Raw genomic sequence first — 57405 nt, forward strand, 5'->3', positions numbered from 1 at the left:
CGTCGACGCCGCCTCGAGCCACTCGCGCGACTGCGCGCGCAGGTACCGCTCGTAGCCGGCATCCGCCGGGACGCTCGAGTTGCCGACCTCGGACGGCAGGACCATGACGACCTCGAGCGGCGCGTCGGCCGCGGCCGCGAGGCGGCTCGCGACCGCGAGCGCGTCGGCGCCCGCGGCGTTCGCGGTGTAGCCGACCAGGATGCTGGTGCCGGTCACGCGCGCACCTCGAGGGCCTCGAGCGCCTGCGACGCGACGAGCCGGCCCATGCGGATGGCGCCGTCGACGTGCTGGTAGCCCTTGCCGGCCATGTCGGAGCACGCGAAGCGGATCGGGCCGACGGGCGTGCGGAGGTCGGCGCCGTAGCGTGCGAGGCCGCCCATGTCGAAGCTCGCGGCGTACGCGCCGCGGGTCCACTCCTCCGAGCCCCAGTCGGACTCGTAGTAGACGACCGGGTGCTTGGCCTGCTCGCCGTAGTAGTGCGACAGCGACTCGAGGATGCGCTCCTTGCGCTCCTCGGCACTCAGACGGAAGACCTCGTCGGCGGCCTCGTCGGAGACGAACCCGACGAGCGTGCCGCGCGTGTCGCCGTGGTTGGTGTTGTCGTACGCCTCGTGCGAGAGCTCGTACGGGCTGAACGCCGTGCCCGACAGGCCCTGCTCGCGCCAGAACGGCGTCTCGTAGACGGCGTGGACCTTGATGACGAACCCCATCGAGACGTGCTGGTGCATCTGGTGCTGCAGGCGGGGCAGCGGCGGCTCGTACGAGATGCGGTCGTACAGGATGGGCGCGAGCGCGAGCACGACCTGCTTCGCGTGCACCTCGAGCGAGTCGCTGATCACCGTGACGCCCGCCTCGGGCGCCTCCGGGTTCCACCGGATGGTGCGCACCGGCTGCCCGAGCCTCACGCGGTCGCCGAGGCGCTCGGCCAGGAGCAGCGGGACCTGCTGGAGGCCGCCCACGACGCGCTTGTCGAGGATGAAGTCGGCGTCGACGAGGTTCGAGAACGACCCCGCGGATGCCGCCATGAGCAGCGCCTGCAGCGCCGAGAACGCGTGGGTCGGCTTGGTGAGCATGGCACCGGCGATGAACATGCCGATGTTGAGCTTCGCCTCCTCGTCGTCGGTCTGGGTGCCGAGCCACTCGGCGAACGAGATCTCGTCGAGCTCCTTGGCCCGCGGGTGGGCCCACGGCGCCTCGGGGTCGATCTCGGCGACGAGCTGGTCGAGCTTCTCGATCAGGCCGACGATCTCGCCCTCGGTCTGCGCGGGCACCGGGAAGATCTCGCCATCGAAGAGGCGGCGCTCGCCGTCCTCGGCGATGTAGACGTTCCTGCCCTCGCGGTAGCGCTCGTACGTCTCGAGCCCGAGCTCGTCGAGCGTCTCGATGAGCGCGTCCTGGTCGGGCGAGACCCACTGGCCGCCGATCTCGAGCATGGCGCCGTCGACGTCGCCGGTCCAGAGGCGGCCGCCGACGCGGTCGCGGGCCTCGAGCACGACGACGTCGCGCCCGGCCTTCACGAGCTCGGTCGCGGCCGTGAGGCCGGAGGCGCCTGCGCCGACGATGACGACGTCGGTGTCGATGCGTTGCATGGTGGGAGTGCTTTCTGTGCGTGTGAAGCTGACGCTCCGGAACGGAGCGAAGAGTGGGGCGGATGCCGCGGCTCGCGGCGCGCGTGCGGCGCGAGCCGCGGCATCCGTCGCCGGCGATCAGGCCGGGATCAGGGTGTACTTCGTGTCGAGGAACTCGTGGATGCCCTCGAAGCCGCCCTCGCGGCCGATGCCCGACTGCTTGACGCCGCCGAAGGGGGCGGCCGCGTTCGAGACGAGGCCCGTGTTGAGGCCCATCATGCCGGTGTCGAGGCGGTCGATCATGCGGTGACCGCGGGCGAGGTCCTGCGTGAACACGTAGGAGATGAGGCCGTACTCCGTCGAGTTGGCGAGGCGCACGGCCTCGTCCTCGTCGGCGAACGTGGTGATGCCGAGGACCGGCCCGAAGATCTCCTCGCGGAGGAGTCGGGCGTCGTCCGCGACGTCGTGGAGCACGGTCGGCGCGTAGAACGAGCCCGCGCCGTCGATCGGCGCACCCCCGGCGAGGACCGTCGCGCCCTTGGCCACGGCGTCCGTCACCAGCTCGTGCGTCGACGCGACCGCGTCGTCGTCGATCAGCGGTCCGATGTGCACGTCGTCCTCGGTGCCGCGGCCGACGCGCATCGCCTGGACGCGCTCGGTCACGCGCCTGGCGAACTCCGAGGCCACCGACTCGTGCACGATGAAGCGGTTCGCCGCCGTGCACGCCTGGCCGATGTTGCGGAACTTCGCGACCATCGCGCCCTCGACCGCCTTCTCCAGGTCGGCGTCCTCGAACACGACGAACGGGGCGTTGCCGCCGAGCTCCATCGAGGTGCGGAGGATCCCCTGCGCCGACTGCTCGATGAGCTTGCGGCCGACCTCGGTCGAACCCGTGAACGAGAGCTTGCGCAGGCGCGGGTCGGCGATGATCGGGGCCGAGACCTTCGACGAGCTCGTCGTGGTGACGACGTTCACGACGCCCTTCGGCAGCCCGACCTCCTCGAGCAGCTGCACGAACGCGATGGTCGTGAGCGGCGTGAGGGCGGCGGGCTTGACGACCACGGTGCAGCCCGCGGCGAGCGCCGGGGCGATCTTGCGGGTCGCCATCGCGAGCGGGAAGTTCCACGGCGTGATGAAGTACGACGGTCCGACGGGGCGCTGGGCGACCACGATGCGACCGGTGCCCTCGGGGTTCCAGCCGTAGCGACCGGTGATGCGCACGGCCTCCTCGCTGAACCAGCGGAGGAACTCGCCGCCGTACTTGACCTCGCCGCGCGCCTCGGCGAGCGGCTTGCCCATCTCGAGCGTCATGAGGAGCGCGAAGTCGTCGGCCCGCTCCATGAGCGTGTCGAAGGCGCGGCGGAGGATCTCGCCGCGCTCGCGCGGCGCCGTCGCGGCCCACGACGCCTGCGCGTCGACGGCCGCGTCGAGCGCGCGGATGCCGTCGGCGGCCGACGCGTCGGCGATGGTCTTGATCACGGCGCCGGTGGACGGGTCGCGGACCTCGAAGGTCTTCCCGCCCTCGGCGGCGACCCACTCGCCGCCGATGAAGAGGCCGTCGGCGACCTGGTCGAGGAGTGCGGATTCCTGCGTTGCAGTGGTCATGCTCGGATGTCCGTTTCGTTCGGTGTGCGCTGGTGGCGCGCGATCACGGGTAGAGGCCGCGGAGGCGGTGCGCCTCGGCGACACGCTCGACGGCCAGTGCCGTGGCGGCGGTGCGGAGCGAGAGGTCGCGGGCCTCGGCGTAGCCGAGGACATGACGCCAGGCGTTCAGCATCCGCTCCTCAAGTCTGCTCTCGACTTCGTCGACCCGCCACCAGTACGCCTGGTTGGCCTGGACCCACTCGAAGTACGAGACGATGACACCGCCCGCGTTGGCGAGGATGTCGGGGACGACCAGCACGCCGCGCTCCCGGAGGATGGCGTCGGCGGCGGGCGTGGTGGGGCCGTTCGCGCCCTCGACGACGACCGTGGCGAGCACGTCCGCGGCGTTGCCGCCGTGCAGCACGCCCTCGACGGCAGCCGGCACCAGCAGGTCGACGTCCTCGGTCAGCACGGCGTCGCGGTCGAGCGCGTCGCCGCCGGCGAACCCGACGACGGAGCCGGTCGCGCGCACGTGGTCCGAGAGCGCCTCGACGTCGAGCCCGGCGTCGTTGCGCACGGCGCCGTACTGGTCGCTGATCGCGGTGACGGTCACGCCCGCCTCGGCGAGGAAGCGCGCGGCGTCCGCGCCGACCTTGCCGAAGCCCTGCACGGCCGCGGTCGCGCGACCGGGCTCGATGCCGGCGTGTCGCAGCGCCGCGAGCGCGATGTGCGTCACGCCGCGGCTCGTGGCCGACGCACGCCCGAGCGATCCGCCGAGCGAGATCGGCTTGCCGGTGACGATGCCGGGCACCGTGTACCCGGAGTTCACCGAGTAGGTGTCCATCATCCAGGCCATGGTGCGCTCGTCGGTGCCGATGTCGGGGGCGGGGATGTCGCGCTCCGGCCCGATGATCGGCAGGATCTCGCTGGTGTACCGGCGTGTGACGCGCTCGAGCTCGCCGACCGAGTGGTCGCGCGGATCGATCGCGATGCCGCCCTTCGCGCCGCCGTAGGGCACGTCGAGCAGGGCGCACTTCCAGGTCATCCACATCGCGAGCGCGCGGACCTCGTCGAGGTTCACGTTCGGCGCGTAGCGGAGGCCGCCCTTGGCCGGGCCGCGGGAGAAGTTGTGCTGCACCCGGTAGCCGAGGTACACCTCGGTCTCGCCCGAGTCGCGGCGCAGCGGCACCGCGACCGCCAGCTCGCGCCGCGGGGTCGCGAGCATGCGGTGGAGGCCGTCGCCGTAGCCGAGCAGCTCGATCGCCTCGGCCAGCTGGGCGCGGGCGTCGACGAGCGGGGTGGGCTCGGCGTCGGCGATCGCGGGCACGGATGCCGCGTCCGCGAGGATCACGGGCGACGCCGTCGTCGCCGTCACGGGGTTCATGCGCTGCGCAGTCCTTCCGCGACGACCTCGAGGCCCTCGACGAGCAGGTCGTCCGAGATGGTGAGCGGCGGGAGGAAGCGGATCACGTTGCCGTAGGTGCCGCACGTGAGCACGAGCACGCCGTTGGCGTGGGCGTGCGCGGCGACCTTCGCCGTGAGCGCCGCATCGGGCGCGCCGGTGACGGGGTCGACGAGCTCGACGGCGACCATGGCGCCGCGGCCGCGGACGTCGCCGATGCGCGGGTCGGCGGTGCGGAGCGCGTTCAGGCGGCCGATGAGCACCGAGCCGATCTGCTTGGCGCGCTCGATGAGGCCGTCCTCCTCGTAGGACTCGATCGCGGCGAGCGCCGCGGCGCAGGCGATGGGGCTGCCGGCGTAGGTGCCGCCGAGGCCGCCGGCCATGGCGGAGTCCATGATCTCGGCGCGGCCGGTGACGGCCGAGAGCGGCAGGCCGCCGGCGATGCCCTTCGCGGTGACGATGACGTCGGGCACGATGCCCTCGTGCTCGCTCGCGAACCAGGCGCCGGTGCGGGCGAAGCCGGTCTGCACCTCGTCGGCGATGAAGACGACGTCGTTCGCGTTCGCCCACTCGACGAGCGCTGACAGGAAGCCGGGGGCGGGCACGATGAAGCCGCCCTCGCCCTGGATCGGCTCGATGATGATCGCGGCGAGGTTCTCGGCGCCGATCTGCTTCTCGATCTGCGTGATGGCGCGGGCCGCGGCCTCGGCGCCCGACAGGCCGCCGTCGCGGAAGGGGTAGCTGAGCGGGGCGCGGTACACCTCGGGCGCGAACGGGCCGAAGCCGTTCTTGTACGGGATGTTCTTCGCCGTGAGCCCCATGGTGAGGTTGGTGCGGCCGTGGTAGGCGTGGTCGAAGGCGACGACGGCCATCTTCTTCGTGTGGTGGCGTGCGACCTTGATGGCGTTCTCGACGGCCTCGGCGCCCGAGTTGAACAGCGCGGTGCGCTTCTCGTGGTCGCCGGGGGTGAGCTCGTTGAGCTTCTCGGCGACGGCGACGTAGCCCTCGTACGGCGCGACGGTGAAGCAGGTGTGCGTGAACGCGTCGAGCTGGGCCTTCACCGCGTCGACGACACGCGGGTTCGAATTCCCGACGCCGGTCACGGCGATTCCCGAGCCGAGGTCGATGATCGAGTTGCCGTCGGCGTCCACGATGACGCCGCCCCCGGCCGCGACGACCGAGACGGGGATGGTGTGCCCGACGCCCTTCGCGACGGCCTGCGCCTTGCGGGCGATGAGCTCCTGCGAGCGCGGGCCCGGGATGCTGGTGACGAGGCGGCGCTCCTGCGGGAGGGCGGGGCCGCCGACGGTGGTGGCCGTGGGTTCGACGATGGTCATGGGGTGCTCCGATGCGGTGACGACGGTGGCGATGTCGGGCAATGGTAGGCAGCCCGAAACGGATGCCACCCCCTCCCCGATGTACACTCGAACCCACGATGCTCGACGCGGCGTACATCGAGGAGGTTCCGTGAAGCCCACCGTGCGCACCCTGCTGGGCCGTGACGACCTCGCGCTCAGCCTGCTGACCGACGAGTCGGCGCTGCCGGCCACCGCACTCGACGCGCCCGTCCCGTGGGTGCACAACTCCGACCTCGAGGACCCGGCCCCGTTCATCGAGCCCGGGCAGGTTCTCCTCACGACCGGCACGCAGTTCGGCGCCGACTCGGGCAGCGACGACCCCGCCGGCTTCGACGCGTACGTCGCCCGCCTCGCGGGCGCCGGCATCTCGGCGCTGGGGTTCGGCACCGAGGTCGTCCGCGACGGCACGCCCGCCCTGCTCGTCGAGGCGTGCGCGAAGCACGGCGTTCCGTTGTTCGAGGTCCCCTACCGCACGCCGTTCATCCGCGTCGCACGCACGATCGCCGAGCTCAACGCGGCCGACGCGAACGCGCGCCAGGCCTGGGCGCTGCAGGCGCAGCGCGCCATCTCGCTCGCCGCGCTCCGCCCCGACGGCCTCGGTGCGACGCTCAGCGAGCTGAGCAATCGGCTCGGCACCTGGGTCGGGCTCGTGGATGCCGCGGGCGCCCTCGACCGCGAGGCCCCCGTCGGCGGACTCGGCCAGCCCGCACTCGGCGAGGTCGTCGGCGAGGCGCGCTCGATGCTCCGCCGCGGCCAGCGCGCGAGCCGCACGCTCGAGGCGGGCGCCTCGGTGGGCAGCACGCAGCGGATGACCCTGCAGACGCTCGGCGCCGGCGGCGCGCTCCGCGGCGTGCTCGCCATCGGCGACTCCCCCGAACTCGACCAGGCCGGCCGCGAGGTCGTGACCGCGGTCATCGCGCTCGCCGGGCTGGCGCTCGAGCAGAACCGCGACCTCGACCGCGCGCGGGGACACCTGCGTTCGGGCCTGCTGCGCTCGATGCTCGCGGGCGACGTCGAGCTGGCGGCCGAGGTCTCGGCGGAGATGTGGGGCCCGCTGCCGGCCGATCCCGTGCGCGTCGCCGTGGCCGACCTGCCCCCCGAGCACGCCGACCGCCTGGCGGAGTTCCTCGAGCTCCAGGTCGACGACCGCAGCGGCCGCCTCTTCTTCGGCCGCGACGGCGAATCGGTCGTCATCGTCTGCGAGGACGCCGACCGCGAGGTCGCCGACGAGGTCGCGAACGAGTTCGACGTTCCCGTGGGCGTCTCGGACGCGGCATCCGTCTCAGAGCTCGCGCGCCTGCACGAGCAGGCGCTTCGCGCCGTGGACCGAGCCCGCGAGACCGCACCGGGCGTCGTGTGGTTCGACGACATCAGCCGGCAGGGGGTGCTCGCCTTCCTCGCGCGCACCGACGCGCGCGCAGTCGCCCGGGCGACGCTCGAGCCCCTCATCGAGTACGACCGCGAGCAGGGCACGACGCTGCTGGAGACCACGCGCACCTGGCTCGAGCACGGCGGCCAGTTCGACGCGACCGCGCAGGAGCTGGGCGTGCACCGCCACACCGTGCGCAGCCGGATCGCGCTCGCCGAGAAGCTCCTCGGCCGCGACCTCTCCGGCTTCCACGCGCGCGCCGACCTCTGGGCGGCACTGCTCGCGACCGACTGACGACGGCGCGCGGCGAGCCCGCGAGGCCCTACCGGCCCCGCACGCGTCGGCGTACCCTGACGGGAGGACGAGGAGGTTCGCGATGCAGGCGACGGTCGGTGATCGGCTGGTCATCCACGGCAAGCAGGTGGGCAGCGCCGAGAAGCACGGCGAGGTCCTCGAGGTGCGCGGCTCCGACGGCGGCCCGCCGTACCTCGTGCGATTCGACGACGGACACGAGGCGCTGCTCTATCCGGGCGCCGACTGCGAACTCGAACACGCCCACTGAGGCGCTGCGGCGGCGCCCGGCGGTGTCCGCCCGGCCTGCGTCCGTCGCGACGGATGCCTCGCGATAGCGTGGAGGGCATGTTCCACTCGTACGCGGCGATCGGCGACAGCTTCACCGAGGGCGTCGGAGACGAGCTGCCCGACGGCGTCTCCCGCGGCTGGGCCGACTTCGTCGCCCTCGGCCTCGCGAAGGCCGCCGCGCCGGAGCCGGTGCGCTACGCCAACCTCGCGATCCGGGGCCGCAAGCTCGGCCCGATCATCGATGAGCAGCTCGAGGCGGCGATCGCGCTCGGGCCCGAGGTCATCAGCTTCAACGGCGGCGGCAACGACATGCTGCGCCCGCGCATGCCGGAGGAGGTCGTCGCCGACCGGTTCCGGCTGGCGATCCACCGCATCCGCGAGGCCGGGATCCACGTGCTCATGCTGAGCGGAGCGAACCCGACCGACCACCTGCCGCTCGGGCGCGTGTTCGACGCGCGCGGCTCGCGCCTCACGGTCGCGCTGCAGGACCTGGCGCAGCTCGACGGCGTGACGTTCGTCGACAACTTCGGCGACCGGTCGCTCCGCGACATCCGCTACTGGTCGGCCGACAAGCTGCACCTCAACTCGCTCGGGCACGCGAAGGTCGCCTCGAACGTGCTCACCGCGCTCGGCGTGCCGGTGCCCGAGGAATGGGGCGTCGCCGAGGTCGCCGCCGCGCCGGCGGGGAGGAAGAGCCGCAACACCGCGACGTACTACCGCGAGTACGTGCTGCCGTGGATCGGCCGCCGGCTCACCGGCCGTTCATCCGGCGACGGCCGCACCGCCAAGCGGCCCGCGCTCGAGCCCGTCGCACTCGACGCCTGACGCATGCGGGGGTCGGTCGGCTGCGGCGGGGCACCGGTCAGTCGGCGAGCACGCCCTCCACGAACGCGCGAGTCCGGCGGGCGAGGCCGTCGATGCGCGCCCACGCGTGGGCCCCGCTGCGCACCTCGGCGGGCGCGAGCGGCGCATGCAGGCGCACGTTCTCCTGGCACGACAGGTCGCTGCACACGTACGTGCCGACGGTGCTCCCGTTCCGGCCGGCCTCTCCGGCGCGACGCGCGGAGAACATGGTGACCTGGTTCGCGGGCTGCTGCGTGTGGCAGAGGTTGCACATGCCGGCGCGGAAGCGCGACGCCGGCGGATCGGCCGCCCGGAGGACGATGCCGACGGGCTCGTCGTCGATGAGCGTGACCAGGTAGCCGCGTCGGCCTGCCTTGCGGTCGCGCCAGGCGAGCGCATCGACGTGCTCCCAGTCGACCAGCAGGTACTCCAGCGGCAGCTCGAGCTCCTCGAGCTCCCGATCGGTCGCGTTCACGAACGACGACCGGAGTTCGTCTTCGCTGAGCGGACGCATCCGACCCCCCTTCGACCCGAACCAGTGTAGGCGCGTCGGCCGGGGTGCCGGACCTCAGCCGAAGCTCGGGCGCGGACGGTCGTCGGTCCGCGGGCACCACCCAGCGGGGGTCCGGTCGTAGGCGGCCGCCGGGCCGTGGGCGACCAGGCCCGCGAGCGCGTCGAGGAAGCGGTCGACGTCGTCGGCCGACGACCCGGCACCGAGGCTGACCCGCAGGCCGTTGGCGCGGGTCGCGAGGCGATCGAAGAACGGGTGCGCGCAGAAGCGACCGGCCCGCACCGAGATGCCGTGCTCCGCGGCGAGCGCGGCGGCGACGAGCCCGACCGATCCGCGCTCGAGCTCGATGGTCGCGATCCCGAGCCGGTCGTCGAGGTCGCCGAAGCCGCGCAGCACGCGGATGCCCGGCTGGGCCGCGAGGCCGTCGTGCAGCCGGGCGGCGAGGGCGTCCTCGTGCGCGCGTCGGGCGTCGTCGCCGAGCCGCTCGAGTTCGGCGAGGGCCCGCGCGAGCGCGGCGGCACCGACGACGTTCGGCGTGCCCCCCTCGTGTCGCTCGGCCCCGGTCTTCCAGTCCGCGGACGCGACCGACACCGCCTCGACCGCGCCGCCGCCGGCGAGGTGCGCAGGAGCCGCGTCGAGCCAGTCGGCTCGGCCCACGAGCGCCCCGGCCCCGAACGGCGCGTACGCCTTGTGCCCCGAGAACGCGAGGTAGTCGATGCCGGATGCCGCGAGGTCGACACGTCGGTGCGGCAGCAGTTGCGCGGCGTCCACCGCGAGTCGAGCGCCGTGCGCGTGCGCGAGCTCGGCGAGCGCGTCGAGCGGCAGCACCTCGCCCGTGAGGTTCGAGGCGCCCGTGGCCGACAGCAGTGCCGCGGGTGTGCGGGCGAGCTCCGCCGCGAGCGCGTCGAGGGTCGCGGCGAACGTCGGGCGGGCGACGACGACGCGTCGCCCGCGGCGCTCCCACGGCAGCAGGTTGGCGTGGTGCTCGATGTCGAGCACCACGGTGTCACCGGGCACGGCGCCGGCGAGCAGGTTCAGCGCGTCCGTGGTGTTGCGCGTGAGGATCACGAGGTCGTCGAGCCGAGCGCCGGCGTGCCGCGCGACGCTCACGCGTGCGTCCTCGAGCAGGGCCGTCGACGCCTGCGACGCGTAGCCCGTGCCGCGGTGCACGCTCGCGTAGTAGGGCAGCACGGCGGCGACGTGCGCCGCGACCGCGGCGAGAGCGGGGGCGGATGCCGCGACGTCGAGGTTGACGTGGCGGACCCGCCCACCGCCGAGCACCGGCACCTCGAGCCCGGCGTCGACGAGCTCGGCGAGCGGGCCGGGCGCGACGCGCGAGGCGCGGGCGTCGTCGAGCGCGCCCTGAGCGGCGGGCACGGTGGTCGCGGTGCTGGTCATGACGCCTCCTGGCTGGCGGGTCCGTCGAGGCTACGGAAGCCCGACGCGCCGCCTCAACGGCTCCTCGTCACCGTGCGTCACGACGCGACACGCGGCGCAACACGGCCCCGCTGTCAAGCGCCACGAGCACGTTTCCGCGGCGGCCGTACGATTGACCCATCCGGCGCGCTCGCGCCATCCGCCCACCCCGAACCGGAGCACCCCACGACGTGACGACGAACGAGTCCGACCAGCCCCGCGACGACCGCCCCCCGATCGAGGGCGACGCCTTCCACCGGCGCGTGCCCGACGATCGCGGACTGCAGCTCAGCGGGGTGCCCGAGCTGGTCCTGGTCGAGCCCGACGCCGAGCACGCGCGCTTCGACCGCGACGACCTCGTGGTGCGCCGCGGCCAGTTCGCGCTGCGGAACGGGCACGCGACCCCGCACGAGTCGATGGTCGAGGACCTCCTCGCCGTGGCATCCGCACTCGACGCCGCCCGCGTCGACTACCTGCTCGTGCGCCGCGACGGCGGACGGCCCGTGATCGCGGTCGACCGCCGCGACCGCAAGCGCGTGGTCCGCTCCTTCGCGCGCGCCTTCGCGAACGAGCCGTTCTACTCGGCGACGCTCATCCCCGAGAAGGCGAACGACGCACCCGACGTGCTCGTCGCCGACGGCTCGCTCTCATCGGCGCGCAAGCCGCTCGCGGTGCGCCTCTACCGACCGCGCATCGAACCGGTCGGCCGCCTGCGCTACGGCGCGGAGTCCGCCGTCCAGCTGGAGTTCTGGCGTTTCGGCGACGACGTCATCGAGGCCCCGATCGAGAACGCGCTGATGCGCCGCACCCTCCCGCGCGGCGAGGCGGTCGAGGAGACGGTGCACCTGCACGGTCGCGACTGGCGCACGCTCGAGCACATGTGGCAGCCGCTCGCGAGCGACGTCGACTTCGAGATCGACATGGTGTTCTCCTGGGTCGACGGGTCCGACGTCGAGTTCCTGCGCGAGCGTGCGCGCCGCATGCAGACCTACGTCGTCGGCGAGGGCGACGACTCCGAGGCCCGGTACCGGCAGATCGACGAGCTGAAGTACGCACTGCGCTCGGTCTACCTCTTCGCACCGTGGGTGCGCCGCATCTTCATCTGCACCGACTCGCGGCCGCCGGCGTGGCTCGCCAAGCACCCGAAGGTCACGGTCGTGCGCGCCGAGGACATGTTCGCCGACACCGAGGTGCTGCCGACGTACAACTCGCACGCGGTCGAGAGCCAGCTGCACCGCATCCCCGGCATCGCCGAGCACTTCCTCTATTCCAACGACGACATGTTCTTCGGGCGGCCCCTCTCCCCCGACCTGTTCTTCTCGCCGGGAGGCGTGACGAAGTTCGTGGAGGCGGGCACGCGCATCGGCCTCGGCGAGTCCGACCCGAGCCGGTCGGGTTTCGAGAACGCCGCGCGCGTGAACCGCGCCCTGCTCCACGAGCGGTTCGGCAAGGTCACGACGCGCCACCTCGAGCACTGCGCGGCACCGCTCCGCCGGAGCGTCATGGCCGAGCTCGAGGCGACCTTCCCCGACGAGTTCCGCCGTACCGCGGCGAGCCGCTTCCGCTCGGCGACCGACATCTCGGTGACCAATTCGCTCTACCACTACTTCGCGCTCCTCACCGGGCGCGCCGTGGTGCAGACCGACGCCAAGGTGAAGTACATCGAGACCACGCTGCAGCGCGCCCTGCCCGCGATGAAGCGCCTGCTGAAGCGCCGCGACATGGACATGTTCTGCCTGAACGACGGCAGCTTCCCCGAGATCTCCGTCGAGGAGCGCACCGAGGCCGTCATCGACTTCCTGGAGCGCTACTTCCCGTTCGCGGCGCCGTGGGAGAAGCCGCAGGCGGATGTCGCTGCCCGGACCTCGGCGACGGACGAGCGGCCGAGCCTCACGGCCTGAACCGGGGCTGCGCGCCGGCCTACGGCCGGACCGCGAGCGTCGACGGCGTGGCGGCGAACGACACCGACCCGGCGTCGGACGAGGCGGCCACGGGCGCCGCGGCATCGGCGATCACGATGCCGTCGGCCGCGAGGCGACGGGCCGACTCCTCGGCGTCGATGAAGTCGAGCGGCGCGTGCTCACCGAGCGGGACGACCGAGTGGAGCACGGTCGTCGGGTAGACGTGCACGAGGTTGAAGGCGCGCGCCCCGTCCCACCCCCGCGTTCCGCCGGCGGGCACCGTGAGGTCCTGCGTGTAGCAGCTCGCCGACGCGACCGAGACCGGCACGCCCGCGAAGGTCGCGGTCGACGAGTAGTGCAGGTGCCCGGCGATGATCGAGCGGATGTCGCTGCCCGCGACGACCTCGGCGAGCGCGGCCTGGTCGCGCAGCTCGACGGAGACCGCGAGGTCGAGCACGCTCGGCACGGGCGGGTGGTGCATCGCGAGGATCGTGCCGTGCGGCGCCGGGATGGCGAGCTCCTCGGCCAGCCAGTCGAGCTGCTCACCCGTCACCTCGCCGTGGTGGTGGCCCGGCACGGTCGAGTCGAGCGTGATCACGCGGAGGCCGGCCACGTCGTCGACGCGGTCGACGGGCCGCTGCCCGCCGATGCCGTCGCCGAGGAGGCCGCGGCGGAACGCGTCGCGCTCGTCGTGGTTGCCCATGACCCAGATCACGCGCGTGCCGAGGCGTGCGGCGACGGGGTCGACGATGCGCCGGATCAGCTCGTACGCCTCGGGCTCGCCGCGGTCGGCGAGGTCGCCGGTGAAGACGATGGCATCCGGCCGCCCACCGGACGCCTCGAACTGCTCGAAGAGCTCCTGCAGGTGCCGGTCGGCCGCGACGCGATCGTAGAGCCGCCCGCCGCCTGCGAGCAGGTGCGTGTCGCTGACGTGGACGAGGAAGTGCGACGGCCGAGGGTGCTCGGCCTGCCGGGTGCTCACGTGGGCTCCGATCGTTGCGGGGTGCGTCCGGGTGGAGACGACGCTAGCGCACCACACCGATCCGAACGACAGGTGACGACGGAGTGTGACGGGGCTGAACGCGACGGATGCGCGGCCGCATCCGGGCCCTCAGTCCTTGTTCTTGTCGGGACGGTTGCTCGCACCGGGCGGATCCGGCCGACCGTTGCCGGTGGGCTCCTCGGTCGCCTCCGGCACGGTCGTGGGCTCCGGATCGGCCGTCGGATCCGGGGCGATCGCCGGCTCGTCGGCGGGAGCGGTCGGGGCGGGCGTCGCCGACGCACTCGGCGGCGCGGTCGTCGGCGTCGGCGACCCGGACACGGGGCTGGGCATCACGAACTCGGAACCGGGTCTGGGCCTGGAGCCGTCGTCGACCGGGTCTCCTTGCTCGGCGACCGGAGGCTGGGCGATGACGGCGGCCGTCGCGGTGAACGCCGCGCCCGAGACGACGAGCGCGCCGATGACGAGCACGAGGAGGCGGTGCGCGGAGACCCACGGGAGCACCGGCCCGGCGCGGAACCGTGCGACCGCGCCCGCGACGGCCGCGAGCCCGGCCGCGATCGCGGCGCCGACGGCCGTGGCGGCCCGGCTCAGCGGCCCGGCCGAGACGGTCGGAGGGGCCGCGTGTCGGCCTCGCCGCCCCGCACCCGGGCTCGCACCGGGGTCTTCCATGCCGTCCATCGCCTCGTCCGTCGTTCCGTCGCAGTGCAGCAGCATACCTGCGGATGGGCGGGACTGCCTCCCGAACGGGGGGTCTTGACGTGCCGGGGCGGATGCGCCATCCGCTCGCCGACGAGTGGTCAGGCGACCGCCCAGCCGACGAGGTACGCCTCGACGGCGACCTGCGGCACGACGACGACCGGGCCCGCGAGGTTCATCAGCAGGTCGGAGTTCGTTCGGCCCAGCGGCAGGAACCCGCGGCTCGCGGCGCGTCGCCCGGTGACCGTGAGCACGGCCCGCCGGGACACCGCGATGAGCGCCTCGGCGGCGTCGCCGCCCGTGCTGCGGACGTCGATCTGCACGTCGGGCGCATGGTCGGCGACGCTCGCCACGGCGCGCTCGAGTGCCCGCTCGTGCATCTCGTCGCCGTCCGCCGCCCGCAGGAGGACGAGCGGCTCCCCGAGCCTCGCAGCCTCCTCGGCGGCGAAGCGCACGGCGTCGTCGCTGTCCGACCCCTCGGACACCCCGACGGCGACGCCCGACCGGCCGCGCCACGAGGTCACCGGCACGACGGCGCTCGGCGACGCGGCGACCGCGGCCAGCTGCAGGCTGCGCGAGCCCAGCGCGCGGCCGTGGAAGTACCCGACCTTGTGCGTGCCCACGACGACGAGATCTGCGTCGCGGGACGCCTCCGCGAGCGCCAGGATCGGGCTGCCGACCTCGACGACACCGCGGACGTCGACCTCGGGCGCCGACCGTCGGGCCACGTCGACCTCGCGTTCCGCGCGATCCTCCGCGGTCGCGCGGAGCTCGGCGAGCGCCGACCCGCCGAGGCTGCCCCACCCGTCGTCGACGACCGTGACCAGCACCAGCGCATCAGCGGTGCGCTGCGCTCGGGTCGCCGCCCATTCGACGGCGGCCCGGCTGGCGACACTCCCATCTGCGCCGACCACGATCGTCATGGGACCAGCATCCGCGCCGGTGGCCCCCGTACCGGGGCCTTTGGTCCCTCGCCCGACCGCGACACGCCGAGTGGTAGATTCGCACCATCCGCCCGGATGGAGGTGGCATGCAGCACCCCGCGCCGCTGTCGTTCCCAGAAGGTCCGCGAGCCGAGTTGGACCGCGCCCTGAGCGAGCTCGTCGAGCGCGCCGGCGAGGTCATGCGCACCCAGGGCCGGCTGCGCGCCCTCCTCAACGCGACGCGTTCGGTCATCGGCGAGATCGAGCTCGACGAGGTGCTGCGGAGCATCGTCGCATCGGCCGTCGAACTCGTCGACGCCGAGTACGGCGCGCTCGGCGTGCTCGCCCCGCAGGGCGGCCTGGAGGAGTTCGTCCACGTCGGCATGCCGGACGACGCCGTGCAGCAGATCGGGCACCTGCCCGAGGGGCGCGGCCTCCTCGGAGCGCTGATCGACCACCCCGATGCGATCCGGCTCGACATCATCGCCGACGATCCGCGATCGGTCGGGTTCCCCGCCGGGCATCCGCCGATGCGGTCGTTCCTCGGCGTGCCCGTGCGCGTGAGGGACGAGGTGTTCGGCAACCTCTACCTGACGAACCGGCGCGGCGGCGCCTTCAGCGACGAGGACGTCGAGCTCATCTCCGCCCTCGCGACCGCTGCCGGGCTCGCGATCGACAACGCCCGCCGCTACGCCGAGGCCCGGACGCGCGAGGCGTGGGCAGCGGCGTCAGCCCAGGTCGTCTCGGCCCTGCTGAACTCGTCGGTCGACGGGTCGGCGGCCCTGCTCGCCGACGAACTGGTCGACCGCGGCGCCGCGGATCGCGTCGCGATCCTCGTGGGCGACGATCGCACGTCGGTCCGGGTCCTCGAGGTGCGAGGCGAGGAGGCCGACGCCTGCCTCGCCGGCAGCGTGATCGACGCGGAACGGACCCTCGGCGCCGTCGTGCTCGAGGGCGGCGAGACGCGCGCGACTCCGGGCGGGCGCGTCGAGCAGCCCGACGCGCTGGCGCTGCACCACGACGGGTCCTGCGGGCCGGTGCTCTTCGCCGCCCTGCGGTCGGGCGGTGCGCCGCGCGCGGTGATCGCCGCCGCCCGCCGGCCGGGCGCCCCGCACTTCACGGCGGCGGAGATGCGCATCGCCGAGGACCTCGCCGACCGCGTCTCGCTCGCACGAGAGCTCGCCGCCGCACGAGAGGCCCAGCAGCGCGGTCTCCTGCTCGAGGACCGCGCGCGCATCGCACGAGACCTCCACGACCACGTGGTGCAGCAGCTCTACGGCGCGGGGCTCGACCTCGAGGCCGCGGCGGCGGACTCACCAGGCCCGGTGGCCGATCGCCTCGGATCGGCCGTCGAGGCGATCGACGAGGCCATCGCCCAGGTGCGCACGATCGTGTTCGCCCTGACGCCGCAGGACGGCGGAGCGCCGACGCTGCGCCACCGCGTGCTCGACCTCGCCGGCTCCGCATCGCGGCACCTCCCCCAGCCCGTGGCCGTCTCGTTCGCCGGCCCGGTCGACCTGCTCTCCGGGGGCGCGCTCGCGGACGAGCTCGCCGCGTCGGTCCGGGAACTGCTGTCGAACGCGGTGAAGCACTCCGGCGCGGCATCAGTCACCCTCACCGTCGTCGCCGCCGAGGGACGCGTGACGGCCGAGGTGTCCGACGACGGACGCGGCATGGGCGACTCGGCTCGGCGAAGCGGCCTCGAGAACCTCCGCGTCCGCGCCGAGCGGCTCGGCGGCGCATTCGACCTCGCCAGCAGCCCTGCCGGGACCCGAGCCCGGTGGACGGCCCCCCTCACCCCCACGGAAGGAGACCCGACGACATGACCCGCGTGTTCCTCGTCGACGACCACGAGATCGTCCGCCGCGGCGTCGCGCAGCTCCTCGACCGCGAGCCCGACCTCGAGGTCGTGGGCGAGGCCGGCACGGTCGCGCAGGCCCTCGCCCGGATCGAGGCGACGTCGCCGGACGTCGCGGTGCTCGACATGCGGCTGCCCGACGGCGACGGCATCGACCTCTGCCGGGAGCTGCGGTCGCGCCATCCCGAGCTCGCGTGCCTGATCCTGACGGCGTACGACGACGACCAGGCCGCGATGTCGGCCGTGCTCGCCGGCGCCGCCGGGTACGTGCTGAAGAACGTGCGCGGCACGACCATCGTCGAGGACGTGCGGAAGGTGGCATCCGGCCGTTCGCTCATCGACCGGTCGATCGCCGCACGCGTGTCGCAGCAGGCGAAGGCCGCCGAGCACGACGACCCGCGGTTCAGCGCACTGAACCTCCGCGAGCGCCAGGTGCTCGCGCTCATCGCCGACGGCCTCACGAACCGCCAGATCGGCGAAGAGCTCGGCCTCGCGGAGAAGACCGTCAAGAACTACGTGTCGGGCCTGCTGTCGAAGCTCGGCTTCGAGCGGCGCACGCAGGCCGCGATCTACCAGATGGAGCGGCGCGCGCACGGCGACGCCTGACCGGCCGAACATGCGGGACGGGCCCGGGGCGATCGCCCCGGGCCCGTTCGCGTGCGTGCGGTGACTCCTTAGAAGTCGAAGTCGCCGATGTTGTCGGCGTCGAAGACGTAGGGGTCGCCGAGCAGGACCGCGCCGTCGGCGCCGACCTCGTACGAGCCGAGCTTGCCGGCCTCGAACGTGTCGCCCTCCTCGCCGGTGATCTCACCCGTGATCAGCGCCTGCGCCGCGTACGCGGCCAGGTAGCCCAGGTCGGCCGGGTTCCACAGCGCGAACGCGGTGACCGTGCCGTCCTCGACGTACTCGCGCATCTGGTTCGGCGTGCCGAGGCCGGTCAGCGCGACCTGGCCCTGGTACTCCGAGGTCGAGAGGTAGCGGGCCGCGGCCGCGATGCCGACCGTGGTGGGCGAGATGATGCCCTTCAGCTCCGGGTAGGTCTGCAGCAGCGCCGCGGTCTTGTCGAACGAGGTCTGGTCGTCGTCGTCACCGTAGACGACCTCGACGAGCTCGATGTCGGGGTGGCTGGCGGCCAGCTCCTCCTCCATCATCTCGATCCACGCGTTCTGGTTCGTCGCGTTCGCCGACGCCGACAGCACCGCGATCTGGCCCTCGTCGCCGATCTGCTCCGCGATCAGGTCGACCTGGACCTTCGCGATGCCCTCGGCGGTGGCCTGGTTGATGAACAGGTCACGGCACTCCGGGTTCGTGTCCGAGTCGAACGTGACGACCTTCACGCCGGCGCTGGACGCCTCGTCCAGGGCGTCGCAGATCGCCTCCGGGTCGTTCGCCGAGACCACCAGGGCGCCCACGCCCTGCTGCGCCGCGGTCTGGATGAAGCTGACCTGCGACGTGGGCGACGCCTCCGACGGGCCGACCTCGGCGAACTCGCCGCCGAACTCCTCGACCGCCTCCTGGCCGCCCGCCGACGAGGTGTCGAAGTACGGGTTGCCCAGGTTCTTCGGCAGGAACGTGACCGACAGGTTCGCGTCCCCGCCGTCGCCGCCGTCACCCCCGCCATCGCCGCCGCTGGACGAACAGCCCGTCAGGGCCAGGACCGTCGCGGCCGCCGCCGCCGTGATCGCCACGCCGAGACGGCGCGAACGGTGCTTGGTGAACATCGTTGTTTCCTTCCTTGGTGCCGGATACCGACTGTGTGTGATTCCAGGTGGAGCGCTCAGGACGGCGACGCCGCCAGTTCGCGCTCCTTCTTCTTCCCGATCGCCGAGATCCGCCGACGGCGGAGCCAGGCGAGGAGGCTTGCCGACACCACCGACAGCACGAGCAGCACGCCCGTGATGACGTTGATGATGTCGCTCGTGACCCCGGCGAGCCGGAGGGCGCTGCCCAGCGTTCCGATGAGCAGCACGCCGGCGATGACGCCGTGCAGGGCGCCGCGGCCGCCGAAGATCGACACGCCGCCGAGGAGGACCGCGGCGATGACCTGCAGTTCGAGTCCGGTGGCGTTGTCGCCGCGGGCGTTGTTGTACAGCAGCGTGAAGTAGACGCCGGCGAAGCCGGAGATGGCCCCGCTCATCACGAAGAGCAGGAACTTGGTGCGCCCGACGTCGATGCCGGAGAAGGCCGCGGCCTCCTTGTTCAGGCCGATGGCGTAGAGCGAGCGGCCGAACGGCGTGAAGTGCAGCAGGATCGCGAAGGCGATCGCGAGCACGACGAACGGGATCATGATGCCCGGGATCGGCGTGCCCGGGATGTTGTCGCGCGCCAGGTCGGACCAGAACTCCGGGAAGTCGGTGATCGCGGTCGTGCCGAGGAGGCCGACGGCGATGCCGCGGAAGAGGGCGAGCGTGCCGATCGTGACGGCCAGCGAGGGCAGCCCGACGACCGTGACGAGGAACCCGTTGACCACGCCGGCGAGCGTGCCGACGAGGATCGCCGTGACCGCCGCGAGTGCGAACGGCCACCCGGCCTGCGTCAGGATGCCGGTCATCACGCTGGACAGCCCGACGATGCTCGCGACCGAGAGGTCGATCTCCTCGGTGATGATGATGAGCGTCATCGGCAGCGCGATCAGCAGGATCGGTGCGATGTCGCGCAGCAGGTACGTCACCGTGAGCGGGCTGTCGAAGTTGGGCACGACCGCCAGCGAGACGGCGATGACGACGATGAGCAGCCCGATGATCGCGGCCTCGCGGTTCAGGAGCACGCGTCGCCAGAGGGGCGTCGCGTAGGCCTGGTACGTGCGGGTCGTGCGCGTGTCCGGTGCGGGCGCCGGTGCCGTGGCGGTCATCGCACTTCCTCCCTCGCCTCGATGAGCTTGCGGTGTTGTCGGACGGCGAGCATGCGGTCGAGCACGATCGCGCCGATGATGAGGGCGCCGACCACGGCGCGCTGCCAGAAGTCCTGGATGCCGAGGATCGGCAGCGCCCGGTTGATGGTGAGCAGCAGGTACGCGCCGATGGCCGCGCCCCAGAGGGTGCCGACGCCGCCCGAGATCGCGACGCCGCCGATGACCGCGGCGCCGATCGCCTGCAGTTCGAGCCCGGTGCCGGCGCCCGAACTCACCGTGCCGTATCGCGCCGCGTACAGCACGCCGGCGAGGCCCGCGAGCGAACCGCTCAGCACGAACGCGGTGAGGATGCGGCGCGTGACGCGGAGGCCGTAGAGGTGGGCCGCATCGGGGTCGGACCCGATCGCGTAGAACTCGCGCCCGCTGCGGAGGTTGCGCAGCACCCACGCCGCAACGACGAGGACGACGACGGCGATGATGGTGAGGATCGGGATGAAGAGGATCTGCCCCGTGCCGAGCCCGCGGAAGGCGGCCGGGAGGTCGGACGCGTTGATGCGGTCGCTGCCGGTCCAGGCCACGTTGATGCCGCGGTAGATGTACAGCGTGCCGAGCGTGATCACGAGCGCCGGAACCTTGGCGAACGCGACGAGCGCGCCGTTGATCAGTCCGAGCACCGCCCCGAGCGCGATGCCCCCGAGGAAGACGGCGAGGATCGGGATGCCGGGCACGTCGATGAAGAGCCGCCCGGTGAGGTAGGCGGTCAGGCCGAGCACGGAGCCGACCGAGAGGTCGACGTTGCGGGTGATGATCACGACCGCCTGGCCGACGGCGACGAGCATGAGCAGCGACGGGGTGAGGAGCAGGTCGCGGAAGCCGTCGGGCGAGAACAGGAAGTTCGGGTTGACCATGGTCGCGGCGACGATGACGGCCAGCAGCGCGATCAGGATGCCGGTCTCGCGCGCCTTGAGCAGGTGCGAGACGATCCTGGTCGCCGCGGACGGCGCGGACGGTGCGGGCGGGGCTGCGGTCGCGGTCACTTCGCGTCCTCCTTGTCGGCCGTGGCTGCGAACATCACGGATTCGGGGGTCGCCTCGGCGCGCGGGAACTCGCCGGTCAGCCAGCCCTCGCGCATCACGAGCACGCGGTCGGCCATGCCGAGCACCTCGGGCAGCTCGGAGCTGATCATGAGGATGGCGATGCCCCGCTGGGCGAGCTCGGAGAGCAACCGGTGGACCTCGGACTTGGTGCCGACGTCGATGCCGCGCGTCGGCTCGTCGACGATGAGCACCTTCGGCTCGGTCGCGAGCCACTTGCCCAGCACGACCTTCTGCTGGTTGCCGCCGGAGAGCGTGCCGGTCTCGGCGTCGAGGGCCGCGGTCTTCACCTCGAGCCGGCTCGACCAGACCGCGGCGGCGGCGTTCTCGGCGCGGCTGGTGAGGAGGCCGCCCTTGGCGAGGGTGTCGCGGATGGCGAGCGTCACGTTCCGGGCGACGGATTCGTCGAGCACGAGGCCCTGCTTGCGCCGGTCCTCGGGAACCAGCGCGAGGCCGCGCGCCATGGCGACGCGCGGGTTGCCCTTGGGCAGCTGCACACCGCCGACCGCGACCGTGCCGGACTCGTACGGGTCGACGCCGAACACGGCCCGGGCGACCTCGCTGCGACCGGCGCCGACGAGGCCCGCGAGCCCGACGATCTCGCCGGCGCGCACCGTGAAGCTGATGTCGTGGAAGACGCCCGGCCGGGTGAGCCCCTCGACCACGAGCACGTCGTCGCCGATGTCGGCGGGCAGCTTCGGGAAGAGCTCGGCGACGTCGCGGCCGACCATCTGCCGGACGAGTTCGTCGACGCTGGTCTCGGCGATCGCCTCGGTGGCGATGTAGCTGCCGTCGCGCATGACGGTGACGGTGTCGCACAGCGCGAACACCTCGTCGAAGCGGTGCGAGATGAACATGAGCGCTCGGCCCTCGTCCCGGAGGCTGCGGGCGACGGCGAAGAGGCGCTCGACCTCGACGCCCGAGAGCGCGGCGGTCGGCTCGTCCATGATCAGCACGCGGGCATCGAGGGAGATCGCCTTCGCGATCTCGATGATCTGCTGGTCGGCGATCGAGAGGCCGTCCGTGATCCGGTCGGGGTCGATCGAGACGCCGAGACGTCCGAAGATCTCCTCGGCCTCGGCGCGCATCGCCTTGCGGTCGATGCGCCCCAGGCGGTTCGTGGGCTGGCGGCCCATGAAGATGTTCTCGGTGACCGACAGGTCGGGGAACAGCGTCGGCTCCTGGTAGATGACGGCGATGCCGGCGGCCTTCGACTGCGCGGTCGAGTGGAAGTCGACGTCGTCTCCGCGGAGCTTGAAGGTGCCCGCGTCGCGCCGGTACAGGCCGGCGATGATCTTGACGAGCGTCGACTTGCCGGCGCCGTTCTCGCCGATCAGCGCGTGGATCGATCCCTGCTCCAGGGTGATGGTGCCGGAGCGGAGGGCGACGACGGCGCCGAACGACTTCACGACCTTCGACAGCTCGAGCGCCGGCGGCGCGGGGGTCGTGGGGGGCTGGGCCACAGTCACGTCCTCCTCCTTGAGGTGAAAATTCATGAATCGATTCAGACTCGATTCAGGCATACTCTATGGAGGACATCGACGAGGGTCAAGTCCGACCCGGACGGATGACCTCGAAGTTCGATTGCAAAGGAGCAGGATGGCCGCGGTCAGCATTCGCGACGTCGCCCAGCACGCGGGCGTGTCGGTGGGCACGGTCTCCAACGTCCTCAACCGGCCCGGCGAGGTGTCGGCCGAATCGGTCCGGCGCGTGCAGGAGGCGATCGAGGCGCTCGGGTACGTGCGCAACGATGCCGCCCGCAAGCTGAGGGCGGGCGTGAGCACGACCGTCGGGTTCGTGGTCCTCGACGGGCAGAACCCGTTCTTCGGCGACGTGGTGCGCGGCGCGGAGGACGAGGGCTCGAGATCGGGCATCGCGATCCTGTACGGGAACACCGACGAGGACCCGAAGCGCGAACGCATGTACCTCGACCTCTTCGAGGAGCAGCAGGTCCGCGGCGTGCTGATCTCACCCTACGGCGACATCAGCCCGCGCCTCGCGCGATTGCGCTCGCGGGGCATCGCGGCCGTGCTCGTCGACCGGTTCAGCGGGGACGGCCGGTTCAGCTCGGTGTCGGTCGACAGCGTCGCCGGCGGGCGGATGGCGGTGGAGCACCTGATCGCGACCGGTCGACGCCGCATCGCGTTCGTGGGCGGCCCGTTCGAGATCCGCCAGGTCACCGACCGCCTCGCGGGGGCCCGTGCCGCCGCCGAGAACACGGGCGAGCCCGTCGACCTCGAGGTCGTCGCGACCGATGCGCTGACGGTCGCGGACGGGGCCGCCGCCGGCGCGCGGATCATCGCGCGCCCCCGCTCCCAGTGGCCCGACGCGATCTTCGCGGCGAACGACCTGCTCGCGCTCGGCCTGCTGCAGGCGCTCATCATGGACGGCCGGATGCTCGTCCCCGACGACATCGCCCTCATCGGGTTCGACGACATCTCGTTCGCCGCGGCCGCGGCCGTGCCGCTGTCGTCGATGCGGCAGCCCAGCCGGATGATCGGACGCACCGCGCTCCGCATCCTCCTCGAGGAGACGGCCGACCCCGAGCTCATCCCGCGCCAGACGGTCTTCCAGCCGGAACTCGTCGTGCGCGCCAGCACGGCACCGCGGCGCTGACCTCGACGGGTGCGCTCGCCCGGCGCCGTCGGTGGCAGGGCATAGCGTGCGAGGCATGACGACGGATGCCCCGGCCTGCACGGCCGTCGACGAACTCGGGCGGTGCGGCGCGCCCGCCGAGCCGGGCGCACCGCTCGCGCTGTGCACCGTGCACCTGCTCGCCGCCCACGACTGGGTCGCGCGCGAGCACGGCGTGACCGACGTGCTGCCCGGCGCGTGCCTCGTCTGCGGATCGCGCGTCGGCGTGCGGTACCCGTCGGGCTGGGTGTGCGCGGCCTGCGAATGGCGGGTCGGCGAGGTGCCGGATGCCGAGCTCCCGCCGCCGCGCGTCGACGTCGTGTACTACGTCCGCTGGCGCGAGCGCGTCAAGATCGGCACCTCGTCGAACCCGAGACGGCGGCTCGCAACGATCCCGCACGACGAGGTGCTCGCGTTCGAGCGCGGCGGGCGAGTCCTGGAGCAGCGCCGCCACGCCGAGTTCGCCTCGTCACGGTGGCCCGGGGGCGAGTGGTTCCGCTTCGACGAGCCGCTCGTCCGGCACGTCGCGGAGCTCGCGGACGGCGAGGACGACCCGTGGAACCGCTACGAGCGCTGGCGCAGCGAGGAACTCGCCCGCCGCGCCTGAGCGCCCGGGTCCCTACGACCTGCCGTGCCGCGGCTTGCGGGGCTTGCGGTCGCTCGATTCGCCGCCGTGTCCCTGGTCGCCGGACCCGCGGTCGTCGGCGCGATCCCGGTCGTACCCGCGGCCGCCGCCCTGCCCTCGGTCCCGGTCGTACCCGCGGTCGCGGTCGTACCCGCGGTCGCGGTCGTACCCGCGGCCGCCGCCGTACCCGCGGTCGCGGTCGCCGTCGCGCCGATCCCGGTCGTACCCGCGGCCGCCGCCGTAGCCGCGCCCGCCGCCGCCGCCGCGACGGTCATCGTACTGACGACGCGGCCGCCCGCCCGTGTCGAGGCGGAGGTCGATCAGCCGGCCCGAGATGCGCGTGTCGGCCAGGCGCTCGAACACGTCCTTCGGGAGGTTCGCGGGCAGCTCGACCAGCGAGAAGTCGGCCTGGATGCGGATCGCGCCGAAGTCGTCGCGATCCAGTCCGCCCTCGTTCGCGAGCGCGCCGACGATCTGGCCGGGCATCACGCGGTGGCGCTTGCCGACGTCGAGTCGGTAGGTCGCCATGCCCTCGCGGGGCCGCCGCTCCGCGCGGTCGCGACCGCCGTCGCGCCCGCCGCGGTCGTCGCGCTCGAACCGGTCGCGGGCGCGCTCGCGCGGCTCCGGCTCGGCCTCCATGAGCAGCGGAGATTCGCCCTGCGCGACAACGGCGAGCGCGGCGGCGACATCCGCCTCGGGCACGTCGTGGTGGCGCACGTAGTGGGCGATGATGTCGCGGAACCCCTCGATGCGGCCCGACTGCTCGAGTGCCGCCGAGATGCGGTCGTCGAACCGGGAGAGCCGCGACTCGTTGATCTCGTCGACGCTCGGCAGCTGCATGGGCGTCATCTGCTGCTTGGTGGTCCGCTCGATGCGGCCGAGCAGGCCGCGCTCGCGCGGAGTGACGAAGCTGATCGCGTCGCCCGTGCGGCCCGCGCGACCGGTGCGGCCGATGCGGTGCACGTACGGCTCGGGATCGGTGGGGATGTCGTAGTTCACCACGTGCGTGATGCGCTCGACGTCGAGGCCGCGGGCCGCGACATCCGTCGCCACCAGGATGTCGAGCTTGCCGCTCTTGAGCTGCTCGACGGTCCGCTCGCGCTGCGCCTGCGCGATGTCGCCGTTGATGGCCGCGGCCTCGTAGCCGCGCGCGCGGAGCTTCTCGGCGAGCTCCTCGGTCGCGTTCTTCGTGCGGACGAAGATGATCACGCCGCCGAAGTCCTCGACCTCGAGGATGCGCGTGAGCGCGTCGACCTTGCGCGCGTGCGCGACGACCAGCACGCGCTGCGTGATGTTCGCCGAGGTCTGGGTCTTCGCCTTGACCGTGATCTGCTCGGGGTCGTTCAGGTACTGCTCCGACATGCGCCGGATGGCGGCGGGCATGGTCGCCGAGAACAGTGCGACCTGCTTCTCCTCCGGGGTGTCGGCGAGGATCGTCTCGACGTCCTCGGCGAAGCCCATCTTCAGCATCTCGTCGGCCTCGTCGAGCACGAGGTACTTCAGGCCCGACAGGTCGAGCGTGCCCTTGTCGAGGTGGTCGATCACGCGACCGGGCGTGCCGACGACGATGTGCACGCCGCGGCGGAGCGCGGAGAGCTGCACGCCGTAGCCCTGGCCGCCGTAGACGGGCAGGATGTGCAGGTCGGGCAGGTGCGCCGCGTACTTCTCGAACGCCTCGCAGACCTGCAGTGCGAGCTCGCGCGTCGGGGCGAGCACGAGCGCCTGCGGGCTCCGGTCGGAGGTGTCGAGGCGCGCGAGGATCGGCAGCGCGAACGCGGCGGTCTTGCCGGTTCCGGTCTGCGCGAGGCCGACGACGTCGCGCCCCTCGAGGAGCGTCGGGATGGTCGCGGCCTGGATGGCGGAGGGCGTCTCGTAGCCGACGTCGTCGAGCGCCTTGAGCACGGCCCCCTCGAGTCCGAGGTCGGCGAAGGTGGGCGTCTTCGGCTCCTCGGGAGCCTCGGCCTCGGTGGGGATGTCGTCGGAAGTCACATTTCAGGGTAGACCTCGGCCCTGTGCAACCGCCCCATGCGGTGACGGATGGCGCGACCGCGCGCCGCGCCTACCCCCAGGTCCGTGCGCTCCGCGCCGCCCAGTACCCCGTCGGGTCCTCGGCGAGCGCCGCGAGGGCCGCGGCATCCGTCGTCGGCGCCCTCGAGGCGAGGTTCGCGTCGAGCTGGCCGGGCGTCATCGCCCCGGAGAGCACGACGTCGGCCCACGGCTGGGCGCGCGCCGCACCGATCGCGAGCGCGTCGAGCGCCTGGCCGTCGACCGCGGCGAGCGCAGCGGCATCCGCCTCGTCGCCCGCGGGGGTCAGCCGTCCGTTCGCGACGGCCTCCTTCACGACGACGAACCAGCCATCGCCGTGCGCCCGCGCGAGCGCGTGGCCGACGGAGGGTTCGAGGAGGTTCCACGTCGCCTGCACGGTGCCGAAGGGCGTGTCGGGCAGGGTGCGCGCCGCGTCGAGGGCGTCGGCCTGGTGCGGCCCGCTCGTCGAGATGCCGACCGCGATGCCGGATGCCGCGAGCCCGCGCAGTCGGTCGAGCAGCGCCTCGTCGGCGAGCGCCGGGCTCGCGGGCGTCAGCGAGTGCACGAGGTACCGGTCGGGCGCGCCGCCGAGCGCGGCGAGGGTCTCGGGCCACTGGCGCTCGAGCATCGCGAGCGAGTGCTCCTTGCGCTCGTGCACCTCGGCGTCCATGCGCCAGTCGCCGACGTAGGCGTAGCCCCACTTCGACTCGATCGCGAGGTCGGCCCGACGCTCGGGGCGCGCGGCGAGCCACGACCCGAGGAACGCCTCGGCCCGCCCGTACGACCGGGCGGCGTCGATGAAGCGGATGCCGCGTTCCCACGCCGCGTCGAGCATCGCGTGCGCGCGGCCACGCATCGCGTCGACGCTGCGGTCGTCGCCGAGCGACTCGTCACGCCCGGCGGTGATGTACGCAGGTCGGCCGAGGGCGGCGAGGCCCAAGCCGAGCGGGGCGAGCCCCGGGCTCCCGGATTCCGTCGATTCGTGCACGGTGCGTGAGCCTACGCGGCCCCGGCGGCCGACGCACCGGCGGAGTACGCTCGTCGAGGATCGGGACGAGACGGAAGCGGAGGCCGGGCGTGAGCCGAGGGAGCGAGCAGCGTCAGGTGACGATCGACCGGTTGACGCGGGCGGCGCGCATCGCGCTCGGGTCGGGGCGGGCGCTCGACGACCGGCTGATCGCCGACATCTGCGAGCAGAACGGCGTGCACCCGACGGCGTTCCGCCGGTTCTTCTCGACCGACGACGCCCTGCTCGACTCGGTGAACGAGCAGCTCGTGCACGACTGCGTGAGCCGGCTCCGTTCGGCGGTCGACGCGTTCGACGCGATCGACATCGTCGAGTCCGAGCGCGACGCCGACTCCCCCGATCCCGTCGAGGTCGCGGCACGCATGCTCGCCGATTCGTGGCCGCTCGATCGCGGCGGCCTGATCATCCGCGCGCAGCGGCGGCTCCGCGCGCTGACCTCGCAGGGCGGCGGCGGCGACGCCGCGGCGGCCGCCGAGCGGTCGTTCGTCGAACGCCTGGTGCCCGTGTTCGATGACCTCATCGCGAAGCTCGACCGGCGGTTCACCTGGTCGCCGACGCTCGCGGTGCGCGTCGTCGTCGACACCTACGAGCGGTCGTTCGAGAGCTGGCTGCTCATGGGCAACCGCGAGGAGGACTTCGACGCGTCGCCGTACGCGACCCGCACGCTGCCCGTGCTGCTCCGCGGCACGAGCGAGCCGCTTCCGCCGACCTGACCTCGGCGCGGCATCCGCTTCGGGCTTCGACGTCGCGCCGCGCGCGCGCCGCGACCACCCGCGGCCACCCGCGACGCGCGCGGGCGCGAGGGTACGCGACGAGCGAAACGCCCGCTGCGGGGTGGCGGTCCTCGGCCCGATCTGGAATCGTGGCCGACTCGCGATCAGAGGAGGACGACATGCTCACACTGACCGACACCGCGGCGACCGTCGTGAAGGAGATCGTCGCCGGCAACGGCGCCCCCGAGGGATCGGGGCTGCGCATCGAGGCCGAGGACCAGGACGCCACCCAGTTCGGCGTCTCGATCACGCCCGCCCCGGAATCGGGTGACGCCGTGGTCGAGCAGTCGGGTGCGCGCGTGTACCTCGGCGAGCGCGCGACCATCGCGCTCGACGACAAGACGCTCGACGCGAGCGTCGCCGAGGACGGCCGCGTGTCCTTCGACATCCTGCCGCAGGCGCTCTGACGCCGCGTCCGCCCTCGGGCGGCGCACCGCCCTGGGCGGCGCAGGCGACGGGTCGGTCCCGCCGGACTCCGGTTCGGCGGGACCGACCCGTCTTCCGTTTCCCCTGGGCGGCCGGATCGGCGCGCCGCGCGCGGCGCGGGCCGTCGTCCCTACGTCGGCGTGCGCGTCCGCGAGCCTTCGGAGCGGATGAGCGAGATGGCCACGATGGTCCCTGCGATGCCGAGCGCCGCGTCGACGAGGAGCGCGTTGCGGATGCCGGCGGTGAAGGCGGCGGCGGCGAGCACGATCGCCGTGTTCACGCCCAGCCCGAGGGACCCGCCCGCCACGTTGCCCATGTAGACGATGCCGCCGGCGAGGCTCGAGTCCTCCGGGCGCACCGCGGTGACCGCCGCAGTGGTGACCGCTGAGAAGTAGAGCCCCACCCCGATGCCGCACAGGACGAGCCCGGGGACGAGCGGAAGGTAGCCGGTGCCGATCGTGAGGGCGATCACCAGCACGCCGCCCGTGAGGCAGGCCGCCCCGATCCCGACGACGAGCCGGCTGCCGATGCGGTGGTACAGCGGGCCCGCCGCGAACGACACCGTGGCGAACGTGAGCATCATCGGCAGCAGGCCCGCGCCGGCCGCGAGCGCGCTCCACCCGAGTTCCTTCTCGAGGTACTGCGGCACGTAGACGAGCACGCCGAAGAAGACCGAACCGAGCAGCACGATCGAGATGAGCGCGCCGCTGAACTGCCGACTGGCGACGACCCGGGGCGGCACGAGCGCGTCGTCGCCCTGGCGTCGCTGCACGAGCACGAACACGGGCAGCAGCAGGACACCGATCGCGATCATCCCGAGCACCCACGGCGAGGCGAACGAGTTCGCGCTGCCGACGTCGAGGGCGACGAGCACGAGCACCACCGCGGCCGACAGGCTCGCGATGCCCGCGAAGTCGACGCGAACGCCGCCGCCCCGCGCCGACTCGGGGACGTTGCGCATCACGACCAGCACCGCGAGCAGTGCGACGGGCACGTTGACGAAGAAGATCCAGCGCCAGCCGAGCGTGTCGGTGAGGATGCCGCCGAGCAGGGGTCCGATCGAGTTGCCGAGTCCGGCCACGCCGATGATGAGGCCGCCCGCGAGACCGCTCCGCGACTTGGGCATGATGTCGTAGACCATGCCGAGCACCGACGGCCACATCATCGCACCGCCGATGCCCATGAGGGCCCGCGCCGCGATCAGGAGCCCGATGTTCGGCGCGAGGCCGCCGAGCAACGAGAACGCGGCGAAGATGAGCGCGCCGATCACGAAGACACGACGCCGGCCGAAGAGGTCGGCGAGCCGCCCGCCCGTGACGATGAGCACGCCGAACACGACGGTGTACCCGTTGATGACCCACTGGGCGCGGTTCAGGCTGCTGTCGAGGTCGTGCTCGATGCTCGGCACGGCGACGGTCAACGCGGTGAAGTCGTTCGCGACCACGAGGATGCCGAGCGAGAGCGCGACGAGGGTGACGATGGAGCTGCGGTCGAGCCGCTCTGACGTGCTCGCGTCGGCCATGGAACCCTCCCCCGTGGGTTCGGCACCCGTCATCGGGTGCGCTCGGCGCAAGGCTCCCAGACCTGCTCCCCGCCTGCAACCCCGGCGCCGACGGCCGGGCGGGTGCTACCGCGACTCGTCGTCCTTCGCCGACGGATGGTGCACGCCGCGGTGGATCTCGACCACTCGGGCCCCGCCGGTCCATGTCGGATCGTCGAGGATCGACAGGTCGTCCATGAAGCGCCGGATGATGTGCGCGAGCGCCCGGGCGTGGCTGAAGTTGATGGCGTGCGCCGCACCCTCGATCGTGACGGCCAGCACGTGGTTGTCGACCTGCCCGGCCACCTCCTGCACGCGCGCGGGTCCGGGCATCAGCGGGTCGCGGTCGCCGAGGACGACGAGCGTCGGCAGCTGGAGGGCGAGCAGGCGCTCGAGCGACGGGTACTGCGTCAGCGCCCGGAAGAGCTTGAGCGTGCTCGGCACGCCGAACCGCGCGTAGTCGGGCACGGCGACGCGCGCCATCCGCGGCGGCTCGCGAGTGCCGTCCTGCGCCAGCTGCCCGATCGCACGCGACAGCGGACGGTTGTACACGCCGCCCGCGGGCGACACGAGCACGGCGCGCTCGATGCGGTCCGGGAAGCGGTCGGCGAACTCGAGGATCACGGGGCATCCCATCGAGTTCCCGACGAGCGTGGCCGTCTCGACGCCGCGGTCGTCGAGGAACCGGGCCGCGGCCTCGGCCAGGTCCGGGATGTCGAGTCCCTGCGGGTGACGGCCGCTGCGGCCGAACCCCGGCAGGTCGGGGACGTAGGTGTGGAACTCGTCCGCGAGCAGCTCGGCGGTCGGGAGGAGGTACCGGCCCGACATGCCGAACCCGTGCACGTGCATCATCACGCGCGCGTCCGGCGGCGGATGCGGCGACTCGCGGTAGAACACGTCGACGCCGTCGACGACGGTCCAGCGGTCGGTCAATCGCGACGCCGCACGGCGCGGGGTCCGCCGCTCGCGCCACCGATCCGCCGCCGCCGCGCTCGTCTTGGCCATCGACGCACCCCCTCGTCGGGCTCATCTGACCACGACGCACGCACGCCCGGCGGGACCTCCGACCCACGGCGCGGGCCGTGGGCGCCGTCAGTTCGCCGGCGCCGGTGCGGCCTGCTCGGTCGGGCGGTGTTCGACGTCGTCGACGTGCGCACGCGGCATCGCGACCGCGCCGGCGATCGTGGCCACGGCGGCGATCACCACGCCGATGAACACGGCAGCGGATGCCGCCTGGATCGCCGCGGCCGAATGGGGCCCGAGTCCGGACTCGCCGATCACGCCGTTGGCGACCGCACCGAAGATCGCGACGCCGACCGCGCTTCCCATGGACCGCAGGAACATGTTCGCGCCGGTGACGACACCGCGCTCCGACCACGGCACGGACGACTGGGCGGCGATCAGCGTCGGCGAGGCGACGAGGCCGAGGCCGAGGCCGACGACGAAGCAGGCGAGCGCAGTCGTGACGGGGTTGGGCTCGAACGTCGCGGCGACGAGCCCGGCCGCGCCGAGCACGGTGATGCCGAGCCCGAGGAACGCGGTGTTCCGGAATCCGATCCGCAGGTACAACCGACCCGACTGCGAGGCCGAGATCGGCCATCCCAGCGTGAGCGCGGCGACCGCGAGTCCGGAGATGATGGGCGTCGCGCCCGCCGACACCTCGAGGAACGTCGGCACGTACGAGGTGAGCCCGATGAGGACCGCGCCGACGCCGAGCGAGATGAGCGACGTCGTCACGATGAGCCGACGCGAGAACAGCCAGAGCGGCAGCACCGGCTCCGCCGCCTTCCGCTCGATGAGCACGAACACGACGATGAGCACCGCGGCGATGCCGAACGCACCGAGGCTCTGCCACGAGTTCCACGCCCAGGCCTGCCCGCCCTCGAGCACTGCGAGGATCAGCAGCGTGAGCCCGACCGTGAGCACCGCGGCGCCGGCGATGTCGATGCGGTGCCGCTTCCGCTCGACGGTCTCGTGGTAGTTGCGGATCAGCATCCACGCCGCGATCAGGCTCAGCGGGATGTTCACGAAGAAGATCCACCGCCATGACAGGAACTCGGCGAAGAGTCCGCCGAGCGAGGGGCCGATGACGGATGACGCGGCCCACACGCTCGCGATGTATCCCTGCACGCGCGCGCGTTCCCGCACCGTGTAGATGTCGCCCGTGATCGTGATCGAGACGGGCAGCACCGCGCCCGCGCCGAGGCCCTGGATCGCCCGGAACACGATGAGCGAGGTCATGTCCCACGCGAAGCCCGCGAGGATCGAGCCGACGAGGAAGGCCCCGATCCCGACGAGCATGATCGGCTTGCGTCCGACGGTGTCGGCGAGCTTCGCGTAGACCGGCACCGACACGGCCTGCGCGAGCAGGTAGATCGAGAACAGCCACGGGAACTGCGCGAACCCGCCGATGTCGGCGACGATCGACGGCACCGCCGTGGCGAGGATGGTCGCCTCGATCGCGACGAGCCCGGTGCACAGCATCAGGGCGGCAAGTACGGGCCCTCGCTCGGATCGCAGTCCCACCGCGGTCTGTTCCGTCATGCGTCCTCCTCGCCGGGCCGGCGCGCGCACGCGGACCGACCCCGTCTATGGCCAACGCGTCACGGCTCGGTCCATTCCTCATCGAGCGGAACTGGAGCGGGACGCATCCTCCCCGTGGGAACGATCCGACGTCTCCACCCGTCGGACTGCGGGTGCCCGGGCTGCGGATGCTCGCAGCCCATCGACCTCAGGGCCTGCACTGTTGCGGCGCCGGAGCGATCCGCCGACGCTCCGTGCATGCGCACGTCAGACAGTCGCGACGGGCTGACCGCTCGGGCGATCGCGGGAAACCACGTGGTGCTGCTCGCCTTCAGCATGGAGCGCGCCGACATCGAGGCACTTCAGGTCCTCGGCTTCGCGATACGCCGCAGTCGCCACTCCGACGGCGACGTCCGGTGGATGACGGGGATGAAGACGTTCGCGAGCGTCGAGCCCGACCCCCCTCCCGGTGTCGGACGCTCCTCGCGGCGGCATCCGTTCCAGACGTTCCAATGGGCCGACTACTCCGTCGAGGCGAACGCGCGCTACACGTATCGCGTGGTCGCCATGACGGGCGCACCCGGTGCGCTGGTCCCCGGACCGACGGTGGAGCTCGCCGTCACGACCGAACCCGTCGACCTGGGTCGGCACGCGGTGTTCTTCAACCGCGGTGCCATCGCGTCGCAGGAGTACGCGCGCCGGTTCCAGAACCGTCGCCCCGACGACGTGGGGCCGGCGGCCTTCGACTGGCTCTCCCGAGGACTGGTCGAGGGCCTCGAGGCGTTCATCGCCCAGGCGGGAGCCGGTGATGCCCTCCACGGAGCCTTCTTCGAGTTCAAGAATCCGAGGGTGTACGCCGCGCTCCGCGATGCGATCACGCGCGGCGCCACCGTGAAGGTGCTCTACGACGGCGACACGCAGAAGGTCGGGAACGAGGCGGCACTCGCGGGCAGCGGTCTCGACGGCGTCGTGGCCGCCCGGGAGCGGTCCGGGCGCTTCGCGCACAACAAGTTCTTCGTCCTGAGTCGCGCCGGCGTGCCCTCGGAGGTCTGGACGGGGTCGACGAACCTGTCGCCGAACGGCTTGTTCGGCCACTCGAACAACGCGCACATCGTGCGCGATCCCGCCGTCGCCGCGACCTACGCCGACTACTGGGCGCTGCTCGAGCGCGACGTCACCCGGAAGCCCACCGCGATCGAGGCGACCGCCATGACCCCGGCGCCGGCGCCAGTGGGCCCGACCGACACCACCGTGGTCCTCTCGCCGAGACTCGACCTCGACGCCCTCGACTGGTACGCCGAGCTCGCCGGCGCTGCGACGGGCGCGCTGTTCACGACGTTCGCCTTCGGGATGGACGACCGGTTCGTCGAGGTCTACGACCAGACCGACGACGTGCTCCGCTTCGCGCTCATGGAGCGCAAGGGAAACGGTGCGAAGTTCGCGCAGCAGGCCGCCACGATCGACCGCATCCGCCGCCGCCCGAACACGACGGTCGCGGTCGGCGCGCGGATCGAGCTCAACGCGTTCGACCGCTGGCTCGCCGAGACCGACCGCGCCACGGAAGAGGCCCACGTGCTCTACATCCACACGAAGTACCTGCTCATCGATCCCCTCGGCGCGGATCCGGTCGTGGTCGTCGGTTCGGCGAACTTCTCGAAGGCCTCCACCGACACCAACGACGAGAACATGCTCGTCATCCGCGGCATCCAGGCCGTCGCCGACGTCTACCTCGGCGAGTTCATGCGACTGTTCTCGCACTACGCGTTCCGGGAATCGCTCAAGTTCCGGGGCGCGACCTCGCCGGCCGAGGCGTTCGATCGGAAGCACCTCGTCGAGTCCACCGCCTGGGCGGATGCCGGGTACTTCCGCCCGGGCACCGACCGCTTCCTCCGCCGGAGGTACTTCGCCGGGGTGTGACGCCGCGCGGGCGGACCCGGTCCGCGCACGGACTCGCGACTCAGCCGGGGTGCCCGACTGCCGGTCGGCACAAGCCGGGCGCCGGTTCGGCCGACACGCTTCGTCGATAGCGACAGATTCGGCCCGCGGCCGGGTGCCCGCGCCTACAGTCCGAAGATGACTGATTTCCGTCCGCCCGTCGCCGACCTGGCGTACGCGCTCACGCACGTCGTGGGCTACGACCGGGTCGCCGAGCTTCCGGGCTTCGAGCACGCAGACCTCGACACGGCCACCGAGATCCTCGAGGAGGTCGGCGGCTTCATGGCCGAGGTCGTCGCCCCCACCAACCGCGCCGGCGACGTGGAGGGCGCCCGCCTGAACGCCGACGGCACGGTGACCACGCCGACCGGGTTCAAGGAGGCGTACGCCGCCTACGTCGAGGCCGGCTGGGGCTCGGTCCCCCTGCCCGAGGAGTACGGCGGCGGCGACTTCCCGCGTGCGATCGGGCTCGCCATCCAGGAGCTGACGATGGAGGCCAACATGGCCTTCTCCCTCGCGCCCCTGCTCACGCAGGGCGCGATCGAGGCCCTCCTGCACTACGGCAGCGATGAGCAGAAGCAGGCCTGGCTGCCCAAGATGGTCAGCGGCGAGTGGGCCGGCACGATGAACCTCACCGAGCCGCACGCCGGCTCCGACGTGGGCGCCCTCACCACAAAGGCGGTCAAGCGCCCCGACGGCACGTACGGCATCACCGGCCAGAAGATCTTCATCACGTTCGGCGACCACGACCTGAGCGAGCAGATCGTGCACCTGGTGCTGGCCCGCACCCCCGACGCGCCCGCCGGCACGAAGGGCATCTCATGCTTCATCGTGCCGAAGTTCCTCATGAACGACGACGGCTCGATCGGCGAGCGCAACGGGGTGCACACGGTCGGCGTCGAGCACAAGATGGGCATCCACGGCTCCCCCACGTGCGTGCTGTCGTACGAGGACGCCACGGGGTACCTCATCGGCGACGAGAACCTGGGCATGCGCATCATGTTCGTGATGATGAACAGCGCGCGCGTCTCGGTGGGCACGCAGGGGCTCGCCGTCGCCGAGCGCGCCTACCAGCAGTCGCTCGACTACGCGAAGGAGCGCATCCAGGGCCGCGCGATCGGCTCGACGCAGGATTCGCCGATCATCGACTTCCCCGATGTGCGCCGCATGCTCATGACGCAGAAGTCGTACATCGCCGCGCTCCGCCGCATGATGCTCCTGAACGCCGTGCAGGTCGACGTCTCGACCCACCACCCGGATGCCGCGACCCGCGCCCGCGCGGACGAGCTCGTGGGCCTCCTCACCCCCATCTGCAAGTCGTTCGGTAGCGACCTCGGCAACGAGCTCACGTCGCTCGCGCTGCAGATCCACGGTGGCATGGGCTTCATCGAGGAGACCGGCGCCGCGCAGCACTACCGCGACGTGCGCATCGCCGCGATCTACGAGGGCACGAACGGCATCCAGGCCGCCGACCTCGTGGGCCGCAAGCTCGGCGTCCGGGGCGGGGCGTCGTTCCTCGAGTTCATCGCGACCATGCGCGAGCTCGACGGCGAGCTGGCGTCCGCGGGCGACGAGTTCGCGTCCATCCGCGCACAGCTGAACACGAGCCTCGACGTGCTCGAGCAGACGACCGCGTGGATGCTCAACACCGGCGCCTCCGACCCCACCTCGGTGCTCGCGGGCTCCAGCCCGTACCTGCGCATCTGGGGTCTCGTGGTCGGCGGCTGGCTGCTCGCGAAGTCCGCGCTCGCCGCGCGCGAGCTCGACGGCGACGCCATCGCGGCGACGCAGTTGCCGCTGGCACGCTTCTACGCCGAGCAGTTGCTCCCGGCGGTGTCCGGCCTCGTCGGCGCTGCGACGGCCGGGTCGCGCGACCTGTTCGCGCTCGACGCCGACGCGCTCGGCGACGTGGTGCGGCGCACCGCGCGCGTCTGACGCAGCGCCCGGTCCCATCGCGGGGGTCGTGCCGATCGGCGCGGCCCCCGCGGTCGTCAGGGCCAGCGCCCGATAGGGCGCCGCCGTGCACGTCGCCGTCGCGCCCGCCGCATCGACTTCGCCGACCCGGTCCGAACGAGAGATGTCCGGAAACGACAAAACCCCCGGATGACCCGGGGTTTTCCTGTAGCGAGGGCGGGACTCGAACCCGCGACACCACGATTATGAGCCGTGTGCTCTAACCACCTGAGCTACCCCGCCGCGAGGCTTCTCCGGAAACCGGAGGAACCAGAGCCCCGAGTCAGGATTGAACTGACGACCCCTTCCTTACCATGGAAGTGCTCTACCACTGAGCTATCGGGGCGTGTGCCGCTGTCGCGGCAACCACACGAGAATATCACCTCGGCGCGTGTGCGTTAAATCGTGGGTCGGGTGCCCGGTCAGAGGCTCGTCGGCACCCCGGAGGAGTATGCGGTGCCCGCGACGATGGCCACCACGAGGAGCACGTAGAGCACGATCGCGACGACCATCCCGATCGTCAGCACGTAGCCGAAGATGAGCCCGGTGAGAGCGGCACCGGCGCCCTGCTCCCCCGTCCGGCGGATCTGCGCGCGCGCGATGTGGCCGCACACGATCGCCGCGATCGAGCTGATCGGACCGAACATGAGCGAGCCGAGCCCCAGGCCGAAGGCGACCCAGGCGAGCACGTTCTGCGGCGCCGTCACGGGAGGCGTCCACGGAGCGGGCGCCGTGCCGTACCCGGATCCGTAGGCGGGGACGTAGGTGGAGGGGACCTGGCCGGCATCGCCGGGCGCCGACTCGAGCGGCGCGGTCCCGTACGGCAGGGTGGACGCGTCGGACGACCCGGTGGGCGGGAGCGGCGGTGCGGGAGGAACGGGCGGGGGCGTGGGGGCGCTCATGGCAGGGCTGCTCCGGTTCGGATCGGGAGAACGGGCTGGGCGGGTCAGGCCGCCATGCTATCGCCCGGACGAGGGGTGCCGGAGGCATCCGTCACCCGAGCGACTGCGCGCGCAGGATTCAGGACCAGCACGCGCGTCGACGATCCGCGAGGGACGAATCGCCGCGCCGACCGCACGCAGAGGCGGCTGCGTCCTGAATTCGGAACGCAGCCGCCTCGGCCTGGCATCCGCCCGACGGGCTCGCGGCTACTTGACCGCGCCTGCGGAGAGCCCGCCGACGATGTACTTCTGCAGGTAGAGGAAGAGCAGCACGACCGGCAGTGCCGCGATGACGGCCCCCGCCGAGAACGCCGCCCAGTCCGCGTACCGCGGGTTCGAGACGAGCTTCGTGAGGCCCACCGCGAGGGTCTGGTTCTCGGTGTCGATCAGGATCACGGATGCCACGACGTACTCGTTGACCGAGAAGATGAACGACAGCAGGGCGACGACCGCGAGGATCGGGGCGACGAGCCGCAGGATGATCGTGAAGAAGATGCGCGCGTGGCCGGCGCCGTCGATCTTCGCCGCCTCGTCGATCGAGGCCGGGATCGTGTTGAAGTACCCGTACATGAGGTACGTGTTCACGCCCAGCGCACCGCCGAGGTAGACCATGATCAGGCCGATGTGCGTGTTCAGGCCGATGGCGGGGAACCAGTCGCTGATCGCGGTCATCACGAGGAAGATCGCGACGACGGCGAGCATCTGCGGGAACATCTGCACGACCACGATCGTGATGAGGCCGAACCGGCGGCCCGTGAACCGCATGCGCGAGAACGCATACGCCGCCAGTGCGCCGAGGAACACCGTGAGGATCGCGGTCACACCCGCGATGATCAGCGTGTTCGCGAACCAGGTCGTGAACGGCACCTGCGGGTTCGTGAGGATCCGCGCGTACGCGTCGAACCCGATCTGCGAGAACAGCGCGTTCGAACCGGTCAGGGTGCCGTTGGGGTTCAGCGACGAGGAGATCACGAACACGACCGGGAAGAGGGCGAACGCGACGACGACGATGCCGACGAGGTGGCGCCATCCGGTGGCCTTGAACCACTTGCCGAAGCGGAAGGGGCGCTTGGCCGGGACTCCGCGCGGGTGCTCGTCGCGCTCGGCCTGCGCCTCGAGCGAGAGCGCGAGCATCTCGCCCTCGATCGCCGGGCTCTCGACCCAGGACCGACGCGGCTGCTTGGTGTCCTTGTCAGCCATCAGTTGATCTCCTCGAGCGACCTGGTGCGGCGGAAGGCGATGATCGAGATCACCGCGACCACGATGAAGATGATGATCGAGTACGCCGCCGCGAGGCCGTAGTCGCGGTTCTGGCCGGTGAAGGCCACCTTGTAGACCATCGAGATGAGGATGTCGGTGAAGCCGACCGGGATCGGCGCGCTCGTGTCTCTCGGCCCGCCGTTCGTCAACATGTAGATGACGTTGAAGTTGTTGAAGTTGAACGCGAACGAGGCGATCAGCAGGGGCGCGACCGAGACGAGCAGCAGCGGCAGCTTGATGTGCCGGAAGGTCTGCCACGGCGAGGCGCCGTCGATGCTGGATGCCTCGTTCACGTCGTCCGGGATCGACTGCAGCGCGCCCGTGCAGATGAGGAACATGTACGGGAACCCGAGCCACAGGTTCACGATGATGACCGACAGCTTCGCCATCCACGGATCGGTGAGCCATGGGATCGATGCGCCGCCGAAGATCACCTGGTTGATGAAGCCGAAGCTCTCGTTCATCATGCCCGCCCAGACGAGCGCCGAGAGGAACGACGGGATCGCGTAGGGGATGATCATCGCGACCCGGTAGTACCTGCGGCCCTTCATGCGCATGTCGTTGAAGACGATCGCGAGGAAGAGGCCGAGGAAGAACGTCGTCGCGACCGAGATGAGGGCGAACGCGAACGTCCAGAGCGTGACGTAGACGAGCGGTCCCGCGAGGCGGGTATCGGTGACGGCGCGGACGAAGTTGTCGAAGCCGACCGTGATCTGCCAGCCGGGGAGGATCTCGGTGCCGTCCTCGGCGGTGAACGCGCCGGTGCCGGTGTCGGAGTAGACCGTCCCCGTCGAGAGGTCGGTCATCGTCCCCGCGGCCTCGTCGTACTCGAGGTTCGAGGTGTAGAGGTAGCCGTTCGAGCCGTCGGGGGTGCGGATGGCGCCGTCGTTGGGGTCGTCGGAGAACGGCACCGCGAGCTCGGTGATCTCGTTCGTCCGCGCGATCACGTCGCTGAACTGCAGCGTGGTCCACCCGTCGACGGCGACGGCCTTGCCCCCGTCGACCTCGGAGGGGTCGACCGGCTGCAAGGGCTGCTCGTTCGTGCCGAGGCTCGCGTCGCCGGCGGGATCGGTGACGAGCAGGCCGAGCGTGCCGAGCTGGTCCACGACCGTGACCTGGTAGGTGGGCGACTCGGGCACGCGCTCGAGCGAGGCGGCCATGAGCGAGCTGACGGCCTGCTCCTTGGATCCGTTGTGCCCGGTGCCGTAGTTGGTGAACGCGATGTAGCCCGTGTAGACGAGCACGAACACCTGGAACAGCACCAGGAAGATGACGCCGGGCGTGAGGTACTTCGCCGGGAGCGCCTTCCGTGAGAAGTAGATCCAGTTGACGAGCGCGGTGACGCCGACCACGACCGCGAGGACCAGCCACTCCTGCGCGAGCGCGAGGACGAGGATCGCGTAGACCGCGATCGCGTCGACGATGCCGAGGAGCAGCAGCTTGACCAGGATGGAGCGGATGCCGCCTGACGCGGCGTCCGCGATGCGTGCGGCGCGCTTCTGCCGCTTCGTGGGAGGCGTCGTCGACTTCGCGGCGACGTCCTCGTCGATCGTGGTGCTCATCTGCTCGCTCTTCTCGTCGAACGCTCTGGGAACGGGTGCGGCTCCGGGCCGGATGCCTCGCGGCATCCGGGCCGGAGCCCGTGTCCGTCTTAGCCGATCGCAGCCTGGACGTCGGCGGTGAGCTTCTCCCACGTCGCCGCCGGGTCCTCGCCGTTGATGATCGAGGCCTCGGCGATGCCCCAGTACTGCCACACCGAGCCCATGGCCGGGATGGCGGGCATCGGGACGGCCTCCTGGCCGACGGCCGCGAAGCCCTCGATGATCGGGTCGCTCGAGGCGGACTCGGCCGCGGCCGAGAGGGCGGGCAGGATGTTGCCGGCCTCGAACAGCTCGAGCTGGACGTCCTCGGTGCCGATGTAGTTCACGAGGAAGTCGTTCGCGGCGACCTTGTTCTCCGACTCCGACGAGACGAAGAAGCCCTTGACGCCGGCGAACGGCGACGCGGCGTCGCCGGTCGGGCTCGGGACGGTGTCGATCGCGACGTTGACGCCGCCGTCGATCGCGGCGCCGACGTTCCACGGGCCGGTCAGCCAGAAGGCAGCCGTGCCGTCGAGGAACGCCTGCTTGGCGATGTCACCGTCGATGTCGGTGTTGAAGACGCCGGTGCCGTCCTTGCCCTGGCCGCTGAGCCACTCGGCGAACTCGGTGCCGCCGGTGCTGCCGAGCTGGAGGTCGGTCGGGTCGTAGCCCTCGTCGTTGGTGCCGAACACCGGGGCGCCGAACGCGGTCTGGAACGGGTAGAGGTGGTAGGGGTTGCCCTCTGCGCCCTGCTCGACGACGAACGGCTGGTCGAGGCCGGCCTCCTTGCCCTTCGCGATCATGTCGTCGAAGCTCGTCGCCGGCTCGGCGACCAGGTCCGCGTTGCGGAGCACGGCGATGTTCTCGACCGCGTACGGGAGCATGTAGACGGTGCCCTCGTAGGTCGCCGCGTCGATCGCGACGGGGAGGTAGTCGGCGGCCGAGTCGCCGAGCTCGAGCGGAGCGACGACGCCGTTGGTCGAGAGCTCGCCCAGCCAGTCGTGGGCGCCCATGGTGATGTCGGGGCCCTCGCCCGTCGGCACCTGCTGGATGAAGTCGTCCTTGATGGTCGCGTTGTCCTTGCCGACGAGCTCGACCTCGACGCCGGTCTCCTCGGTGTAGGCCTCGGCCGCGCCCTTCAGCGCGTCGACGCGCTCGGCGTCGACCCAGACGGTCAGCGTGCCGCCGGCCGCAGCGCCGTTGTCGCCCTCGCCCGAGTCGCCGCTCGCGCAGCTCGCGAGACCCAGGGTCGCGACGACGGCGACGGCGCCGGCCGCGAGGAGGCTCTTCGTGTTCACCCGCATTGGTGTGCCCTTCTCAGTGTGCGTGAGATCGGCGCCTTCGCCTGGTGGGGAGTTCCGCGCACCGTGCCCGAAAGGCCGTTCTTCCGTGTGATGTTGCCCGCCATGTGATTGCAAGCGGTTTCAGGTATACCTGTTCCGCGTCACATTGACAACTCGGCGTTACGTGATCGATACCGGCTTGCTAGGCTCCTCCGGGGCACTTGAAGGTGCAAGCGCTTCCAGATATCTGAGATTGGCTTAAGGTTTTCTCCATGACTTCCGAATGGTGGCGCACCGCCGCGATCTACCAGATCTACCCCCGGTCCTTCGCCGACGCGAACGGCGACGGCATGGGCGACCTGGCCGGCATCCGCTCGCGCCTGCCCGAGCTCGCCGACCTCGGCGTCGACGCGATCTGGCTGTCGCCGTTCTACACCTCGCCCCAGAAGGACGCCGGGTACGACGTCGCCGACTACTGCGACGTCGACCCCCTCTTCGGCACGCTCGCCGACTTCGACGACATGCTCGCCGAGGCGCACCGGCTCGGACTCAAGGTCATCGTCGACCTCGTCCCGAACCACTCCAGCGACCAGCACGTCTGGTTCCAGCGGGCGCTCGCGGCCGCCCCCGGCAGCCCGGAGCGCGCCCGCTACGTCTTCCGCGACGGAAAGGGCGAGCACGGCGAGCTCCCGCCGAACAACTGGGAGTCGGTGTTCGGCGGATCGATGTGGACCCGCACGACCGACCCCGACGGCACCCCCGGGCAGTGGTACCTGCACATCTTCGACAGCTCGCAGCCCGACTTCGACTGGGAGCAGGACGAGGTCCGCGAGGAGTTCCGCCGCATCCTGCGGTTCTGGCTCGACCGCGGCGTCGACGGGTTCCGCGTCGACGTGGCGCACGGACTCATCAAGGCCGAGGGGCTGCCCGACTACACCCCGCCGGCCGACGCCGGCTCGATGGGCGGCAATCAGCACGGCCTCGAGGCGGGCGTCCCGCTCGAGCCCGAGATCCACGACGAGAACGTCGGCGCTCCGTACTGGGGCCAGGAGGGCGTGCACGAGGTCTACCGCGACTGGCGGAAGGTGCTCGAGGAGTACGACGGCGAGCGCATCCTCGCCGCCGAGGCATGGGTCGACCCGCTCTCGCGCGTCGCCAAGTGGGTCCGCCCCGACGAGATGCACCAGGCGTTCAACTTCGCCTACCTCGAGACCCCGTTCGAGGCCGCACCCTTGCGTGCGGTGATCGACCACTCGATCGAGACGTTCGGCGCCGTCGGCGCACCCTCGACATGGGTGCTCTCGAACCACGACGTCATCCGCCACGCCTCACGCCTCGCGCTGACCTCGGACAGCCTGCAGGGCCACGGCATCGGCCCGAAGAGCCCGGGCCTGCCCGACCCGGTGGTCGGCCTCCGACGCGCGCGCGCCGCGACCGCGCTCATGCTCGCGCTGCCCGGCTCCGCGTACCTCTACCAGGGGGAGGAACTCGGCCTGCCCGAGGCCATCGGCCTGCCCGACGAGGCCCGCCAGGACCCGACCTGGTTCCGCACGAACGGCGAGCGCTACGGCCGAGACGGATGCCGCGTGCCGCTGCCCTGGGAGGCCGACGCGCCGTCGTACGGCTTCGGCCCCGCCGACACGACGTGGCTCCCCCAGCCCGCCGAGTGGGCGGAGTTCGCGCGCGACCGCCAACGCGGCGTCGCCGGTTCGACGCTCGAGCTGTACCGCTCGCTCCTCGCCGAGCGTCGCGCCCGGTCGCTCGCGACCGGAGAGCTGGAGTGGCTGGACGGGTTCGGCGACGACGTCCTCGCCGTCCGCAACGGCAGCGTGCTCGTCGTGGCGAACACGGGCTCGTCCCCCGTCGAGCTCCCCGAGGGCGACGTGATCCTCTCGAGCGCGGCGCTCGACGGCCGCACGCTCCCCGGCGAGACCACCGCCTGGCTCGCCGCCTAGCCCGCCGCGCTGCGCCCGGGCCCCGGCAGACGGGTCGCCCACGCTGCTGGTCGCGACGGTGAGCGGATGCCACATGGCATCCGCTCACCGTCCGGCGCAGCATCCGTTCGCCGGGTTTCTACGACAGCTCGCTCCCCCGATCGCGCTGCGCCGGAGTTCGCAGGATGGCACGCCCGCCGGTCTCCACCTTCCGCTCCACGCCGCTCCGCCCACGTTGCATGAGATTCCCGTGCAAGGCTTCCCCAGCGCCGGCATCCGCCCGATTCTCATGCATTCTCGATGGGCGACTCCCGATGCAGCACCGACAACGGCAGCGCAGCCATCGGTGTCGCTCGCCGCGGACCTCGGTGCTCGCCCCGGGCGACGAGCGCCAGGATGCCCGCGCGCGTGCGCTCCCAGTCCTCGATGACCTGGCGGTAACTCAGGCGCATCACGACGTATCCGCGGATGAGTGCCTCGAAATCCCGCCGACGGTCCGCCTCGAATGCCGCGCCGCTGTGGAATGCGCGACCATCGACCTCGATGATCAGGCGGGCCCCGACGAGGACGTCCACCGTGCCGACGCCCTCGATCGCCGCTTGCGCGCGGAACTCGATCCGCTTGGACCGGAGCAGCAGTCGCACCCGGGTCTCGAGCCCGGACTGGCATGACGGATCGACTCGATCGACGAGATGCCGTCGCGACCGGGGCATGCCGTCGCGGATCAGGTCGAGGTGCCCCATCGCGAGGACACCACGCTCGACGGCGCTATCGATGGTCGCGAGCACGTCGTCTTCCCCAGCGCAGGAGAACATCTCCGCGAGAGCGACGCTGAGCGGGTCGCTCGCCCGGTCGAGCCCACCACGCGTGCGGTAGTGCACGCACACGCCGTCTCGCTCGCGATCGAGCGGGATGCTGCGATCGTCGGGCGACGAGAGGCGCCCGGTCGAGTGGCGCACGCGCACGTGCAGGCGATCGTCGGCATGCACCCAGAGCCGGTGGCGCCGTGCGACGGTCGCCGCCGTGGCCGTCCCACCGACACGGACTGCTCGTACGATCTCGCGGGGCGCGTCCGGCGTCGCGAACCATCCGTTGCGGACCCGGCGAAGCTCGCCTGCGGCCACTGCTGCGCGGACGCGGGCCGGCGCGCAGCCCAGTTCCACGAGCCGGGTCGCCGAGAGCACGCCGCCGTGTTCGCGCGTGAGCCGGGCCGCCGAGGACATGGGTCGAGTGTGCCCCGCGCTGCGCCTCCTGTTCGCGGGATGGAGCCCGGCTGTGGAGAGCTGCTGCACTGGTGCATGAGATTCCGCCCGATGGCACGCCATGCGAGGTCGAAGGTCGGTATCTCATGCATTCCGCGCGGCGACGCCGCGCCGCGCCGCCGGGGGGCTCGCGTGCCGTGCGCGCACGACGACGCCCGCGGAGCGGGCCGCGGGCGGGATCAGCTCAGTTCGTGTTCGCGTAGAGCCACTCGAGCGGGTCGACCCAGTACCCGTCGATCCCGCCGATGCGGATCTCGAAGTGCAGGTGCGGACCGGTCGACATGCCCGTGTTGCCGGTCGTGCCGAGCACGTCGCCGACCTCGACGGTGTCGCCCACCTCGAAGCGGCGCGAGCCGTATTCCATGTGCGCGTACACGCTCGTGACGACCTGCCCGTCGATCACGTGGTCGATCATGGTGACGACGCCGAGCGAGCCGCCGGAGTCGGTCGAGTTCGAGACCACGCCGTCGGCGATGGCCTGGATCTGCGCACCGAGGCCGGGGTTGAAGTCCTGCCCGTGGTGGTCGACCGAGCACCCGTAGCAGTTGCGGTACCCGAACCGGTCGCCGATGTGCACGCCGACGGCGAAGGGCCACTGGATCGTGCCGAGCGGGTTGTTCGTGAAGGTCGCCTCGGCGCGGATGCCGGCGGCCTGCGCATACTCCTCGATGGTCTGCGCCTGGTAGTCCTCTCGACCGACGCCCGCGGCGAGCGTGCCGCCCGAGATGTCGACGCGCTGACCGTCGGGCGTCGTGCCGGTGGTCTGCGAGAGGGCCATCGCCTGCACCTCCGCCGGAGTGAGGAGCGACAGCGAGGGAACGGATGTCGCGACGGCGAGCATCGCGACGAATCCCATCGCGACGACGCTCGCGAAGCGCGTGGTCAGGGCGCGCTTCCGGTTCCGCGCGGGCGCGGACTTCGACGTGAAGGGTCCGTCCTCCGGACGACCCTCGGGGCGCTGCGGCGCCCGACGATCGGCGGGGGTCCGGCGGCCGACCGGGGCGCGGTGCGCGGATGCCGAGGGCTCACCTCGTCCGTTCGAGCCCGCCCGGGCGCCGCGCTCGCGGAGTCGGGCGGCTTCGACGGCCCCGTCGAGGTCGCGGTCCTCGCGGTGCCCGGCCCCGAAGAGGTCGCTCACGTCGTTCGCGGTGATGACGGCGGGATCGGATGCCGCGACGCGGCGGTCGGCGGGCAGTGCGTCGAGGCGCGCGGCCTCTCGGCCAACGGGACGATCGATGGGCCCGTCACCGGGCCGGGTCGCACGCGGCTGGACCTCCGGCCGCCCGGCGAGGCGGGGGTCGCGGGACGCGGCGAGGCGGGGGTCGCGGAGTCCTGCGGAGGGGTGCGCCAGGGGGCGCGGACCGCCCGGTCGCTCACCGGCATCGGGACCTCGCTCGGCACGGACCCCGCCCTGGGCCACGCGGGGGTCGGGGTGCGGATGCCGCGGGACGCCGGTCTGCCGGTGACCCTGCGACGGCGGGGCCGATACGGCGGCGGAGCTCGGTCCGCGGGGAGCGGGAGCCGCCCCGGGCTGGAACGGCTGCGATCGCGTCGGCGACGACGGATCGGTCGGCCCGGTCGTCCCGGCAGGGTTCGGACGAGCGGCCGGCGCATTCGCAGGACCCGCCTGCGGTCGCCGCGGGTGCCCGTCGGGCCGCGGCCTGACGCGCGGGTCGTCGAGACGGCCGCCGGCCGGCGCCGCGGGGTGCTGCGTGCGGGCGGGGACTTCCTCGGGGCGGGGGGCGGGCGCGGAGCGCGGAGCGGCGCTGCGCTGCACCGACTCGCGACCGGGTGGCAGCTCGGCCTCGGGCCGCCGCTGCGGCGCCCACCCGGGCTCGGGCGCTCCCGACTCGGGTCGGTACGGCCGCTCGGTGGGCGCCGGGGCCGCGGCGGGGCGGGGCCGGCGCGCCGCGGGAGCCGGGGTCGCGGATGTCGGCGCGGCGGGCGCCTGGGGTGCGCGCGCCGGAGCCGTCGGAGGCGCGCCCGGCGCCGGTACCGCAGCGCCTCGCGGGGCGGAACCGGGCCGGTCGGCGCGAAGGCCTGCGGCCGGGCCGTCGACCGGTCCCGCGGCCGCGCGGCGGCCGGTCCGCGTTGCGGGGTCCACGCCCGCACCATGGGTGCCGGACGGCTGCGGAGCGGCCGGCCGAGCGGTGCTCGCGGGGTGCGACGCCGGGGACTCGCGGCGGTTCGGTGCCGACTCCTGCGCCGGGAGCGGGTCGCGCCGGGAGCGGCGCGACTCCGTCGGCGCGACGGGAGGGGACGCCGGGCGCGCTGAGCCGGAGGGCTGATGGGCCTGCGGGGCGTCGACCGCCGCATCGCGGCGATCACGCGGACGAAGCGGCCCCGTGGCATCCGCCCGCCGCCTGGGTTCGCGCGCGGGGCCCGTCACCGACGCGCCGTTCGACGGCAGGTACGACTCGAACGAGACGCCCCCGGATACGCCGACGGCCGAGTCGCCGACCCGTCGGTCGGCCGGCTCGGCCGGTGAGGTGGAAGAGGAGCGGTCCCGCAGTTCGCGGCGCGTCGGCGTGCGCTCTGACCGCAAGCGGTCTCTGGTGCCTGGCGCTGAATGGTCGGGCACGAGGGGGGACTCGGGCACGTGGGGGACTTTCGCTCGTTCGGGGGGCTGACGGGGGGCTCGTGTTCACCGGGCAGGGCCGAGATCACGGATCGATAAAGCGTAACCGGTCGATCGTCGGATCGCCACGTGGATGCGGTATACGGAGGGATGCGTCCGGTTACGCCCCGGCCTCCTCCAGCAGCGAGGTCAGGTCGTCGAACAGCGACGGCGCAGCCGCGACGAGCATCCGGTCGCCCTCGGGCGCCCCTCCGAGGCCGCCGACCCGTCCGCCCGCCTCGCGCACGATGAGGGCGCCCGCGGCGTGGTCCCACGGATTCAGGCCCAGCTCGTAGAAGGCGTCGAGCCGGCCCGCGGCGACCGCGGCGAGGTCGAGGGCGGCGGAGCCGATCCGACGGATGTCGCGGATGCGCGGCAACACGCTCACGAGCACCTCCGCCTGGGTCGCCCGCCGCTCGGCCGCGTACCCGAATCCGGTCGCGACGAGCGCCCTCGAGAGGTGCACGTCCTCGTTCACGCGCAGTTCGCGCTCCCCGAGCCCGTCGACGAGTCGGGCCCCGCCGCCGACGCTCGCCTCGAACACCTCGCCCGTCACCGGGTTCACGACGACACCGGCGAGCGCGTGCCAGTGCCCCGGGTCGGGCGGGCCGTCGACCACCGCGATGCTCACCGACCACGACGGGATGCCGTAGAGCAGGTTCACCGTGCCGTCGATCGGGTCGACCACCCAGTTCAGGCCGCTCGAGCCGACATGCGTGTCGTCCTCCTCGCCGAAGATGCCGTCGTCGGGGCGTGCATCGAGGATCATCGAGCGGATGCGCTCCTCGGTGTCGCGGTCGACGGCCGTGACGACGTCGGTCGGCGTCGATTTCGTCGCCGCCACCGAGATGCCGCGACGGCGTTCCTCGAGCGCCGCCTCGGCGGCCGTCAGTGCGATCCGGCGGGCGATGGCGAGCAGGTCGACGGATGCCGCGTCCGCGGCGTTCTGGGTCATGCCCCCACGCTACTGCGGGAGCAGCGCGTCGCTCACCTGCAGCGGGACGCCCTCACGCTCCTCCGACTCGTACGCCGCCTCGACGACCGCCATCGTGTGCAGCACGTCGTCGACGGAGGTCGGCAGCGTCGGCACCGACCCCTCGACGAACCGCTGGAGTGCACCCATCGAGCCGATGAACGCGTCCGGGAACCAGGAGCCCTCGAACGGCACGGGAACCCACCCGCGCTCCTTCTCGGCCAGGAGCGCCAGTTCGAGCGCATCCGGCCCACCCGTCGGGTAGTCGAGGAGCAGCCCCATCTGCGCACGGATCGCGCCCCTGGTTCCCTCCCACTTGATGAAGCTCTCCTCGTGCGCCGGCCCGTACGCATGATCGTGGTTCGTGCTGACGGTCACCCGGATCGGCCGGTCCCGGTAGCGCATCACGATGAGGGAGCGGGTGTTCGCGACCTCCGACTTCTCGGGGTGGCGGCTCGTCACGGCGCTCACCGAGTCGGGGTCGCCGAGGAAGGATCGGATGAGGTCGACGTAGTGCACGGAGTGCATGTTGATCTCGAGCCGCTCGAGCCCGAAGACGTGCGGGAACAGGTGCCACGGCGTGTCGACGGAGACGCGGATCTCGAGGTCGTAGAGCTCGCCGATCGCGCCCTCGGCGATGAGCCTGCGCGCCTCGGCGACGTACGGCGCGAAGCGCAGCTGCGTGTTCACGGCCGCGACGAGCCCCTTCGACCGGCAGAGGTCGCGCAACTCGACGCCCTGCTCGTAGGTCTGCCCGAGGGGCTTCTGGATGAGCACGGGGGCGCCGTCGGGGAGCTGCTCGAGCGTCTCGAGGTACTGCTCGGGCATCAGCGCGATGTCGTACACCGCGTCGGCCGGCGCGGCGGCGACCGCCTCGGCGACCGTGCCGAACACGTTCGCGATCCCGTACTCGTCGGCGAGCGCCTGCGCCCGCGCGACGGTGCGGTTGACGAGCCCCCAGACGGGGTAGCCCGCCTTCCGGTACGCGGGCAGGTGGGCGTCCTTGACGATGCCGCCGGTGCCGATGATGACGATCGGGCGCGGATGCCTCGGCAACTCGAGCGTGTACGCCGCGGCGGGATCGAACTCGGGCAGGTCGGTCATTCGCGTCATCCCTTCACGGCGCCCACGGTCTGGCCGCGGATGAGGAATCGCTGCGCGCCGAGGAACACGACGAGGAGCGGGATCATCGAGATCACGGTGGCGAGGGCGAGCTGCGGCATGTACAGCTTCACGTCGAGGCCCGCGGCGACGGTCGCGTTGAAGAGCGGGCTCGCGCCGATGAGCTCCTGGATCCCGATCGAGATCGTCTTGTTGTCCTGGTTCGACGTGAGCAGGGCGAGCGGGAGGAAGAAGTTCGTCCAGTTCGCGACGAACGAGAAGAACGCGATGAGGGCCACGACCTGCTTCGAGATGGGCAGCGCCACCTGGAAGAAGATCGCCACCTCGCCGAGCCCGTCGATCCGGGCCGCCTCGACGAGCTCGGGCGGCATGGTCGTCATGAAGTGGATGTACGCGAGGTACACGCCGAACGGGAAGAAGCCCATGATGACCGCGACCGGCCACAGCTGCCCGACGGCGCCGATCGCGTTGACCTCGAGGAAGAGCGGGATCACGAGCACCGTGTTCGGCATCACCATCGCCAGCAGCGTGGCGAAGAGCCAGAACCGGCGCGATCCGAATCGCAGCCGGGCGAGGGCATATCCCGCGGGCAGGGCGGCGACGAGGGCGAGCACGCCGCCGACGACGGCGACGATCAGCGAGTTCATGATCCAGCGGAGGAACACGCCGCCGCCTGCCGGCCCGAAGCCCATGAGCTGCTGCCAGCTGTAGGCGACGTTCTCCCACGACATCCCGCCGAGGCCGAGGAATCCGTCGCCGCCGGCGACGATCCCCTCCTGGCTGCGGAACGCCATGGCGATGAAGCCGATGATCGGCAGCACGAACAGTGCGGCGAACGCGAGCATGATGGTGATGCGGGCGATCCGGCCGACGCCCCAGTGCCGGGAGCCGACGATCTGGTGGGTCTCGTGCGATGTGGTGGTCATCGGGCCTTCTCCTCGCGCTCGCCGAAGAGTCCGCTTCGGAAGACGATGATGATGCCGATCGCGAGGGTGATGACGAGCAGGATGATCGACATCGCCGCCGCGGCGGGGAAGTTGCGGTTGGTGAATGCGAACGCGTACCCGAGCTGGGTGGGCGCCCATTCGCTGTCGATCGAGCCGGCCGAGATCTGCCTCATGAGGTACGGCTCGAGGAACAGCTGGAATCCGTAGGCGAGGTTCATCAGCGCGGCGTACCCGATCCACGGGCGGATCAGCGGCAGCTTGATGCGCCACGCGAGTTGCCATGCGTTGGCGCCGTCGAGGGCCGCGGCTTCGAAGATCTCGTCCGAGATCCCGTTGAGGCCGCCGTTGACGATGACGATCCAGGTGCCGAGCCCCTGGAAGAACAGCATCGCCGTGAGGATGAGCGGCAGGTTCTCGGTGGTGACGACCTCCTTGAGGGTGGTCATGCCGAGGTCCTGCCAGAGGAAGGCGATGGGCGACTGCGACGGGTTCAGCAGGTAGACCCAGAGCACGAAGTTCGCGATGCCGGCCAGGGCCCCGGGGATGTAGTAGACGAAGCGCATCGCTCCGCCGAATCGGCCGGGGCTCGCGTGGATGAGCAGCGCCATCGCGACGATGCCGAGGATCATGATCGGCAGCCAGATGATCATGACCGTGAAGATGTTCACGAAGGTGCCGAAGAAGCGGTAGTCCGTGACCACCGTCACGAACGACTCGAAGCCGCCGAACCCGGTCTGCGGGTTCACGAGCGTGGGCGCCTTCTGCAGGCTGATCCAGAAGGCGTACCCGATCGGGATGGCCGCCGCGACGACGAACAGCAGCAGGTACGGCGCCATGAGGATGAACGCGCCGCGCCGTTCGACGCGGTGCGGCGCCCGGCGCTTCGCGGCCCGGCGCTTCGCGCCCGCCTCGGTCGATCGCGACCGCTCGGCCGCGCGCGGCCTCTCGGCCTGGGTGGTCGCTGTCGTCATGTCGTCATCCTCTGCGATGCGGAACGAGTGGGGGTGCGCCCCGGGGGAGTCCGCCGACTCCCCCGGGGCGCGGTTCGTCACTGGACGGTGTAGCCCACCGACTCTGCCTGGTTGACGAGCTCCTCGCCGAACGCGGCGATCGCGTCGGGCATGGTGCCGCCGGAGATGAGCGTGGGGCTCACCTTCTCGGTCCAGACCGAACCGGTGTCGTACAGCATGTAGGCGTAGGGCTGCACCGCGCCTGCGGCATCCTTGAACGCCTGCTGCACGGAGGGGATGTCGGCGAAGTAGGCGTCCGCCTCGATCTTGGCGAGCCAGGCGTCCTGCACCGGGCCGTACCCGGGCAGGCCCGTCGAGAGGTCGACCTGCCAGCGCGGGTCGGTGGCCACGAAGGTCGCGAACGTGAGCGTGTTCTCGAGCTGCTTGCCCGTGATGTGCGAGGAGACGCCCCAGAGGCCGCCGCCCTCGTTGCCGGTGGAGGGCGACGACTCGCCGTCCCAGGTCAGCGGAGCGACCGCGCTCATCTCGCCGGCCGGGATCTGCCAGGTGTCGCGGAAGAGGTAGTTGCCCCACCACACGGCACCGGGGCTCATGACGAGGTTGACGCCGGCCTCGGCCGCGTCGCCGTCGAAGATGCCCTGGGTCGAGAGCGCTCCACCGTCGTACATCTCGGTGAGCAGCTCGGTCGCGCGCTCGCAGTTCGGGTCGGAGAGGTCGATGTGCGCCTCGGTCTCGGAGACCCGGTCGTTGGTCGGGCAGTTCGCGCCCTGCAGGTAGCGGTTGATCGCGTAGGCATCGCCGAGGAAGCCGCTGATCTTGCCGGGGTGCTCATCGGCGATCGTCACGGCGAGTTCGGCGTACTCCTCCCACGTGGTCGGGAGGGTGTAGCCGTTGTCGTCGAAGAACGCCTTGTTGTACCAGAACACGTCGGGAGCGGCGTCGTTGCGGAGGCATCGGATCTGGCCGTCGATGTCGCAGAAGGACAGGACGGCCGGGTCGTATCCCTCGATGACGTCGGGGAGGAGGTCGGTGAGGTCGGCGGCGTAGTTGCTCGTCGAGCTGGTCGCCCACGCGATGTCGTCGTTCGAGGGGAAGAAGATCGCGTCGGGCCATCCGGAGCCGGCCGAGTCGAAGTTGGCGAAGGACTGCTTGACCGTCTTGCCGCCGACCGTGCCGTCGATCTGGACGACGTCGATCTCGATGTCCGGGTAGGCCTCCTGGAAGGCCTCCGCGGCGGGGACGCGGGGCGGGTCGACCCAGACGGTGATCTTCCCGCCGGAGTCGGTCTGGGTGGACGTGTCGGCTGCGTCGCCGGCGGCGCAGCCGGACAGGACGAGCGCGGCCGCTGCGATCGTCGCAACCCCTGCGCTCGCCGAGAGGAACCTCGTGGTCTTCATTGACACTCCTTGGATGAGGTGGCGCAGACATCACGCCGTCGTGGTTGTCGTGGTCGGTCGGAGCTTGCCGGGTCCCGGCCCCGGGGGTGCTCAAACGTTATACCAACTCGGTGCCTCTAAGCAAACGTTTGAGCACATCCCGTGCCGAGCGATCCAGCGCGGTCGATCGTACTATAGATCAGATGAATATGTGAGCGAGAATCGAGGAACGACCCTGTGGGCCCCGAAACATCCGGAGAGATTGGATAAATCGGGCGCGCACGGCCGTGAGCGGAGATACCCCGCCCACGGCCGCCACCAGCGAGTCAGAGCACTCGGTGCCGATCCCACACCGCCCGGAGGGAGTCGCCCGCGAGCAACTCGGCGAGCACCGTGGACTCCCGCGCCGCCCGTTCGCGGGCCCGGGCGAGCACGGACGCCTCGTGCTCGCGCGGCACGACCACGACGCCGTCGTCGTCGGCCATGACCAGGTCGCCCGGCGCGATGCGGACCCCGCCGAGGACGACGTCGACGTCGTGCGCGATGACGCGCATGCGCGCCCGGTAGTCGATCGGCCGGCGCGAGGCGGAGAAGGCCGGGAAGCCGAGGGCGGCGATGCGGTCGGTGTCGCGCAGGTTGCCGTCCGTGACGACGCCCGAGGCGCCCGAACCCAGCGCCGCGGCGCTGAACAGCTCGCCCCAGAACGCCGAGTCGTTGCTGCGATCAGTCGCCACGACGACGAACTGGCCACGACCGATGCCATCGATGAAGTCGATCGCATCGCGGTACGGGTCCGCCGGGTCGTCCTCGAGCGCCGGGGCGAAGCGCACCGTCCTGGCCCTGCCGATCGCGCGCGACCCGGGCACGATCGGCGCGAGCCGATGCTGGAGGACCTGGTCGCGGAGCCCGACGGCGTCGCACGAATCGCTGAGGATCGCCGTCGACAGGCGGTCGTCGCCCGCCATGGGCGTGAAGCCGAGGTCAGCGGATGACATGCCCGCCCCCCGGCCGGAACGCGTACCGCTGCTCGATCTCGTCGGTCAGCTGCACGCCGAGTCCCGGCGCCGTCGGGGCCCCGATGGTCCCGTCGGCGAAGTCGACCGGCTCGACCCGGAGCGCATCGCGCAGCGGGTTCGGCAGCGTGCAGTACTCGAAGAGCTCGACCGAGGGTTCGGCGAGCACGGTGTGCAGGTTCGCCGCGAAGGTCACGCCGCTCCCCCACACGTGCGGCACGCAGTCGACGGATGCCTCGCGCGCGAGCGCCGCGACCCGGGAGAACGCCCGCGGGCCCCCGACGAAGGTCACGTCCGGCTGGACGATGTCCACGCCGCCGGCCGCGACCAGTTCGGCGAACTCGCGCACGGTGCCGTTGGACTCGACCCCGGAGATCGGGACGTCGACCGCTGCGCGCACGCGCGCGAACCCGGCGACGTCGTCGGCCTGGCACGGCTCCTCGTACCAGCGCGCACCGAGGCTCGCGGCATGCCGGCCGACGCGGACGGCGTCCTCGACCGACCACGGCGACGACGCGCAGGCCTGGACCGCGTCGATGACGAAGCGCGATCGCGGCGGCAGTCCGCCGACGACGTGGTCGAGCAACGCGATCGTCGTGTCGGGGTCGGACATCGCGCGGAACTTCACCGTCCCGAAGCCCGCGGCGAACTGGCCGGCGGCCCATCGGGCGACCTCGTCGAACGTCGTGCCGAGGCCGCCGCTGGCGTAGGCCTCGATGCGCTGCCGCGCCGCGCCGCCGAGGACGTCGTACGCGGGTACGCCCTCCCGCTTCGCGGCGGCGTCGAGCACCGCGGTCTCGATGGCGCCGGCGACGCCGCTCAGGATGCCCCCACGCGACCAGAAGGCGGTGTAGGCGCGGAGGTGGTCGGCCACCTCCAGCGGCGACCCGAATGCGACGTCGACCAGGTAGGGGCGGAAGGCATCGACGATGCCGGGCACGGCCGTGGCGGCCATGATGCCCGCACCGGCCTCGCCGATGCCGCGCGTGCCGTCGGCGAGCTCGACCTCCACGAGCGCGGCATCCCACGATCGGATCGTCCCGCCGACCCAGACGAGCTCGTCACCGGGGTCGTACCGGTGCGACAGCAGCACCGGTCTGATGGTTCGGACGGTTGCGGTCAGGTCGCTCATCGTCGAGGCGCTCCTCAGGGTCGTGATCGGATGTGTGGTTGCGACGATAACTGCTCAAACGTTTGATCACAAGGATTGATCGGATGAAACGAGCCCGGCACGCAGAACCGGCCACCTAGGATGGGCGCCATGTCCGACGCGCACGGCTCCGCCCGCTCCCAGACCGACGTCGTGATCCAGGGGATCAAGGACATGCTCACGCGCGGCGAGCTGAAGCCCGGCTCCCGGCTGCCGATCGAGAAGGACCTCGCGGCGATGCTCAACGTCTCGCGCGGCTCGCTCCGCGAGGGCGTGCGGGCGCTGGCGACGCTCGGCGTGCTCGAGACCCGCCAGGGCGACGGCACCTACGTCACGGCGCTCGATCCGGCGGCGCTGCTGAGCCCGCTCGGGTTCCTCGCGGACCTGCAGCAGCCCGCACACGCGGCCGACCTCCTCGCCGTGCGACGCGTCCTCGAGGCCGAGAGCGTCTCGCTGGCCGCCACGCGGGTCACCGACGAGCAGCTCGCCGACCTCGAGGCGATCCTCGCGCGGGTCGACCGCGAGCTCGAGCACGAGGATGAGATGGACCTCGAGGAGTTCATCAACACCGACACGGAGTTCCATCGCGCCATCGCGGCGGCCAGCGGCAACCCGCCCCTCGCCGCGCTCGTCGACGCCCTCGTCGGACGCACCTTCCGCGCCCGCCTCTGGCGCGCCATCAGCCACCGGGGATCCGTGCGCGAGACGCAGCGGGAGCATCGCGCCATCCTCGCCGAGCTCGCCCGCCGCGACCCCGGCCGCGCGAGCATCCGCATGTCGACGCACCTGCTCGGGGTCGAGCAGTTCAGCGCGGAGCACGCCGACGAGGACCCCGAGGCCGGCTGAGCGCGGCCGGCCGAGCGCCGGCGACGTCGCCGGTCGGGGAACGACCGGCCCCTCGGCCGCCTACGCCTCGGCGAGCACCGACTCCTCGACGTGCGCCCCGGGCCGGGCACCCGCCCAGTACGCCCCATCGGGGAACGCGTACCGCGCGACGGACGACTCGTGCATCTCGGCGCTGTAGCCGGGCTGCGACGGCATCGTGTAGTGGCCGTTCTCGACGATGCACGGGTCGACGAAGTGCTCGTGCAGGTGGTCCACGAACTCGGTCACGCGGTTCTCGAGCGTGCCCGAGACGCAGACGTAGTCGAAGATCGACAGGTGCTGCACCAGCTCGCACAGGCCGACGCCGCCGGCGTGCGGGCAGACCGGCACGCCGAACTTCTGCGCCATCAGGTACACCGCTACGATCTCGTTGACGCTCGCGAGGCGAGCGGAGTCGAGCTGGCAGTAGTCGATCGCACCGGCCTGGAACATCTGCTTGAAGAGGACGCGGTTCATGCCGTGCTCGCCGGTGGCGACGCCGATCGGCGCGACCGCCTTCCGCACCGCCGCGTGGCCGAGCACGTCGTCGGGGCTCGTCGGCTCCTCGATCCACATCGGCTCGAACTCGGCGAGCCGGCCCACCCATTCGATGGCCTGCGGGACGTCCCACACCTGGTTCGCGTCGATCATGAGGTTCGCGTCCCAGCCGATCACCTCGCGCGCGATGCGCAGGCGACGGATGTCGTCCTCGACGTCGGAGCCCACCTTCAGCTTCACGTGCCGGTACCCCTCGTCGACCGCCTCCTGCAGCAGCCGTCGGAGCTTCTCGTCCGAGTAGCCGAGCCAGCCCGCGCTCGTCGTGTAGCAGGGGTACCCGCCGCGCGACTCGAGGTCGGCGATGCGCGCCGCGCGGGTCGGCGCCTTCTCGGCGAGGATCGCGATGGCCTCCTCGCGAGTGAGGGCATCCGAGAGGTAGCGGAGGTCCGCGGCGTCGACGAGCTCCTCCGGGGTCATGTCGGCGAGCAGGCGCCACAGCGGCTTCCCCGCCACGCGGGCGGCGAGGTCCCACATCGCGTTCATCACGGCCGCCATGGCGAGGTGCACGACGCCCTTCTCCGGCCCGAGCCAGCGCAGCTGAGAATCCGACGACAGCTCGCGGTACACCGAGCCCAGGTCGGCGACGGCCTCCTCCACCGATCGGCCGACGAGCGGCAGCCCGCGCTGGCGCGCGGCCTCGACGCACAGGTCGTTGCCGCGCCCGATCGTGAAGGTGAACCCGTATCCGCGCACGTCGGGGTCGTCGGTGTGGATCACGACGTACGCCGCGGAGTAGTCGCCGTCCTTGTTCATGGCGTCGGATCCGTCCATGCTCAGCGAGGTCGGGAACCGGACGTCGTGGGCGGTGACAGCGGTGATGGTGGTCATGTCGTGGGCTTCCTGGGTCTGCCGCGCGATGGCGTGGTCGCTGCGCCGCGGGCGGAACGGACGTGATGGGTCGTGCGAGGCGCCGACCTGGGTGCGTGGACCGCGCCGCTTCGCGAGGGACCGCATACGTGCCGTTCGGCGTTTGCTCCACTCTAGCCGATTCATTGGATGAATTCAGCAGAATTCGGGAGACGGTGGAAGGACTGACGGCATGGGCCGTGAATAGATCAGTTCTATCGGCGTGGCTACCCGGACAACTCGGCCGTGGACTCGCGCAGGACGAGCTCGGGGGCGGGGTCGCGCACG

The 57405-nt window shown here is 71.8% G+C and carries 48 protein-coding genes and 2 tRNA genes (2 of these 50 cut by a window edge); 14 read left to right on the forward strand and 36 right to left on the reverse strand.

What is annotated here, in order from left to right; all coding sequences use genetic code 11:
• The 5 genes from ABME02_RS13800 to gabT all read right to left on the reverse strand — a co-directional run.
• Positions 1-216 carry the 5' portion of a universal stress protein gene (locus tag ABME02_RS13800; protein WP_353815928.1) on the reverse strand. 660 nt of this gene lie to the left of the window's left edge, so the window shows 216 of its 876 coding nt (coding positions 1-216); the start codon lies at positions 214-216; its stop codon lies beyond the left edge, outside the window.
• A complete protein-coding gene (locus ABME02_RS13805) occupies positions 213-1589 on the reverse strand; it encodes a flavin monoamine oxidase family protein (protein ID WP_436408274.1) in 1377 nt (458 codons plus the stop codon). The genes ABME02_RS13800 and ABME02_RS13805 overlap by 4 nt, the downstream gene beginning before the upstream one ends.
• A gap of 117 nt (positions 1590-1706) precedes the next feature.
• The gene (locus ABME02_RS13810; protein WP_353815929.1) at positions 1707-3173 is read right to left on the reverse strand and encodes an NAD-dependent succinate-semialdehyde dehydrogenase; all 1467 of its coding nucleotides are present in this window, start codon (positions 3171-3173) and stop codon (positions 1707-1709) included.
• 43 nt (positions 3174-3216) lie between these two features.
• On the reverse strand, positions 3217-4536 hold the full coding sequence (locus ABME02_RS13815; RefSeq protein ID WP_353815930.1) for a Glu/Leu/Phe/Val family dehydrogenase: 1320 nt from the start codon (positions 4534-4536) through the stop codon (positions 3217-3219).
• On the reverse strand, positions 4533-5891 hold the full coding sequence (gene gabT, locus ABME02_RS13820; protein ID WP_353815931.1) for a 4-aminobutyrate--2-oxoglutarate transaminase: 1359 nt from the start codon (positions 5889-5891) through the stop codon (positions 4533-4535). The genes ABME02_RS13815 and gabT overlap by 4 nt, the downstream gene beginning before the upstream one ends.
• 130 nt (positions 5892-6021) lie before the next feature.
• Here gabT and ABME02_RS13825 point away from each other — a divergent pair, with 130 nt between their 5' ends.
• From ABME02_RS13825 to ABME02_RS13835, 3 genes are all read left to right on the forward strand, one after another.
• Entirely contained in the window at positions 6022-7575 is a 1554-nt protein-coding gene (locus ABME02_RS13825; protein WP_353815932.1) for a PucR family transcriptional regulator, read from the forward strand.
• Between the two features lie 82 nt (positions 7576-7657).
• Positions 7658-7843 (forward strand): DUF1918 domain-containing protein, encoded by a 186-nt coding sequence (locus tag ABME02_RS13830; RefSeq protein ID WP_155050358.1) that lies wholly within the window; start codon positions 7658-7660, stop codon positions 7841-7843.
• A gap of 77 nt (positions 7844-7920) precedes the next feature.
• Complete coding sequence (locus ABME02_RS13835) at positions 7921-8688, forward strand: SGNH/GDSL hydrolase family protein (protein ID WP_353815933.1); 768 nt, start codon at positions 7921-7923, stop codon at positions 8686-8688.
• Between the two features lie 37 nt (positions 8689-8725).
• Here ABME02_RS13835 and ABME02_RS13840 read toward each other — a convergent pair whose 3' ends face one another.
• Positions 8726-9220: an FBP domain-containing protein gene (locus ABME02_RS13840; RefSeq protein WP_353815934.1), complete on the reverse strand. Its 495-nt coding sequence runs from the start codon at positions 9218-9220 to the stop codon at positions 8726-8728.
• 54 nt (positions 9221-9274) lie between these two features.
• Positions 9275-10615: an aminotransferase class V-fold PLP-dependent enzyme gene (locus ABME02_RS13845; protein WP_353815935.1), complete on the reverse strand. Its 1341-nt coding sequence runs from the start codon at positions 10613-10615 to the stop codon at positions 9275-9277.
• A 314-nt stretch (positions 10616-10929) separates the two neighbouring features.
• Between ABME02_RS13845 and ABME02_RS13850 the strand changes: the two genes are divergently transcribed.
• Entirely contained in the window at positions 10930-12534 is a 1605-nt protein-coding gene (locus ABME02_RS13850) for a stealth family protein (RefSeq protein WP_353816014.1), read from the forward strand.
• A 19-nt stretch (positions 12535-12553) separates the two neighbouring features.
• On the opposite strand, the gene ABME02_RS13855 is transcribed toward ABME02_RS13850, so the two are convergent.
• From ABME02_RS13855 to ABME02_RS13865, 3 genes are all read right to left on the reverse strand, one after another.
• Positions 12554-13516 (reverse strand): phosphodiesterase, encoded by a 963-nt coding sequence (locus ABME02_RS13855; protein WP_353815936.1) that lies wholly within the window; start codon positions 13514-13516, stop codon positions 12554-12556.
• 129 nt (positions 13517-13645) lie between these two features.
• Complete coding sequence (locus ABME02_RS13860) at positions 13646-14215, reverse strand: hypothetical protein (protein ID WP_353815937.1); 570 nt, start codon at positions 14213-14215, stop codon at positions 13646-13648.
• Between the two features lie 119 nt (positions 14216-14334).
• Positions 14335-15156, reverse strand: coding sequence for a universal stress protein (locus tag ABME02_RS13865; RefSeq protein WP_353815938.1), 822 nt, complete (start codon positions 15154-15156; stop codon positions 14335-14337).
• Positions 15157-15263: 107 nt separating this feature from the next.
• Here ABME02_RS13865 and ABME02_RS13870 point away from each other — a divergent pair, with 107 nt between their 5' ends.
• Positions 15264-16982 carry a GAF domain-containing sensor histidine kinase gene (locus ABME02_RS13870; protein ID WP_353815939.1) on the forward strand — a complete coding sequence of 573 codons (1719 nt, stop codon included), beginning with the start codon at positions 15264-15266 and terminating at the stop codon, positions 16980-16982.
• On the forward strand, positions 16979-17620 hold the full coding sequence (locus ABME02_RS13875) for a response regulator (RefSeq protein ID WP_353815940.1): 642 nt from the start codon (positions 16979-16981) through the stop codon (positions 17618-17620). The genes ABME02_RS13870 and ABME02_RS13875 overlap by 4 nt, the downstream gene beginning before the upstream one ends.
• 68 nt (positions 17621-17688) lie before the next feature.
• On the opposite strand, the gene rhaS is transcribed toward ABME02_RS13875, so the two are convergent.
• From rhaS to ABME02_RS13895, 4 genes are read right to left on the reverse strand one after another with little or no spacing between them, the layout of a single operon-like run.
• On the reverse strand, positions 17689-18735 hold the full coding sequence (gene rhaS, locus ABME02_RS13880; RefSeq protein ID WP_353815941.1) for a rhamnose ABC transporter substrate-binding protein: 1047 nt from the start codon (positions 18733-18735) through the stop codon (positions 17689-17691).
• 56 nt (positions 18736-18791) lie between these two features.
• On the reverse strand, positions 18792-19865 hold the full coding sequence (locus tag ABME02_RS13885; RefSeq protein ID WP_353815942.1) for an ABC transporter permease: 1074 nt from the start codon (positions 19863-19865) through the stop codon (positions 18792-18794).
• Positions 19862-20902 (reverse strand): ABC transporter permease, encoded by a 1041-nt coding sequence (locus ABME02_RS13890; protein ID WP_353815943.1) that lies wholly within the window; start codon positions 20900-20902, stop codon positions 19862-19864. Before ABME02_RS13890 ends, ABME02_RS13885 begins: the two co-directional genes overlap by 4 nt.
• The gene (locus ABME02_RS13895) at positions 20899-22422 is read right to left on the reverse strand and encodes a sugar ABC transporter ATP-binding protein (protein WP_353816015.1); all 1524 of its coding nucleotides are present in this window, start codon (positions 22420-22422) and stop codon (positions 20899-20901) included. The genes ABME02_RS13890 and ABME02_RS13895 overlap by 4 nt, the downstream gene beginning before the upstream one ends.
• A gap of 136 nt (positions 22423-22558) precedes the next feature.
• On the opposite strand from ABME02_RS13895, the gene ABME02_RS13900 reads away from it, so the two are divergent.
• Positions 22559-23575, forward strand: a complete 1017-nt coding sequence (locus ABME02_RS13900) for a LacI family DNA-binding transcriptional regulator (RefSeq protein ID WP_353815944.1) — start codon at positions 22559-22561, stop codon at positions 23573-23575.
• 55 nt (positions 23576-23630) lie between these two features.
• Positions 23631-24200, forward strand: a complete 570-nt coding sequence (locus ABME02_RS13905) for a GIY-YIG nuclease family protein (protein ID WP_353815945.1) — start codon at positions 23631-23633, stop codon at positions 24198-24200.
• A gap of 12 nt (positions 24201-24212) precedes the next feature.
• On the opposite strand, the gene ABME02_RS13910 is transcribed toward ABME02_RS13905, so the two are convergent.
• Both ABME02_RS13910 and ABME02_RS13915 read right to left on the reverse strand, forming a co-directional pair.
• On the reverse strand, positions 24213-26207 hold the full coding sequence (locus ABME02_RS13910) for a DEAD/DEAH box helicase (RefSeq protein WP_353815946.1): 1995 nt from the start codon (positions 26205-26207) through the stop codon (positions 24213-24215).
• A 70-nt stretch (positions 26208-26277) separates the two neighbouring features.
• Positions 26278-27231, reverse strand: coding sequence for an aldo/keto reductase (locus tag ABME02_RS13915; protein ID WP_353815947.1), 954 nt, complete (start codon positions 27229-27231; stop codon positions 26278-26280).
• A gap of 89 nt (positions 27232-27320) precedes the next feature.
• Between ABME02_RS13915 and ABME02_RS13920 the strand changes: the two genes are divergently transcribed.
• Together ABME02_RS13920 and ABME02_RS13925 are read left to right on the forward strand one after the other, a co-directional pair.
• Entirely contained in the window at positions 27321-27983 is a 663-nt protein-coding gene (locus tag ABME02_RS13920; RefSeq protein ID WP_353815948.1) for a hypothetical protein, read from the forward strand.
• A gap of 179 nt (positions 27984-28162) precedes the next feature.
• On the forward strand, positions 28163-28450 hold the full coding sequence (locus ABME02_RS13925) for an iron-sulfur cluster assembly accessory protein (protein WP_155052478.1): 288 nt from the start codon (positions 28163-28165) through the stop codon (positions 28448-28450).
• A gap of 149 nt (positions 28451-28599) precedes the next feature.
• Here the strand turns inward: ABME02_RS13925 and ABME02_RS13930 are convergent, their stop codons facing one another.
• The 3 genes from ABME02_RS13930 to ABME02_RS13940 all read right to left on the reverse strand — a co-directional run bounded on the left by ABME02_RS13930 (position 28600) and on the right by ABME02_RS13940 (position 32553).
• A complete protein-coding gene (locus ABME02_RS13930) occupies positions 28600-29991 on the reverse strand; it encodes an MFS transporter (protein ID WP_353815949.1) in 1392 nt (463 codons plus the stop codon).
• 105 nt (positions 29992-30096) lie between these two features.
• Positions 30097-31014: an alpha/beta fold hydrolase gene (locus ABME02_RS13935; RefSeq protein ID WP_353815950.1), complete on the reverse strand. Its 918-nt coding sequence runs from the start codon at positions 31012-31014 to the stop codon at positions 30097-30099.
• Between the two features lie 87 nt (positions 31015-31101).
• Positions 31102-32553 (reverse strand): MFS transporter, encoded by a 1452-nt coding sequence (locus ABME02_RS13940; RefSeq protein WP_353815951.1) that lies wholly within the window; start codon positions 32551-32553, stop codon positions 31102-31104.
• Positions 32554-32790: 237 nt separating this feature from the next.
• Here ABME02_RS13940 and ABME02_RS13945 point away from each other — a divergent pair, with 237 nt between their 5' ends.
• On the forward strand, positions 32791-34449 hold the full coding sequence (locus ABME02_RS13945) for a phospholipase D-like domain-containing protein (protein WP_353815952.1): 1659 nt from the start codon (positions 32791-32793) through the stop codon (positions 34447-34449).
• 156 nt (positions 34450-34605) lie between these two features.
• Positions 34606-36402, forward strand: coding sequence for an acyl-CoA dehydrogenase family protein (locus tag ABME02_RS13950; RefSeq protein ID WP_353815953.1), 1797 nt, complete (start codon positions 34606-34608; stop codon positions 36400-36402).
• A 187-nt stretch (positions 36403-36589) separates the two neighbouring features.
• Here ABME02_RS13950 and ABME02_RS13955 read toward each other — a convergent pair.
• From ABME02_RS13955 to ABME02_RS13980, 6 genes are all read right to left on the reverse strand, one after another.
• Positions 36590-36663, reverse strand: a tRNA-Met gene (locus ABME02_RS13955).
• 31 nt (positions 36664-36694) lie between these two features.
• A tRNA-Thr gene (locus ABME02_RS13960) sits at positions 36695-36766 on the reverse strand.
• A gap of 76 nt (positions 36767-36842) precedes the next feature.
• Positions 36843-37322, reverse strand: a complete 480-nt coding sequence (locus tag ABME02_RS13965) for a DUF4190 domain-containing protein (protein ID WP_353815954.1) — start codon at positions 37320-37322, stop codon at positions 36843-36845.
• Between the two features lie 246 nt (positions 37323-37568).
• Positions 37569-38495: a sugar ABC transporter permease gene (locus tag ABME02_RS13970; RefSeq protein WP_436408277.1), complete on the reverse strand. Its 927-nt coding sequence runs from the start codon at positions 38493-38495 to the stop codon at positions 37569-37571.
• Positions 38496-38560: 65 nt separating this feature from the next.
• Positions 38561-40183, reverse strand: a complete 1623-nt coding sequence (locus ABME02_RS13975; RefSeq protein ID WP_353815956.1) for an ABC transporter permease subunit — start codon at positions 40181-40183, stop codon at positions 38561-38563.
• A gap of 89 nt (positions 40184-40272) precedes the next feature.
• On the reverse strand, positions 40273-41505 hold the full coding sequence (locus ABME02_RS13980; protein ID WP_353815957.1) for a sugar ABC transporter substrate-binding protein: 1233 nt from the start codon (positions 41503-41505) through the stop codon (positions 40273-40275).
• A gap of 251 nt (positions 41506-41756) precedes the next feature.
• Between ABME02_RS13980 and ABME02_RS13985 the strand changes: the two genes are divergently transcribed.
• A complete protein-coding gene (locus ABME02_RS13985) occupies positions 41757-43439 on the forward strand; it encodes a glycoside hydrolase family 13 protein (RefSeq protein WP_353815958.1) in 1683 nt (560 codons plus the stop codon).
• Positions 43440-43705: 266 nt separating this feature from the next.
• Here the strand turns inward: ABME02_RS13985 and ABME02_RS13990 are convergent, their stop codons facing one another.
• The 9 genes from ABME02_RS13990 to ABME02_RS14030 all read right to left on the reverse strand — a co-directional run bounded on the left by ABME02_RS13990 (position 43706) and on the right by ABME02_RS14030 (position 54831).
• Entirely contained in the window at positions 43706-44641 is a 936-nt protein-coding gene (locus ABME02_RS13990; RefSeq protein ID WP_353815959.1) for an endonuclease domain-containing protein, read from the reverse strand.
• 223 nt (positions 44642-44864) lie between these two features.
• Positions 44865-45818, reverse strand: a complete 954-nt coding sequence (locus ABME02_RS13995; protein WP_353815960.1) for a M23 family metallopeptidase — start codon at positions 45816-45818, stop codon at positions 44865-44867.
• 1600 nt (positions 45819-47418) lie between these two features.
• Positions 47419-48252: an inositol monophosphatase family protein gene (locus ABME02_RS14000; protein WP_353815961.1), complete on the reverse strand. Its 834-nt coding sequence runs from the start codon at positions 48250-48252 to the stop codon at positions 47419-47421.
• Between the two features lie 9 nt (positions 48253-48261).
• Positions 48262-49374 (reverse strand): Gfo/Idh/MocA family protein, encoded by a 1113-nt coding sequence (locus ABME02_RS14005; RefSeq protein ID WP_353815962.1) that lies wholly within the window; start codon positions 49372-49374, stop codon positions 48262-48264.
• A gap of 5 nt (positions 49375-49379) precedes the next feature.
• Complete coding sequence (locus ABME02_RS14010; protein ID WP_353815963.1) at positions 49380-50318, reverse strand: carbohydrate ABC transporter permease; 939 nt, start codon at positions 50316-50318, stop codon at positions 49380-49382.
• A complete protein-coding gene (locus ABME02_RS14015) occupies positions 50315-51310 on the reverse strand; it encodes a carbohydrate ABC transporter permease (RefSeq protein ID WP_353815964.1) in 996 nt (331 codons plus the stop codon). The genes ABME02_RS14010 and ABME02_RS14015 overlap by 4 nt, the downstream gene beginning before the upstream one ends.
• A gap of 77 nt (positions 51311-51387) precedes the next feature.
• Entirely contained in the window at positions 51388-52707 is a 1320-nt protein-coding gene (locus tag ABME02_RS14020) for an ABC transporter substrate-binding protein (RefSeq protein ID WP_353815965.1), read from the reverse strand.
• 305 nt (positions 52708-53012) lie between these two features.
• Positions 53013-53681 carry an RraA family protein gene (locus ABME02_RS14025; protein WP_353815966.1) on the reverse strand — a complete coding sequence of 223 codons (669 nt, stop codon included), beginning with the start codon at positions 53679-53681 and terminating at the stop codon, positions 53013-53015.
• The gene (locus ABME02_RS14030) at positions 53668-54831 is read right to left on the reverse strand and encodes a mandelate racemase/muconate lactonizing enzyme family protein (protein ID WP_353815967.1); all 1164 of its coding nucleotides are present in this window, start codon (positions 54829-54831) and stop codon (positions 53668-53670) included. Before ABME02_RS14030 ends, ABME02_RS14025 begins: the two co-directional genes overlap by 14 nt.
• A gap of 129 nt (positions 54832-54960) precedes the next feature.
• Between ABME02_RS14030 and ABME02_RS14035 the strand changes: the two genes are divergently transcribed.
• Complete coding sequence (locus ABME02_RS14035; protein WP_353815968.1) at positions 54961-55695, forward strand: FadR/GntR family transcriptional regulator; 735 nt, start codon at positions 54961-54963, stop codon at positions 55693-55695.
• 60 nt (positions 55696-55755) lie between these two features.
• On the opposite strand, the gene ABME02_RS14040 is transcribed toward ABME02_RS14035, so the two are convergent.
• Both ABME02_RS14040 and ABME02_RS14045 read right to left on the reverse strand, forming a co-directional pair.
• Positions 55756-57099: an L-fuconate dehydratase gene (locus ABME02_RS14040; protein WP_353815969.1), complete on the reverse strand. Its 1344-nt coding sequence runs from the start codon at positions 57097-57099 to the stop codon at positions 55756-55758.
• A 245-nt stretch (positions 57100-57344) separates the two neighbouring features.
• Positions 57345-57405, reverse strand: partial view of a LacI family DNA-binding transcriptional regulator gene (locus ABME02_RS14045; RefSeq protein WP_353815970.1) — the 3' end only. The gene runs 953 nt beyond the window's last position; the window shows 61 of its 1014 coding nt (coding positions 954-1014); the start codon falls outside the window, past its right edge; it ends in the stop codon at positions 57345-57347.

It is taken from the genome of Agromyces zhanjiangensis (assembly GCF_040496055.1).
In the GTDB taxonomy this organism is placed as follows: Bacteria; Actinomycetota; Actinomycetes; order Actinomycetales; family Microbacteriaceae; genus Agromyces; species Agromyces zhanjiangensis.

Bases quoted from the DNA above. Each gene is read 5' to 3' on its own strand.
- ABME02_RS13875 (WP_353815940.1), top strand. From the start codon at position 16,979: ATGACCCGCGTGTTCCTCGTCGACGACCACGAGATCGTCCGCCGCGGC.
- ABME02_RS14020 (WP_353815965.1), bottom strand. From the start codon at position 52,707: ATGAAGACCACGAGGTTCCTCTCGGCGAGCGCAGGGGTTGCGACGATC.
- gabT (WP_353815931.1), bottom strand. From the start codon at position 5,891: ATGACCATCGTCGAACCCACGGCCACCACCGTCGGCGGCCCCGCCCTC.
- ABME02_RS13860 (WP_353815937.1), bottom strand. From the start codon at position 14,215: ATGGACGGCATGGAAGACCCCGGTGCGAGCCCGGGTGCGGGGCGGCGA.
- ABME02_RS14040 (WP_353815969.1), bottom strand. From the start codon at position 57,099: ATGACCACCATCACCGCTGTCACCGCCCACGACGTCCGGTTCCCGACC.
- ABME02_RS13965 (WP_353815954.1), bottom strand. From the start codon at position 37,322: ATGAGCGCCCCCACGCCCCCGCCCGTTCCTCCCGCACCGCCGCTCCCG.
- ABME02_RS13950 (WP_353815953.1), top strand. From the start codon at position 34,606: ATGACTGATTTCCGTCCGCCCGTCGCCGACCTGGCGTACGCGCTCACG.
- ABME02_RS13900 (WP_353815944.1), top strand. From the start codon at position 22,559: ATGGCCGCGGTCAGCATTCGCGACGTCGCCCAGCACGCGGGCGTGTCG.
- ABME02_RS13945 (WP_353815952.1), top strand. From the start codon at position 32,791: ATGCGCACGTCAGACAGTCGCGACGGGCTGACCGCTCGGGCGATCGCG.
- ABME02_RS13830 (WP_155050358.1), top strand. From the start codon at position 7,658: ATGCAGGCGACGGTCGGTGATCGGCTGGTCATCCACGGCAAGCAGGTG.
- ABME02_RS13940 (WP_353815951.1), bottom strand. From the start codon at position 32,553: ATGACGGAACAGACCGCGGTGGGACTGCGATCCGAGCGAGGGCCCGTA.
- ABME02_RS13905 (WP_353815945.1), top strand. From the start codon at position 23,631: ATGACGACGGATGCCCCGGCCTGCACGGCCGTCGACGAACTCGGGCGG.
- ABME02_RS14035 (WP_353815968.1), top strand. From the start codon at position 54,961: ATGTCCGACGCGCACGGCTCCGCCCGCTCCCAGACCGACGTCGTGATC.
- ABME02_RS13840 (WP_353815934.1), bottom strand. From the start codon at position 9,220: ATGCGTCCGCTCAGCGAAGACGAACTCCGGTCGTCGTTCGTGAACGCG.
- ABME02_RS13815 (WP_353815930.1), bottom strand. From the start codon at position 4,536: ATGAACCCCGTGACGGCGACGACGGCGTCGCCCGTGATCCTCGCGGAC.
- ABME02_RS13980 (WP_353815957.1), bottom strand. From the start codon at position 41,505: ATGCGGGTGAACACGAAGAGCCTCCTCGCGGCCGGCGCCGTCGCCGTC.
- ABME02_RS13970 (WP_436408277.1), bottom strand. From the start codon at position 38,495: ATGCTCGCGCTCTCGCTCGAGGCGCAGGCCGAGCGCGACGAGCACCCG.
- ABME02_RS14010 (WP_353815963.1), bottom strand. From the start codon at position 50,318: ATGACCACCACATCGCACGAGACCCACCAGATCGTCGGCTCCCGGCAC.
- ABME02_RS14025 (WP_353815966.1), bottom strand. From the start codon at position 53,681: ATGTCATCCGCTGACCTCGGCTTCACGCCCATGGCGGGCGACGACCGC.
- ABME02_RS13805 (WP_436408274.1), bottom strand. From the start codon at position 1,589: ATGCAACGCATCGACACCGACGTCGTCATCGTCGGCGCAGGCGCCTCC.
- ABME02_RS13985 (WP_353815958.1), top strand. From the start codon at position 41,757: ATGACTTCCGAATGGTGGCGCACCGCCGCGATCTACCAGATCTACCCC.
- rhaS (WP_353815941.1), bottom strand. From the start codon at position 18,735: ATGTTCACCAAGCACCGTTCGCGCCGTCTCGGCGTGGCGATCACGGCG.
- ABME02_RS14005 (WP_353815962.1), bottom strand. From the start codon at position 49,374: ATGACCGACCTGCCCGAGTTCGATCCCGCCGCGGCGTACACGCTCGAG.
- ABME02_RS13885 (WP_353815942.1), bottom strand. From the start codon at position 19,865: ATGACCGCCACGGCACCGGCGCCCGCACCGGACACGCGCACGACCCGC.
- ABME02_RS14030 (WP_353815967.1), bottom strand. From the start codon at position 54,831: ATGAGCGACCTGACCGCAACCGTCCGAACCATCAGACCGGTGCTGCTG.
- ABME02_RS13935 (WP_353815950.1), bottom strand. From the start codon at position 31,014: ATGGCCAAGACGAGCGCGGCGGCGGCGGATCGGTGGCGCGAGCGGCGG.
- ABME02_RS13810 (WP_353815929.1), bottom strand. From the start codon at position 3,173: ATGACCACTGCAACGCAGGAATCCGCACTCCTCGACCAGGTCGCCGAC.
- ABME02_RS13930 (WP_353815949.1), bottom strand. From the start codon at position 29,991: ATGGCCGACGCGAGCACGTCAGAGCGGCTCGACCGCAGCTCCATCGTC.
- ABME02_RS13925 (WP_155052478.1), top strand. From the start codon at position 28,163: ATGCTCACACTGACCGACACCGCGGCGACCGTCGTGAAGGAGATCGTC.
- ABME02_RS13835 (WP_353815933.1), top strand. From the start codon at position 7,921: ATGTTCCACTCGTACGCGGCGATCGGCGACAGCTTCACCGAGGGCGTC.
- ABME02_RS13975 (WP_353815956.1), bottom strand. From the start codon at position 40,183: ATGAGCACCACGATCGACGAGGACGTCGCCGCGAAGTCGACGACGCCT.
- ABME02_RS13870 (WP_353815939.1), top strand. From the start codon at position 15,264: ATGCAGCACCCCGCGCCGCTGTCGTTCCCAGAAGGTCCGCGAGCCGAG.
- ABME02_RS13845 (WP_353815935.1), bottom strand. From the start codon at position 10,615: ATGACCAGCACCGCGACCACCGTGCCCGCCGCTCAGGGCGCGCTCGAC.
- ABME02_RS14015 (WP_353815964.1), bottom strand. From the start codon at position 51,310: ATGACGACAGCGACCACCCAGGCCGAGAGGCCGCGCGCGGCCGAGCGG.
- ABME02_RS14000 (WP_353815961.1), bottom strand. From the start codon at position 48,252: ATGACCCAGAACGCCGCGGACGCGGCATCCGTCGACCTGCTCGCCATC.
- ABME02_RS13865 (WP_353815938.1), bottom strand. From the start codon at position 15,156: ATGACGATCGTGGTCGGCGCAGATGGGAGTGTCGCCAGCCGGGCCGCC.
- ABME02_RS13990 (WP_353815959.1), bottom strand. From the start codon at position 44,641: ATGTCCTCGGCGGCCCGGCTCACGCGCGAACACGGCGGCGTGCTCTCG.